The 47,189-nt window shown below is 70.1% G+C and carries 44 protein-coding genes; 25 read left to right on the top strand and 19 right to left on the bottom strand.

Features of this window, described 5'->3' with window-relative positions; translation table 11 throughout:
• Positions 1-50: 50 nt before the first annotated feature.
• From FFK22_RS28135 to urtA, 9 genes are all read right to left on the bottom strand, one after another.
• Positions 51-1,760 carry an urease subunit alpha gene (locus tag FFK22_RS28135; RefSeq protein WP_138888415.1) on the bottom strand — a complete coding sequence of 570 codons (1,710 nt, stop codon included), beginning with the start codon at positions 1,758-1,760 and terminating at the stop codon, positions 51-53.
• Between the two features lie 10 nt (positions 1,761-1,770).
• On the bottom strand, positions 1,771-2,091 hold the full coding sequence (locus FFK22_RS28140; RefSeq protein ID WP_138888416.1) for an urease subunit beta: 321 nt from the start codon (positions 2,089-2,091) through the stop codon (positions 1,771-1,773).
• A 151-nt stretch (positions 2,092-2,242) separates the two neighbouring features.
• The gene (locus FFK22_RS28145; protein WP_138888417.1) at positions 2,243-2,545 is read right to left on the bottom strand and encodes an urease subunit gamma; all 303 of its coding nucleotides are present in this window, start codon (positions 2,543-2,545) and stop codon (positions 2,243-2,245) included.
• A 22-nt stretch (positions 2,546-2,567) separates the two neighbouring features.
• Positions 2,568-3,446, bottom strand: a complete 879-nt coding sequence (locus FFK22_RS28150) for an urease accessory protein UreD (protein ID WP_138888418.1) — start codon at positions 3,444-3,446, stop codon at positions 2,568-2,570.
• On the bottom strand, positions 3,412-4,107 hold the full coding sequence (gene urtE, locus FFK22_RS28155; RefSeq protein WP_138888419.1) for an urea ABC transporter ATP-binding subunit UrtE: 696 nt from the start codon (positions 4,105-4,107) through the stop codon (positions 3,412-3,414). The genes FFK22_RS28150 and urtE overlap by 35 nt, the downstream gene beginning before the upstream one ends.
• Positions 4,108-4,110: 3 nt before the next feature.
• Complete coding sequence (gene urtD, locus FFK22_RS28160; RefSeq protein ID WP_138888420.1) at positions 4,111-4,875, bottom strand: urea ABC transporter ATP-binding protein UrtD; 765 nt, start codon at positions 4,873-4,875, stop codon at positions 4,111-4,113.
• Positions 4,872-6,008 (bottom strand): urea ABC transporter permease subunit UrtC, encoded by a 1,137-nt coding sequence (urtC, locus tag FFK22_RS28165; protein WP_138888421.1) that lies wholly within the window; start codon positions 6,006-6,008, stop codon positions 4,872-4,874. The genes urtD and urtC overlap by 4 nt, the downstream gene beginning before the upstream one ends.
• Positions 6,005-7,549, bottom strand: coding sequence for an urea ABC transporter permease subunit UrtB (urtB, locus tag FFK22_RS28170; protein WP_221938919.1), 1,545 nt, complete (start codon positions 7,547-7,549; stop codon positions 6,005-6,007). The genes urtC and urtB overlap by 4 nt, the downstream gene beginning before the upstream one ends.
• Positions 7,550-7,785: 236 nt before the next feature.
• Positions 7,786-9,078 (bottom strand): urea ABC transporter substrate-binding protein, encoded by a 1,293-nt coding sequence (gene urtA / locus FFK22_RS28175; RefSeq protein ID WP_138888423.1) that lies wholly within the window; start codon positions 9,076-9,078, stop codon positions 7,786-7,788.
• A gap of 205 nt (positions 9,079-9,283) precedes the next feature.
• On the opposite strand from urtA, the gene FFK22_RS28180 reads away from it, so the two are divergent.
• From FFK22_RS28180 to FFK22_RS28225, 10 genes are all read left to right on the top strand, one after another.
• Positions 9,284-9,868: an ANTAR domain-containing response regulator gene (locus tag FFK22_RS28180; protein ID WP_138888424.1), complete on the top strand. Its 585-nt coding sequence runs from the start codon at positions 9,284-9,286 to the stop codon at positions 9,866-9,868.
• 309 nt (positions 9,869-10,177) lie between these two features.
• Complete coding sequence (locus tag FFK22_RS28185) at positions 10,178-11,422, top strand: CmpA/NrtA family ABC transporter substrate-binding protein (RefSeq protein ID WP_138888425.1); 1,245 nt, start codon at positions 10,178-10,180, stop codon at positions 11,420-11,422.
• Positions 11,423-11,433: 11 nt separating this feature from the next.
• Entirely contained in the window at positions 11,434-12,735 is a 1,302-nt protein-coding gene (locus tag FFK22_RS28190; protein ID WP_138888426.1) for a CmpA/NrtA family ABC transporter substrate-binding protein, read from the top strand.
• Between the two features lie 27 nt (positions 12,736-12,762).
• Entirely contained in the window at positions 12,763-13,662 is a 900-nt protein-coding gene (gene ntrB, locus FFK22_RS28195; RefSeq protein WP_221938920.1) for a nitrate ABC transporter permease, read from the top strand.
• Positions 13,663-13,673: 11 nt separating this feature from the next.
• Entirely contained in the window at positions 13,674-14,471 is a 798-nt protein-coding gene (locus FFK22_RS28200) for an ABC transporter ATP-binding protein (protein WP_138888427.1), read from the top strand.
• A 17-nt stretch (positions 14,472-14,488) separates the two neighbouring features.
• Entirely contained in the window at positions 14,489-16,954 is a 2,466-nt protein-coding gene (gene nirB, locus FFK22_RS28205) for a nitrite reductase large subunit NirB (protein WP_138888428.1), read from the top strand.
• 5 nt (positions 16,955-16,959) lie between these two features.
• On the top strand, positions 16,960-17,301 hold the full coding sequence (gene nirD / locus FFK22_RS28210) for a nitrite reductase small subunit NirD (protein ID WP_138888429.1): 342 nt from the start codon (positions 16,960-16,962) through the stop codon (positions 17,299-17,301).
• Complete coding sequence (locus FFK22_RS28215) at positions 17,294-19,951, top strand: nitrate reductase (RefSeq protein ID WP_143956883.1); 2,658 nt, start codon at positions 17,294-17,296, stop codon at positions 19,949-19,951. The genes nirD and FFK22_RS28215 overlap by 8 nt, the downstream gene beginning before the upstream one ends.
• A 4-nt stretch (positions 19,952-19,955) precedes the next feature.
• Complete coding sequence (locus FFK22_RS28220; protein ID WP_306770183.1) at positions 19,956-21,026, top strand: bifunctional precorrin-2 dehydrogenase/sirohydrochlorin ferrochelatase; 1,071 nt, start codon at positions 19,956-19,958, stop codon at positions 21,024-21,026.
• A gap of 75 nt (positions 21,027-21,101) precedes the next feature.
• Positions 21,102-22,544: an alpha/beta fold hydrolase gene (locus tag FFK22_RS28225; RefSeq protein WP_186002696.1), complete on the top strand. Its 1,443-nt coding sequence runs from the start codon at positions 21,102-21,104 to the stop codon at positions 22,542-22,544.
• A 155-nt stretch (positions 22,545-22,699) separates the two neighbouring features.
• Here FFK22_RS28225 and FFK22_RS28230 read toward each other — a convergent pair whose 3' ends face one another.
• Positions 22,700-22,909 (bottom strand): heavy-metal-associated domain-containing protein, encoded by a 210-nt coding sequence (locus FFK22_RS28230; protein ID WP_221938921.1) that lies wholly within the window; start codon positions 22,907-22,909, stop codon positions 22,700-22,702.
• 158 nt (positions 22,910-23,067) lie between these two features.
• On the opposite strand from FFK22_RS28230, the gene FFK22_RS28235 reads away from it, so the two are divergent.
• The 11 genes from FFK22_RS28235 (at position 23,068) to FFK22_RS28285 (ending at position 33,793) form a co-directional block, all read left to right on the top strand.
• Entirely contained in the window at positions 23,068-25,566 is a 2,499-nt protein-coding gene (locus tag FFK22_RS28235) for a heavy metal translocating P-type ATPase (RefSeq protein WP_138888434.1), read from the top strand.
• Complete coding sequence (gene cueR, locus FFK22_RS28240) at positions 25,563-25,988, top strand: Cu(I)-responsive transcriptional regulator (RefSeq protein WP_138888435.1); 426 nt, start codon at positions 25,563-25,565, stop codon at positions 25,986-25,988. Before FFK22_RS28235 ends, cueR begins: the two co-directional genes overlap by 4 nt.
• A 133-nt stretch (positions 25,989-26,121) precedes the next feature.
• On the top strand, positions 26,122-27,072 hold the full coding sequence (locus tag FFK22_RS28245; protein ID WP_138888436.1) for a sugar-binding protein: 951 nt from the start codon (positions 26,122-26,124) through the stop codon (positions 27,070-27,072).
• A 114-nt stretch (positions 27,073-27,186) separates the two neighbouring features.
• A complete protein-coding gene (locus FFK22_RS28250) occupies positions 27,187-28,695 on the top strand; it encodes a sugar ABC transporter ATP-binding protein (RefSeq protein WP_138888437.1) in 1,509 nt (502 codons plus the stop codon).
• Positions 28,696-28,727: 32 nt separating this feature from the next.
• A complete protein-coding gene (locus tag FFK22_RS28255; RefSeq protein WP_138888438.1) occupies positions 28,728-29,738 on the top strand; it encodes an ABC transporter permease in 1,011 nt (336 codons plus the stop codon).
• A gap of 46 nt (positions 29,739-29,784) precedes the next feature.
• Positions 29,785-30,174 (top strand): VOC family protein, encoded by a 390-nt coding sequence (locus FFK22_RS28260; protein WP_138888439.1) that lies wholly within the window; start codon positions 29,785-29,787, stop codon positions 30,172-30,174.
• Between the two features lie 217 nt (positions 30,175-30,391).
• Positions 30,392-31,627: a nitrate/nitrite transporter gene (locus FFK22_RS28265; RefSeq protein WP_138888440.1), complete on the top strand. Its 1,236-nt coding sequence runs from the start codon at positions 30,392-30,394 to the stop codon at positions 31,625-31,627.
• Positions 31,628-31,878: 251 nt separating this feature from the next.
• Positions 31,879-32,496, top strand: coding sequence for a LysE family translocator (locus tag FFK22_RS28270; protein ID WP_138888441.1), 618 nt, complete (start codon positions 31,879-31,881; stop codon positions 32,494-32,496).
• A gap of 46 nt (positions 32,497-32,542) precedes the next feature.
• Entirely contained in the window at positions 32,543-32,872 is a 330-nt protein-coding gene (locus tag FFK22_RS28275; protein ID WP_138888442.1) for a helix-turn-helix transcriptional regulator, read from the top strand.
• Positions 32,869-33,384, top strand: coding sequence for an SRPBCC family protein (locus FFK22_RS28280; RefSeq protein ID WP_138888443.1), 516 nt, complete (start codon positions 32,869-32,871; stop codon positions 33,382-33,384). The genes FFK22_RS28275 and FFK22_RS28280 overlap by 4 nt, the downstream gene beginning before the upstream one ends.
• Before the next feature lie 55 nt (positions 33,385-33,439).
• The gene (locus tag FFK22_RS28285; RefSeq protein ID WP_138888444.1) at positions 33,440-33,793 is read left to right on the top strand and encodes a DUF190 domain-containing protein; all 354 of its coding nucleotides are present in this window, start codon (positions 33,440-33,442) and stop codon (positions 33,791-33,793) included.
• 7 nt (positions 33,794-33,800) lie between these two features.
• On the opposite strand, the gene FFK22_RS28290 is transcribed toward FFK22_RS28285, so the two are convergent.
• The 4 genes from FFK22_RS28290 to FFK22_RS28305 all read right to left on the bottom strand — a co-directional run bounded on the left by FFK22_RS28290 (position 33,801) and on the right by FFK22_RS28305 (position 36,293).
• The gene (locus FFK22_RS28290; protein ID WP_138888445.1) at positions 33,801-34,130 is read right to left on the bottom strand and encodes an antibiotic biosynthesis monooxygenase; all 330 of its coding nucleotides are present in this window, start codon (positions 34,128-34,130) and stop codon (positions 33,801-33,803) included.
• A 62-nt stretch (positions 34,131-34,192) separates the two neighbouring features.
• Complete coding sequence (locus FFK22_RS28295) at positions 34,193-34,753, bottom strand: nucleotidyltransferase family protein (protein ID WP_138888446.1); 561 nt, start codon at positions 34,751-34,753, stop codon at positions 34,193-34,195.
• A 2-nt stretch (positions 34,754-34,755) separates the two neighbouring features.
• Positions 34,756-35,298 (bottom strand): NAD-dependent epimerase/dehydratase family protein, encoded by a 543-nt coding sequence (locus FFK22_RS28300; protein ID WP_138888447.1) that lies wholly within the window; start codon positions 35,296-35,298, stop codon positions 34,756-34,758.
• An 11-nt stretch (positions 35,299-35,309) separates the two neighbouring features.
• Positions 35,310-36,293 carry an RluA family pseudouridine synthase gene (locus FFK22_RS28305; RefSeq protein ID WP_221938923.1) on the bottom strand — a complete coding sequence of 328 codons (984 nt, stop codon included), beginning with the start codon at positions 36,291-36,293 and terminating at the stop codon, positions 35,310-35,312.
• A gap of 138 nt (positions 36,294-36,431) precedes the next feature.
• On the opposite strand from FFK22_RS28305, the gene crcB reads away from it, so the two are divergent.
• Complete coding sequence (gene crcB, locus FFK22_RS28310; protein ID WP_221938924.1) at positions 36,432-36,824, top strand: fluoride efflux transporter CrcB; 393 nt, start codon at positions 36,432-36,434, stop codon at positions 36,822-36,824.
• Positions 36,825-36,914: 90 nt separating this feature from the next.
• Positions 36,915-37,418, top strand: a complete 504-nt coding sequence (locus tag FFK22_RS28315) for a hypothetical protein (protein ID WP_138888450.1) — start codon at positions 36,915-36,917, stop codon at positions 37,416-37,418.
• A 3-nt stretch (positions 37,419-37,421) separates the two neighbouring features.
• Here FFK22_RS28315 and FFK22_RS28320 read toward each other — a convergent pair whose 3' ends face one another.
• The 4 genes from FFK22_RS28320 to FFK22_RS28335 all read right to left on the bottom strand — a co-directional run bounded on the left by FFK22_RS28320 (position 37,422) and on the right by FFK22_RS28335 (position 41,419).
• Positions 37,422-38,099: a DUF2459 domain-containing protein gene (locus FFK22_RS28320; RefSeq protein WP_138888451.1), complete on the bottom strand. Its 678-nt coding sequence runs from the start codon at positions 38,097-38,099 to the stop codon at positions 37,422-37,424.
• Positions 38,096-38,986, bottom strand: a complete 891-nt coding sequence (locus FFK22_RS28325; RefSeq protein WP_221938925.1) for a hypothetical protein — start codon at positions 38,984-38,986, stop codon at positions 38,096-38,098. The genes FFK22_RS28320 and FFK22_RS28325 overlap by 4 nt, the downstream gene beginning before the upstream one ends.
• Before the next feature lie 65 nt (positions 38,987-39,051).
• Positions 39,052-39,975 (bottom strand): aspartyl/asparaginyl beta-hydroxylase domain-containing protein, encoded by a 924-nt coding sequence (locus tag FFK22_RS28330; protein WP_138888452.1) that lies wholly within the window; start codon positions 39,973-39,975, stop codon positions 39,052-39,054.
• A 124-nt stretch (positions 39,976-40,099) separates the two neighbouring features.
• Positions 40,100-41,419, bottom strand: coding sequence for a replication-associated recombination protein A (locus tag FFK22_RS28335; protein WP_138888453.1), 1,320 nt, complete (start codon positions 41,417-41,419; stop codon positions 40,100-40,102).
• A 228-nt stretch (positions 41,420-41,647) separates the two neighbouring features.
• On the opposite strand from FFK22_RS28335, the gene FFK22_RS28340 reads away from it, so the two are divergent.
• A complete protein-coding gene (locus FFK22_RS28340) occupies positions 41,648-42,841 on the top strand; it encodes an efflux RND transporter periplasmic adaptor subunit (RefSeq protein WP_138888454.1) in 1,194 nt (397 codons plus the stop codon).
• Positions 42,842-42,853: 12 nt separating this feature from the next.
• The gene (locus tag FFK22_RS28345) at positions 42,854-46,036 is read left to right on the top strand and encodes an efflux RND transporter permease subunit (protein WP_138888455.1); all 3,183 of its coding nucleotides are present in this window, start codon (positions 42,854-42,856) and stop codon (positions 46,034-46,036) included.
• A gap of 24 nt (positions 46,037-46,060) precedes the next feature.
• Here the strand turns inward: FFK22_RS28345 and FFK22_RS28350 are convergent, their stop codons facing one another.
• Positions 46,061-46,909: a hypothetical protein gene (locus FFK22_RS28350; protein ID WP_186002697.1), complete on the bottom strand. Its 849-nt coding sequence runs from the start codon at positions 46,907-46,909 to the stop codon at positions 46,061-46,063.
• Between the last annotated feature and the right edge of the window lie 280 nt (positions 46,910-47,189).

The raw sequence follows: 47,189 nt of genomic DNA on the forward strand, positions 1-47,189 counted from the left end.
GCAAGCCCGGCAATGACAAAGAGGGGATCGTCGCCATTCTCAAGTGTTCCTCAGAACAGAAAGTACCGCTGCGCCAGCGGCAGCTCGGCGGCGGGTTCGCAGGTCAGCAGCTCGCCATCGGCGCGGACTTCATAGGTCTCGGGGTCGACCTCGATCACCGGCGTCGCCGAGTTGTGCACCATGTCGGCCTTGCCGATGCCGCGCGTGCCCTCGACCGCCACCACCTCGCGCGCCAGGCCGAGGCGCGGGCCGATGCCGTCCTCCAGCGCCGCCTTCGACACGAAGGTGAGGGCCGAGGCAGCCATCGCCCGGCCGAAGCCGCCGAACATCGGCCGGTAATGCACCGGCTGCGGCGTCGGGATCGAGGCATTGGGGTCGCCCATCAGCGCCACCGAGATGGTGCCGGCCTTCAGCACCAGGTCCGGCTTCACCCCGAAGAAGGCCGGGTCCCACAGCACCAGATCGGCCAGCTTGCCGACCGCGACCGACCCGACATGCTTCGACAGCCCCTGCGCGATCGCCGGGTTGATCGTGTATTTGGCGACGTAGCGCTTGACCCGGGCGTTGTCGTTCTCGCCGATCTCCTGCGCCAGCCGGCCGCGCTGGACCTTCATCTTGTGGGCGGTCTGCCAAGTCCGCAGGATCACCTCGCCGATCCGCCCCATCGCCTGGCTGTCCGACGAGATGATCGAGAAGGCGCCGAGGTCGTGCAGGATGTCCTCGGCCGCGATGGTCTCGCGCCGGATCCGGCTTTCGGCGAAGGCCACGTCCTCCGGGATCCCGGCATCCAGGTGATGGCACACCATCAGCATGTCGAGATGCTCGTCGAGCGTGTTGACGGTGAAGGGCCGGGTGGGGTTGGTCGAGGACGGGATGACGTTGGCCAGCCCCGCCACCCGGATGATGTCCGGCGCATGGCCGCCGCCGGCGCCTTCGGTGTGGAAGGCGTGGATGGTGCGGCCCTTGAAGGCGGCGATGGTGTCCTCGACGAAGCCGCTCTCGTTCAGCGTGTCGGTGTGGATCATCACCTGGATGTCCATCGCGTCGGCGACGCCGAGGCAGCAATCGATCGCGGCCGGGGTGGTGCCCCAATCCTCGTGCAGCTTGAGCGAGGAGGCGCCGGCGCGGATCTGCTCGATCAGCGCCTCCGGCCGGCTGGCATTGCCCTTGCCGGAGATCGAGATGTTGACCGGCAGCCCTTCGGCCGCCTGCAGCATGCGGGCGATGTGCCAGGGGCCGGGGGTGCAGGTGGTGGCCTTGGTGCCGGTGGATGGGCCGGTACCACCGCCGACCAGCGTGGTGACGCCGGCGGCGATCGCCTCCTCCACCTGCTGCGGGCAGATGAAGTGGATGTGGCAGTCGATGCCGCCGGCGGTCAGGATCTTGCCTTCGCCGGCGATGATCTCGGTGCCCGGGCCGATGACGATGTCGACGCCCGGCTGGATGTCCGGGTTGCCGGCCTTGCCGATCCGGGCGATGCGGCCGTCGCGGATCGCCACATCGGCCTTCACGATGCCCCAATGGTCGAGGATCACGGCGTTGGTGATGACGGTGTCGGGGGTGCCTTCGGCCCTGGTGGCCTGGCTCTGGCCCATGCCGTCGCGGATCACCTTGCCGCCGCCGAACTTGACCTCCTCGCCATAGATCGTGTGGTCGCTCTCGATCTCGATGATCAGCTGGGTGTCGGCCAGGCGCAGCCGGTCGCCGGTGGTCGGGCCGAACATGTCGGCATAGGCGGCGCGGGAGATGGAAACGGGCATGTCGGCCTCCTCAGCCCTTGACCGGATCGAGTGGCCCCATGACCACCTGGCGGAAGCCGATCGCGACGCGGGCGCCGGCCAGAGCGACCAGCCGCACCTCGCGGCTCTGCCCCGGCTCGAACCGCACCGCGGTGCCGGAGGCGATGTCCAGCCGCCGCCCCCGCGCCTTGTCCCGGTCGAAGGACAGGGCCGGGTTGGTCTCGTAGAAGTGGTAGTGGCTGCCGACCTGGACCGGCCGGTCGCCGGTGTTGGCCACGGTCAGGACGATGCTGTCGCGACCCGCGTTCAGCTCGATCGTGCCCTGCGCCGGAATGAGTTCGCCCGGGATCATTGGCAGTTCCTCCGGGCGGACAAGCCAACGCTGTCATGCCCGGGCTTGACCCGGGCATCCAGAGTCTGTCGAGACCTTCTGGATTGCCGGGTCAAGCCCGGCAATGACAAGGAAAAGGAAGCGGGTTGGAAACCGGTCATCCCCATCCTCCTCACCTGATCGGCTCGTGGACGGTCACCAGCTTGGTGCCGTCGGGGAAGGTGGCCTCGACCTGGACGTCGTGGATCATCTCGGCGATGCCCTCCATCACCTGGTCGCGGGTCAGCACATGGGCGCCGGCCGCCATCAGATCGGCCACCGAGCGGCCATCCCGCGCCCCTTCCGTGACGAAGTCGGAGATCAGCGCCACCGCCTCCGGATAGTTCAGCTTCACGCCGCGCTCCAGCCGCCGGCGCGCCACCATCGCGGCCATGGCGATCAAGAGCTTGTCCTTCTCCCGCGGGGTCAGGTTCAAGGGGTGTCCTCCCGGTCTTTCATCAGCATTGCCAGACGCGCGGCAGCGGGCGCCCGGCCCGCAGGATGCCGAGCGCCGAGATCAAATCGCGCCGCAGCACCGCACTGTCCGCCGCGGCGAAGCGGGCGACCAGCAGGCCGTTCCAGGCGCTGGCGCCGGCCAGGCCTTCGGCCCCGGCCAAGACCGCGCGCAGCGGATCGATCAGCGCCTGCGCCTCGGGCGCCGCCAAGAGCAGCGTCGCCACCGCCCGGGCACCGCGGCCGAGGCCCGGCCGGTCCAAGGCCGCCGCCGGGTTGCCGTCGACCGCCAGCGCATCGGCGTAGGCCAGCCTGCCGTCGCGGCGGATCCGCCAGGCGTCGCGCAACGCGCCCTGGCGCACCGTCTCGCCCATCGCCGCCCGGCCGAACACGATCGCCTCGACCCCGAGGAAGCGGGCGTCGCCGCGCAGCTCGACCTGCAGGTCGCGGTCGAGGCGGGCACGGTCGAACAGGATGGTCTCCTGCGGCAGCCATTCCGCCGTGGCGCCGGGTTCGACCATGAGCCGGGTCTCGATCCGCGCCGCGTCGCCGAGCGAGCGGTAGATCCGCTCCGCAGCCTGCCCGGCCACGGTCGCCGCCGTGCCCTCGCCCCAGCGCACCGCCTGCTGCAGCCGGTCGCCGCCGGTCAGACCGCCCGCCGTGTTCAGCAGCACGGCGCCAGCGAAGGCCCCGGCCTCGCGCCGCGGGAAGCGCGCCTTGGCGCAGCCCTCCTGGAACAGCGCGGCCAGCACGGTCTCGGCCCCGCGCCGCTTGAAGCCGAGGTCGAGCCGGCCGCGGGCGCGCGCCAGCGGCACCGGCTGGGCCGACGGCTCCGACCAGGCGGAGGCGTCAGACCGTAAGGTGACGACGGACGCTGTCTTCATCGAGCGCAGTCTTGTCCCCGTCCACCACGACCTCGCCGCGATCCAGCACGACGAGGCGCTGGCCCAGCGCATGAGCGAAGTCGAAATACTGCTCGACCAGCAGGATCGCCATGGTGCCGCGGTCGCGCAGCATCGCGATGACGCGGCCGATGTCCTTGATGATCGACGGCTGGATGCCCTCGGTCGGCTCGTCCAGGATCAGCAGCCGCGGCCGGGTCACCAGGGCCCGGCCGATCGCCAGCTGCTGCTGCTGCCCGCCGGACAGGTCGCCGCCGCGCCGGCCGAGCATCGACTTCAGCACCGGGAACAGCTCGAAGATCTCGTCCGGAATCCGCCGCTCGCGCCACGGCAGCACGGCGAAGCCGGTTTCCAGATTCTCCTTCACCGTCAGCAGCGGGAAGATCTCACGCCCCTGTGGCACGAAGGCGATGCCGCGCCGCGCGCGTTCCGCCGTCGGCAGCCGGGTGATGTCATCGCCCTCCCACAACACCTTCCCGGCCGCGACTGGCTGCTGGCCGACGATGGCGCGCAGCGTGCTGGTCTTGCCGACACCGTTGCGGCCGAGCAGGCAGGTCACCTCACCCTTGCCGACGCCGAGCGAGATCCGCCGCAGCGCCTGGGCCGCGCCGTAGAACAGGTCGATGCCTTCCACGCTGAGCATGCCCTAGCGCCCCAGATAGACGTCGATGACGCGGGGGTCGGCGCTGACGGCGTCGAGCGGCCCTTCGGCCAGCACCGAGCCTTCGTGCAGCACCGTCACCTTGACGTCGAGGGCGCGGACGAAATGCATGTCGTGCTCCACCACCACCACGGAGCGGGTCTTGTTGATCTCGCGCAGCAGGATCGCCGTCTCCTCGGTCTCGGCATCGGTCATGCCGGCCACCGGCTCGTCCACCAGCAGCAGCGCCGGCTCCTGCGCCAGCAGCATGCCGATCTCGAGCCACTGCTTCTGGCCGTGCGACAGCGCCCCGGCCAGCCGGTCGCGATGCGCCGTCAGCTTGGTCGTTTCCAGGATTTCGCCGATCCGCTCCGCCGTGTCGGGGCGGGGGCGGCCGAACAAGAGGTTGGTCGGCGATCGCGGGCCGGCCAGGGCGAGGAGGAGGTTGTCCCCGACCGTGTGACTGTCGAACACCGTCGGCTTCTGGAACTTGCGTCCGATGCCGAGGCCCGCGATCGCCGTCTCGTCCAGCCGGGTCAGGTCGTGGGTGCCGCGGAACAGCGCCTCGCCCTGGTCCGGCCGGGTCTTGCCGGTGATGACATCCATCATCGTGGTCTTGCCGGCTCCGTTCGGGCCGATGATCGCCCGCATCTCGCCCGGCTCGATCACAAGCGACAGGGCGTTGAGCGCCCGGAAGCCGCTGAAAGTGACGGTGACGCCGTCGAGATACAGCAGCGCCTGGGTGGCGGCCGCGGAATCGATCGGACTCATCGCGGCGACTCCGTCGCCACTTCCGCCGCGCGGCGGGTGGGTCGGGCGCGCCAGGAGTGCCAGGCCGCCTGGACCGCGCCGACGATGCCCTTGGGCAGCACCAGCGTCACCAGGATGAACAGCCCGCCCAGGGCGAACAGCCAGAACTCCGGCAGCAGGTTGGTGAAGACGGTCTTACCGAGATTGACCGCGACCGCGCCGATGATCGGCCCCACCAGCGTGCCGCGGCCGCCGACCGCGACCCAGATCACCGCCTCGATCGAGTTGGCCGGGGCGAATTCGCCCGGGTTGATGATGCCGATCTGCGGCACGTAGAGCGCGCCGGCCACGCCCGCCATCATCGCCGACAGGGTGAACACCACCAGCTTGTAGGATTCGACGCGGTAGCCGAGGAAGCGGGTGCGGCTTTCGGCGTCGCGGATGGCCACCAGCACCTTGCCGAAGCGCGACCGGGTGATCGCCCGGCACATCAGGAAGGCGGCGGCAAGCGCGATCGCTGAGGCCAGGAACAGCCCGGCCCGCGTCGCATCCGCCTGCAGGCTGAAGCCCAGCAGGTCCTTGAAGTCGGTCAGGCCGTTGTTGCCGCCGAAGCCCATGTCGTTGCGGAAGAAGGCCAGCAGCAGGGCATAGGTCATCGCCTGGGTGATGATCGACAGATAGACGCCGGAGACGCGGCTGCGGAAGGCGAACCAGCCGAACACGAAAGCCAGCGCGCCGGGCACCAGCAGCACCATCAGAACCGCGAACCAGAATTGATCGAAACCGAGCCAGTACCAGGGCAGCTCCGGCCAGTTCAGGAACACCATGAAGTCCGGCAGCACCGGGTTGCCGTAGACGCCGCGCGGGCCGATCTGGCGCATCAGATACATGCCCATGGCGTAGCCGCCGAGGGCGAAGAAGGCGCCGTGGCCGAGGCTGAGGATGCCGACATAGCCCCAGACCAGGTCGATCGCCAGCGCCAGCAGCGCGTAGCACAGATACTTGCCCATCAGGCTGACGGCATAGCCGGGCACGTAGAGCGCCGAGTCCGGCGGCAGCGCCAGGTTCGCCAGCAGCACCAGCACCGCCACGGCGACGAGGCCGAGGGCGAAGGCCGGGCCGCCGGAGGCGCGGAGGAGACGGGCCGTGATCATGATTCCACCGCCCGTCCCTTCAGCGGGAACAGCCCGCGCGGCTTGCGCTGGATGAACAGGATGATCCCGACCAGGATGACGATCTTGCCCAGCACCGCGCCGGCGAAGGGCTCCAGGAGCTTGTTGGCGACGCCGAGCGACAGCGCCCCGACCAGCGTGCCCCACAGATTGCCGACACCGCCGAACACCACGACCATGAAGCTGTCGATGATGTAGCCCTGGCCGAGATTGGGGCTGACATTGTCGATCTGGCTGAGCGCCACCCCGGCGATGCCGGCAACGCCGGAGCCGATGCCGAAGGTCAGCATGTCGACCCGGCCGGTGCGGATGCCCATCGCCGCCGCCATGCGCCGGTTCTGCGTCACCGCCCGCATCTGCAGGCCCAGCGCCGTATAGCGCAGCACCAGCATCAGCGCGGCGAAGACCAGGAGGGCGAAGACGATGATCCAGAGCCGGTTCCAGGTCAGGGTCAGCCCGCCCAGGTCGAAGGCGCCGGACATCCAGGCCGGGTTGCCGACCTCGCGGTTCGACGGGCCGAAGATCGTCCGCACCGCCTGCTGCAGGATCAGCGACAGGCCGAAGGTGGCCAAGAGCGTCTCCAGCGGCCTGCCGTAGAGGAAGCGGATGATGGTGCGCTCGATGGCGACGCCGGCCAGCCCCGCGACCAGGAAGGCCAGCGGCAGCGCCACGGCCAGGGAATAGTCGAACAGGTTCGGCGCATAGGTGCGGAACGCCTCCTGCACCAGGAAGGTAGTGTAGGCGCCGAGCATGACGATCTCGCCATGCGCCATGTTGATCACGCCCATAACGCCGAAGGTGATGGCCAGGCCGATCGCGGCGATCAGCAGCACCGAGCCGAGGCTGAGCCCGTAATAGAGGCTCTGCACCCCGTTCCAGATCGCCAGCCGGGTGTCGATCCGGCCGATCGCGGACTCCGCCGCGGCGGCGACGGCCGGGGACGGGCTCGGGATGCCGGACAGCAGCGCCCGCGCCTCCTGGTCGCCGCGGGCGGCGACGGTGTCGATCGCCGACAGCAAGGCGTCGTCGCTGCCGCCCTTGGCCAGCAGGATGGCGGCACGGGCCTCGACGAAGGCTCGGCTCACCGCCGGATCGGTCTCACGCGCCAGCGCCGCCTCTAGCGCGGGCAGCGCCTTGTCGTCGCGCGACTTGAACACCGCGGCGGCGGCGTCGAGCCGCTTGGCCGGGTCGGGCGCCAGCAGGGTCAGCGACCCCATCGCCGCCTCGATCGCCCGCCGCACCCGGTTGTTGACCCGCACCGGCTTGGCGCCGGCCGGGGCTTCGGTGAGCGCCGCCCCGGTGGCGGCGTTGAGATAGCCACCGGCCTCGGTCTTGATCGCGACCGCGCCCGGCGCCGCGATCAGCCGGCCGGCGGCCAGCGCCTCCAGCACGACCGGCGCCTGCGCATCACCCGAGGCGGCGACCCCGTCCACCCCGGCGGCGATGTCGTCGTAATTGGTGGAGGCGAACTTCGCCAGCACCTCCGCCGGGATCTCGGCCCGGGCGGAGAACGGGAGGATCAAGAGCAGAAGTGCAAGGATGCGAACGACATGACGAGACCGGAACGATGCGTTGCCTCTCCCGCTTGCGGGAGAGGTCGGAGACGCGAAGCGGCTCCGGGTGAGGGGGTTTCGTCGAGGCCGGGGCCCGCCCTCACCCGGTCGTCCTACGGACGCCCGACCTCTCCCGCCAGGCGGGAGAGGCAACGCGTTGGATCTTGCCATGTCGTGCATCACCCGATTGCCTCAGGCCTGGGACATCACGACCCCGACCCGCCGCACTTGCCGGTCTTGACGTTGAAGTTCCCGCAGGCCAGCGGCTTGCGCCAATCCGAGATCAGGTCCTTCGAGCCCTCGAGATAGTCCGACCACTCGTCGCCCACGACCTCGGGGGTCTCCGAGACCGTCTGGATCTGGCCGTCCGCCTGGATCTCGCCGATCAGCACCGGCTTGGTGATGTGATGGTTCGGCATCATCGTGGCGATGCCACCGGTCAGGTTCGGCACCGCGACGCCGACCATCGCGTCGATCACCTTGTCGGGGTCGGTGGTGCCGGCCTTCTCCACCGCCTTCACCCACATGTTGAAGCCGATGTAATGCGCCTCCATCGGGTCATTGGTGGTGCGCTTGTCGTTCTTGATGAAGGCGTGCCACTTGGCGATGAAGTCCTTGTTCTCCGGCGTGTCCACGCTCTCGAAGTAGTTCCAGGCGGCCAGGTGGCCGACCAGCGGGCCGGTGTCGAGCCCGGCCAGTTCTTCCTCGCCGACCGAGAAGGCCACGACCGGGATGTCGGTCGCCTTGATGCCCTGGTTCGCCAGCTCCTTGTAGAACGGCACGTTGGCGTCGCCGTTGACGGTCGAGACCACGGCGGTCTTCTTGCCGGCCGAGCCGAAGCTCTTGATCTTGCCGACCTCGGTCTGCCAGTCGGAGAAGCCGAACGGCGTGTAGTTGACGCTGATGTCCTCCGGCGCCACGCCCTTGGCCTTGAGATAGGCCTCGAGGATCTTGTTGGTGGTGCGCGGATAGACGTAGTCGGTGCCTTCCAGCACCCAGCGCTGCACCCCTTCCTCGTTCATCAGGTAGTCAACCGCCGGGATCGCCTGCTGGTTCGGCGCGGCGCCGGTGTAGAAGATGTTGCGCGAGCTCTCCTCGCCCTCGTACTGCACCGGGTAGAACAGGATGCCGTCGAGCTCCTCGAACACCGGCAGCACCGATTTGCGCGACACCGAGGTCCAGCAGCCGAAGGTGGCCGCGACCTTGTCGACCGAGATCAGCTGCCGCGCCTTCTCGGCGAAGAGCGGCCAGTCCGACGCCGGGTCGACGACGACCGCTTCCAGCTTCTTGCCGAGGAGCCCGCCCTTCTTGTTCTGCTCGTCGATCAGCATCAGCATGACGTCCTTCAGCGTGGTCTCGCTGATCGCCATGGTGCCGGACAGGGAATGCAGGATGCCGACCTTGATGGTGTCCTCGGCCCGGGCGGCGGTGGACACCGCCAGCCCCATGGACACCGCCAGCGCGGCGCCGATCACCCAATGTTTCTGCGACAATGCCATTGTGATCTCCCTGAACACGCTTGTTTGCGTCCGCATCCCCGATCGCTACGCAAGTTCCAGGCCAGTGGCGGAACTCCGCCATCGACGGCTGCCCAAGAGGGCGGCAGATGCCTTGGCTGCCCATTCCCTGCGCAGCGACCCCATATCCGATGTGGTCCGGAACTTGCTGGGACCGGATCAGTCCCGTTGCCCCTGTGCCCCGCGAATGGTCCTGCGCATCCTGCTGGTCGATGAGAACGCCGAGCGCTGCCGCGTGGTCGAGGCGGCGCTGACCGCGGCCGGCCACGGCGTGGTCACGACCGCTAGCGGCACCGAGAACCTGCTGGCAAAGGTGCGGGAGATCGAGCCTGACGTGATCATCGTCGACCTCGACGCCCCCAACCGCGACGCGCTGGAGCATATGCGCAGCGTCAGCCGCGAGCGGCCGAAGCCGATCGTGATGTTCGTCGACCAGAGCGACGACGCCGCGATCGGCGAGGCGATCCGCGCCGGGGTCAGCGCCTATGTCGTCGACGGCCTCAGCCCGCACCGGGTGAAGCCGGTGCTGGAGGCCGCGATCGCCCGGTTCCAGGCCTTCCAGGCGATGCGCGATGAGCTGGAGAAGACCCGCGCCACCCTGGCCGAGCGCAAGCGGATCGAGCGCGCCAAGGGCATCCTGATGCAGCAGCGCGGCATGGCGGAGGACGAGGCCTACAAGGCGCTGCGCAAGCTGGCCATGGACCGCGGCAAGCCCCTGGCCGAGATCGCGGAGCAGGTGATCAGCATCAGCGAGCTGCTGACTAAGAATTAGGCAGATCCGAATTCGCCGCTTTTTTGCGCATTGCACAATTGCGGAGCAGAATCTTGCCGCAGTGCAGCATGCCCCGGATGAGGGCTTCCGATCCCTAAGTCGGCCGCGGCGCTCGATCCTCGGCTCCGGGGTCACACTGCGACGCAACTGGCACGTTGCTTGCGTATCTGTCTGGTGACGACGGGCAATGGCGTCCGTCCGACCATATTCAGGGCGGCCCGACGCTGGGCCGTCCGGACCGGGCAAAGGCGTCCGAGGACTGCGGATCTTCCGCAGGCTCTCGGGCGCCTTTTCGTTTTGGAGCGGCTGATGACGGATCCCCGCACAGACCTGACCCTCGGCTTCGTGCCGCTGGCCGATTGCGCGCCGCTGATCGTGGCGGAGCGCAAGGGCTTCTTCCGCGAGGAGGGGCTGTGCGTCCGGCTGTCGCGCGAGAGCAGCTGGGCCAGCCTGCGCGACAAGCTGGTCTGCGGCCTGCTGGATGGCGCCCATATGCTGGCGCCGCTGCCCCTGGCGATCTCGCTGGGGCTGAGCGGCCCGAAGACGCCGATGCTGGTCGGGCTGTCGCTGAACCTGAACGGCAACGCCGTCACCGTCTCGAACGCCTTGGCGGCGGAGATGGCGGCGGCGGATCCGGAGGGCGCGGCCGCCGGGTCGGCCTCGGCGATCGCGGCCGTCGTCGCCGCACGCCGCCAGGCCGGCGCCCCGCCTTTGGTCTTCGCCATCGTCTTCCCGGTGTCGAGCCATCACGACCAGCTGCGCACCTGGCTGGCCGCCGGCGGGGTCGACCCGCAGCGCGACGTGCGCATCGTGGTGGTGCCGCCGCCGCAGATGGTGGCGCATCTGTCGGCCGGGCGGGTCGACGGCTTCTGCGTCGGCGCGCCCTGGGGCGACGTCGCGGTCGACCAGGGCGTCGGAGTGATGGCCACCACCGGCTGGCGGATCTGGAACAACGCGCCGGAGAAGGTCTTCGCCGTCACCCGCGCCTGGGCCGAGGCCCGGCCGGATGCGCACCGCGCCCTGCTGCGCGCCCTGATCCGCGCCGCGGCCTGGCTGGACCGGCCGCAGCACCGACCCGAGGCGGTGGCGATGCTGGCGGCGCCGGAGGTGCTGAACGCCCCGGCCGCGTCGATCGCCGCCGGGCTGGTCGGCCGGCCGGGCGAGCTGCTGGTCGACGGGCTGCCGGCGCGCGGCCCGGTCTATCACCGCCGCGCCGCCGGCCTGCCCTGGCTGTCGCACGCCGCCTGGTTCCTGGCCCAGCTGCGGCGCTGGGGCGAGCTGCCGGACAGCGTCGACATCGCCGCCGCGGCCGCCGCCGTCTACCGGCCGGCCCTCTACCGCGAAGCCGCCTGGGACCTCGGCTACCCGGCGCCCGCGGCCGACAGCAAGGCCGAGGGGCTGCATGACGGCTCGTGGGTGCTGGCCGACCCGGCCGGCGACGTGGTGCTGGGCGCCGACCGCTTCTGCGACGGCCGGATCTTCGATCCCGCCGCGCTCGACACCGACGGCCTCGCCGCCGCCGGCATCGCAACCGCCGCGGCGCAACGCGGCTGAAGGGGGCTTTCATGACCGGACGCATCACCACCCTCAACCGCCGCCGCCTGCTGCAGGGCACCGCCAGGCTGACCGGCGCCGCGGCCACCATCGCGGCGATCCGCACCGCCTTCCCCGCCGGCGCCTTCGCGCAAGCGACGGGGCCGGAGACGACCAAGGCGACGCTGGGCTTCATCGCCCTGACCGATTCCACGCCGCTGATCATCGCCAAGGAGAAGGGGCTGTTCGACCAGGCCGGGCTGACCGAGGTCACGGTCGCCAAGCAGGCCTCCTGGGGCACCACCCGCGACAACCTGGTGCTGGGCTCGGCCGGCGGCGGCATCGACGGCGCCCACATCCTGACGCCGATGCCCTATCTGATGACGCTCGGCACCATCACCGCCGGCAACAAGCCGCTGCCGATGCAGATCCTGTGCCGGCTGAACACCAACGGCCAGGCGATCTCGGTCGCCAAGGACCTGGCCGGCGCCACGGTCGACGCCGGGCCGCTGAAGGCCGCCTTCGCCGACATGAAGGCCAAGGGGCAGGAGGTGAAATGCGCGGTCACCTTCCCCGGCGGCACCCATGATCTGTGGATGCGCTACTGGCTGGCGGCCGGCGGCATCGACCCGAACAAGGACGTCAGCACCATCGTGGTGCCGCCGCCGCAGATGGTCGCCAACATGAAGGTCGGCAACATGCAGGCCTTCTGCGTCGGCGAGCCGTGGAACGACCAGCTCGTGCACCAGGGGATCGGCTACTCCGCCTGCGTCACCGGCGAGCTGTGGAAGGACCATCCGGAGAAGAGCCTGGCGCTGCGTGCCGACTGGGTCGACGCCAACCCGAAGGCGGCGGCGGCGCTGCTGCAGGCGGTGCTGGAAGCCCAGCGCTGGGCCGACAAGCCGGAGAACAAGGAGGAAATGGCCCAGATCATCGGCCGGAGGGCATGGTTCAACGTGCCCCCGGCCGACATCCTGCCGCGCTCGCTCGGCACCATCGACTACGGCGACGGCCGCAAGGTCGAGAACAGCCCGCTCTTGATGAAGTTCTGGCGGGACTTCGCGTCCTACCCGTTCCAGAGCCACGAGCTGTGGTTCCTGACCGAGGACCGGCGCTGGGGCTACATCGCCCCCGACACCGACCTCAAGGGGCTGATCGCCAAGGTCAACCGCGAGGATCTATGGCGCCAGGCCGCGCAGGCGGCCGGCGTGCCCGCCGCTGAGATCCCGGCCGGCACCTCGCGCGGCAAGGAGACCTTCTTCGACGGCAAGGTCTTCGACCCCGACGCCCCCGACGCCTATCTCGCCAGCCTCGCCATCAAGACCGTCGCCTGACGCCGACAGCCAGCCGGAGCCAGCCTCGTGCCCCAGTCAGCCCAGATCCTTTCCAAAGCGCCCACCCCGGCCCTCAAGCCGAAGCAGACAGGCCGGGTCCTGTCCCTTCCGGTGGCGCGGCCGCCGCTCGGCCCGGTCCTGTCCCGCCTCGCCGCCGAGGCTGCCGCGAGGGTGATCCCGCCGCTGATCGTGCTGGCGCTGCTGCTGCTGGCCTGGCAGCTGCTGTGTTCCAGCCCGGCCTCCAACCTGCCGTCGCCGCTCAAGGTGCTGGACGACACCTGGGACTTCATCATCGACCCGTTCTACGACAATGGCGGGGTCGACAAGGGCGCCTTCTGGCAGATCGCCACCAGCCTGTCGCGGGTGGCGGTCGGCTTCGCCCTGGCCTCCGTGGTCGGGGTCGCGCTCGGTGTGCTGATCGGCCAGAGCGTCTGGGCCATGCGGGGCCTGGACCCGATCTTCCAGGTGCTGCGCACCATCCCGCCTCTGGCCTGGCTGCCGATCTCGCTGGCCGGGTTCCAGCAGGCCGAGCCGTCGGCGATCTTCGTGATCTTCATCACCTCGATCTGGCCGATCGTGATCAACACCGCGGTCGGGGTGCGCAACATCCCGCAGGACTACCGCAACGTCGCCGCGGTGCTGCGCCTGTCGCCCTGGGAGGTGTTCACCAAGATCACCCTGCCGGCCACCGTGCCCTACATCTTCACCGGCCTGCGCATCGGCATCGGCCTGTCCTGGCTGGCGATCATTGCCGCCGAGATGCTGATCGGCGGCGTCGGCATCGGCTTCTTCATCTGGGACGCGTGGAACAGCTCGCGCATCAGCGACATCATCGTGGCGCTGGTCTATGTCGGGCTGGTCGGCTTCGTCCTCGACCGCCTGATCGGCTTCGCCGGCGCGCTCGTCGCCCGCGGCACCTCGGCCTGAGGGGACGCCCCATGGACAGCTATCTCTCGATCGAGCAGGTCGGCATGCGCTTCGCCCGTGGCAGCGCGGCCAGCGAGGTGCTGGTCGACGTCAAGCTGGGCATCGACCGCGGCGAGTTCGTGTCGATCATCGGCCATTCCGGCTGCGGCAAGTCGACCCTGCTGAACATCGTCGGCGGCCTGGTCCGCTCCACCACCGGCGAGGTGCTGCTGGACGGCCAGGTGGTCGACAGCCCGGGCCCGGACCGCGCCATCGTGTTCCAGAACCACTCGCTGCTGCCCTGGCTGACGGTCTACGGCAATGTCCGGATCGCGGTCGACAAGGTCTTCGGCCGGGCCAAGAGCGCGGCCGAACGGCACGACTGGGTGATGCACAACCTGGCCCTGGTCCACATGGCCCATGCCAGGGACAAGCGGCCGGGCGAGATCTCCGGCGGCATGAAGCAGCGCGTCGGCATCGCCCGGGCGCTGGCGATGCAGCCCAAGATCCTGCTGATGGACGAGCCCTTCGGCGCGCTCGACGCCCTGACCCGGGCGCATCTGCAGGATTCGGTGATGGAGATCCATGCCGCGCTCGGCAACACCGTCCTGATGATCACCCACGATGTCGACGAGGCGGTGCTGCTGTCCGACCGCATCGTGATGATGACCAACGGCCCCAGCGCCACCATCGGCGAGGTGCTGCAGATCCCGCTGGAGCGGCCGCGCCGCCGCCTGGCGCTGGCCGACAATCCGACATACGCCGCGTGCCGCGTGCAGGTGCTGCGCTTCCTCTACGAGCGCCAGCGCTTCACCACCGCGGCCGCCTGAGGGGGGGGAGGGAAGCAATGCCTGAAGGAAGCTGGGGGCCGCAGGAGCGGCTGGTGGTGGTCGGCAACGGCATGGCCGGGATGCGGGCGGTGGAGGAGCTGCTGGCCCGCGCGCCCGGCCGCTACGCCGTCACCGTGTTCGGCGCCGAGCCGCAGGTGAACTACAACCGCATCATGCTGTCGCCGGTGCTGGCCGGCGAGAAGCGGTTCGACGACATCGTCATCAACGACCGCGCCTGGTACGACGCCAACGGCATCGACCTGCGCGCCGGGGTGCGGGTGGCGGCGATCGACCGCGAGGCGCGCGAGGTGATCGGCGCCGACGGCAGCCGCTGCCGCTACGACCGGCTGCTGCTGGCCACCGGCTCCGACCCGATCGTGATCCCGGTGCCGGGCCGCAACCTGCCCGGCGTCGTCACCTTCCGCGACATCGCCGATGTCGAGGCGATGCTGGCGGCGTCGCGTGAGGGCCGTACCCGCGCCGTGGTGATCGGCGGCGGCCTCCTGGGCCTCGAAGCCGCCAACGGCCTGCGCGCCAACGGCATGGAGGTCACCGTCCTGCACCTGATGCCGGTGCTGATGGAGCGGCAGCTCGACCCCGCCGCCGCATACCTGCTGCAGCGTGAGTTGGAGCAGCGCGGCCTGACCGTGCTGACCGAGGCCGACACGGCCGCGATCGAAGGCGACGGCAAGGTCGAGGCGGTGCGGCTGAAGGACGGGCGGGTGATCCCGGCCGACCTGGTGGTGATGGCGGTCGGCATCCGCCCGGCCACCACCCTGGCCCGCGAGGCCGGCCTGACGGTCGAGCGCGGCGTCGTGGTCGACGACCGCATGACCACCTCCGACCCCTGCATCCTGGCGGTCGGCGAATGCGTCCAGCACCAGGGCCGGACCTACGGGCTGGTGGCGCCGCTGTACGAGATGGCGCGGATCTGCGCCGACCAGCTGGCCGGCACGGCGGAGAGCGAGTATCGCGGCTCGGTCACCTCGACCAAGCTGAAGGTCACCGGCATCGACGTGTTCTCGGCCGGCGACTTCCAGGGCGGCGAGGATTGCGAGGACATCGTGTTCCGCGATGCCGCCCGCGGCGTCTACAAGCGGCTGGTCCTGAAGGGCAACCGCATCGCCGGCGCCGTCCTGTACGGCGACACCGCCGACGGCGCTTGGTTCTTCCAGATGCTGCGCGAGGGCCAGGACGTGGCGCCGATGCGCGACGGGCTGATCTTCGGCCAGGCGCTGGCGGCCGCCGGAGGTGCGGCGCCGGACCCTAAGCAGGCCGTTGCCGCCCTGCCGCCCGAGGCGGAGATCTGCGGCTGCAACGGCGTCTGCAAGGGCACCATCGTCCAGGCCATCGGCGAGAAGGGGCTGGCCAGCCTCGACGCGGTGCGGGCCCACACCAAGGCCTCGTCCTCCTGCGGCTCCTGCACCGGGCTGGTCGAGAGCCTGCTGGCGGTGACGCTGGGCGACGGCTACGCGGGCGGGCCGAAGATCAAGGCGGTCTGCGGCTGCACCGATTTCGGCCATGACGAGGTGCGGCGGCTGATCCTGGCGCAGGAGCTGCGGTCGATCCCGGCGGTGATGCAGGAGCTGGGCTGGCGTACGCCGCATGGCTGCGCCAAGTGCCGGCCGGCGCTGAACTACTACCTGATCTGCGCCTGGCCGGGCGAGTACAGCGACGACCAGCAGTCCCGCTTCATCAACGAGCGGGCGCATGCCAACATCCAGAAGGATGGCACCTATTCGGTGGTGCCGCGGATGTGGGGCGGCGTCACCAGCGCCAAGGAGCTGCGGGCCATCGCCGACGTGGTCGACCGCTACCAGATCCCGAGTGTGAAAGTGACCGGCGGCCAGCGCATCGACCTGCTGGGCGTCAAGAAGGAGCAGCTGCCGGAGGTGTGGCGCGACCTGAACGCCGCCGGCATGGTCTCCGGCCACGCCTACGGCAAGGCGCTGCGCACGGTGAAGACCTGCGTCGGGTCGGAATGGTGCCGCTTCGGCACCCAGGATTCGACCGCCATGGGCATCGCGCTGGAGCGGATGAGCTGGGGCAGCTGGACGCCGCACAAGTTCAAGATGGCGGTGTCCGGCTGCCCGCGGAACTGCGCCGAGGCGACGATCAAGGATTTCGGCGTGATCGCGGTCGACAGCGGCTGGGAGCTGCATGTCGGCGGCAATGGCGGCATCAAGCTGCGCGGCACCGACTTCCTGTGCAAGGTCGAGACCGAGGCCGAGGTGCTGGAATATTGCGGCGCCTTCATGCAGCTGCACCGCGAGGAATCGCACTATCTCGAGCGCACCGCGCCCTGGATCGAGCGGGTCGGCCTGGACCATGTCAGGCGCCGGGTGGTCGAGGATGCGGACTCGCGCAAGCGGCTGCACGCCCGCTTCCTGCATTCGCAGCAATTCGCGCAACAGGACCCCTGGGCCGAGCGCGCGGCCGGCGCCGAGGCGCATGAGTTCCGCCACATGGCCGCGGTGGAGTGACGACCATGACCCTGCCCCTATGGATCGATGTCGGCGGGATCGAGGACATCCCGCCGCTGGGCGCCCGGGTGGTGAAGAGCCCGGAGGGCGACATCGCCCTGTTCCGCACCGCCGACGACCAGGTCTTCGCGCTCTACGACCGCTGCCCGCACAAGGGTGGGCCGCTGTCGCAGGGCATCGTGCACGGCACCAGCGTCACCTGCCCGCTGCACGCCTGGGTGATCAGCCTGGAGACCGGGTCGGTCGAGGGGCCGGACGAGGGCTGCGTCCACCGCATCGCGGTCGAGCTGCAGGCCGGCCGGATCCGCCTCGGCCTGCCGTCGCCGCAGCTGGTCGCCAATGGCTGAGATCCGCACCACCTGCCCCTATTGCGGCGTCGGCTGTGGCGTCGCCGCGGCGCCGGACGGGCGGGTGGCGGGCGACCCGATCCACCCGGCGAATTTCGGCCGGCTGTGCTCCAAGGGCGGGGCGCTGGGCGAGACTCTGGGGCTGGACGGGCGCCTGCTCGACCCGATGATCGGCGGCAGGGCGGCAAGCTGGGACCAGGCGCTGGACCGCGTCGCCAACGGCTTCGCTGAAGCGATCGAACAGCACGGGCCGGACTCCGTCGCCTTCTACGTCTCCGGCCAGTTGCTGACCGAGGACTACTACGTCGCCAACAAGCTGATGAAGGGCTTCATCGGCTCCGGCAACATCGACACCAATTCCCGGCTGTGCATGGCCTCCTCGGTCGCCGGCCACCGCCGCGCCTTCGGCGGCGACGTGGTGCCGGGCTGCTACGAGGATTGGGAGCAGGCGGACCTCGCCATCTATGTCGGCTCCAACGCCGCCTGGTGCCACCCGATCCTGCATCGCCGGCTGCTGGCGGGGCGCGAGAAGCGGGGCACCCGAATCGTGGTGATCGACCCGCGCCGCACCGCGACCTGCGACGAGGCCGACCTGCACTTGGCCATCGCCCCGGGCACCGACGTGCTGCTGTTCAACGGCCTGCTCGCCCATCTGGTCCACGAGGGCATGCTGGATCGTGGCTGGATCGCCGCCCATGCCTCGGGCTTGGAGGAGGCGGCGCTGGCCGCGGCCGAGGACGCGCCGGACATCGCCGCCGTGGCCCGCGGCTGCCGCCTGCCGGAGGAGGCGATAGGGCGCTTCTACGCCTGGTTCGCCCACACCCCGGCGACGCTGACGATCTATTCGCAGGGCGTGAACCAGTCGACCCAGGGCACCGACAAGGTCAACGCCATCATCAACTGCCACCTCGCCACCGGCCGGATCGGCCGGCCGGGCGCCGGGCCGTTCTCGGTTACCGGCCAGCCCAACGCCATGGGCGGGCGCGAGGTCGGCGGCCTGGCCAACCAGCTGGCCGCCCATATGGGCTTCGAGGATCCTGCGGCGCGCGACCGGGTCCGCCGCTTCTGGCGGGCGCCGCGCCTGGCCGAGCAGCCGGGGTTGAAGGCGGTGGAGCTGTTCGACGCCGTCGCCGCGGGCCGGATCAAAGCGCTGTGGATCATGGCGACCAACCCGGCGGTCAGCGCGCCGGATGCGGAGCGGCTGCGCCGCGGCCTCGCCGGCTGCGACCTCGTCGTCGTCTCCGACGTCACCGCCGAGACCGACACCGCCCGGCTGGCCGATGTGCTGCTGCCCGCCGCCGGCTGGAGCGAGAAGGACGGCACCGTGACCAATTCCGAGCGCCGGATCTCGCGCCAGCGCGGCTTCCGCCCCCTGCCCGGCCAGGCCCGGCCGGATTGGTGGATCATCACCCAGGCGGCCCGCCGCATGGGCTTCGTCGATGCCTTCCCCTATCAGGACCCGGCCGCGATCTTCCGCGAGCACGCCGCCCTCTCCGCCTTCGAGAACCAGGGCGAGCGCGCCTTCGACATCGGCGCCCTCGCGGGGCTGGACCGGGAGGCCTACGACACGCTGGAGCCGGTGCAGTGGCCGGTGCCGAAAGGCCGGCGGCTGGGCACGGCGCGGCTGTTCGCCGATGGCCGCTTCCCGACGCCGGACGGCCGCGCCCGCTTCGTCCCGGTGCGGCACCGCCCGCCGGCCCATCGCCCGGACCGCGACCGGCCGATGCTCTTGAACACCGGCCGGCTGCGCGACCAGTGGCACACCATGACCCGCACCGGCGCGGTGCCGCGGCTGGCCGCCAACAGCCCGGAGCCGGCGGTCGAGCTGCATCCCGACGACGCCCGCCGCCACGGCTTGGCCGAGGGCGACCTGGTGCGGCTGAAAAGCGGCTGGGGCCGTGCCCTGGCCCGGGCCCGGATCACGCCGGACCAGATGCCGGGCCAGGCCTTCCTGGCGATGCATTGGAACGACCGCTTCACCACCGACTGCGTCGTCGGCAGGCTGGCCAGCCCCGCCGTCGACCCGGTCTCCGGCCAGCCGGAGCTGAAGCACATACCGGTGGCGCTCGACCGGGTGGCGCTGGGCTGGGAGGGGTTCCTGGTCTCGCGCCGGCGGATGCGGCCGACCGGCCTGGTCTACTGGACGCGCCGCGCCGCCGCCGGCTGCCAGATTTACGCCCTGGGCGGACCGGAGCCGCCGGCCGACGGCATCATCCTCGGCCGGTCGCTGCTGGCGCCGGGGAAGGACCGGCAGGTGATCGAGTTCGCCGATGCCAAGCGCGGCCTGTTCCGCCTCGCCACGCTCGAGTCCGGCAACCTGGCCGAATGCCTGTTCGTCGCGCCGCCCGGCAAGCTGCCGGATCCGGAATGGCTTCTGGCCCGCTTCGCCGCCGAGACGCCGGCGCTGGACGATGCCGACCGCCGCGCCCTGCTGTCCGGCCGCGCCCCGGCCGGCGCCCCGGCCGAGGGCCGTATCGTCTGCGCCTGCCTCGGCGTCGGGCTCGAGCGGATCCTGCGGACCCTACGAGACGGCCAGGGCATCGGGGTCAAGGAGCTCGGCGCGCTGCTCGGCGCCGGCACCAATTGCGGCTCCTGCGTACCGGAGCTGAAGGAGATCGTCGCCCATGCCGCCCTTCCTGCCGCAGGCTGAGCCGATGAATTCTGCCGGCGCCAGCCCCCTCACCCTCCCGCCGCCTTCGGCGTCGGGCCCCTCCCTCTCCCCGAGGAGAGGGAAACAGAGCCGCGCGCCCACTCACCTCTCCTTGGGGAGAGGTCGGAATCGCGAAGCGATTCCGGGTGAGGGGGCGGCTCCGGCTCCTCCAGTCACGCACGACCAAGCCCCTCTCCCCCACCTGCCCGTCTTCCTGACCGTGCGCGGCCGGCTCTGCGTCCTGGTCGGCGGCAGCGACGCAGCCGTGCCGAAATTCGAGCTGCTGCGCCGTGCCGGCGCCGCGGTCCGGTTGGTCGGCGCCGATCCCGCTTTCGCCGAGACCGCGGCCGGCGCCGAGATCCTCCCCGGTCCGCTGACCGCCGCCCACCTGGCCGGGGCCTGCCTGGTGATCGACGCCTCGGGCGAACCCGACACCAACGCCCGCAGCGCCACTCTGGCACGGGCAGCGGGCGTGCCGCTGAACGTCGTCGACCGGCCGGCGCTCTGCGATTTCATCCTGCCGGCGATCCTGGATCGCTCGCCGGTGGTGGTCGCCGTCTCGACCGGCGGCGCCGCGCCCGCTTTGGCCGGGCTGATCCGGCAGGAGCTGGAGGCGCTGATCCCGCCGGGCCTCGGCCGCCTGGCCGCCCTGTCCGGCATGCTGCGCGACGAGATCCGCCGCATCACCGATCCCTCCCGCCGCCTGGCCTTCTGGCGCCGGCTGTATCGCGACGGCGCGGCCGACCGGGTGGCGGCGCTCGACCTGCTGGACCAGGTGGCGGCAGAGAGACCCTCCGCCGGCGCGCTGACCCGGATCACGATCGGGCCGGGTGGCGAGCAGGACCTGACATTGCGGCAGGTGGCGGCGCTGCGCCGGGCCGACCTGCTGCTGGTTGAGGACGGCGTCGACCCGGCCGTGCTGGATCACGCCCGCCGCGATGCGCCGCGCCGGGGCCTGGTGCGGACTCCGGCCGAGGCCGCCGCCCTGCGCCATGAGCTGGACCGGGGCCTGCAGGTGGTGCAGCTGGTCGCCGAGGACAGTCAAAGCCTCGTGCCGAGGCTGGCCGCGGAGTAGGCGACGCTCTTGCCGCATGGCGCCGTCTCGCCGGCTTGCTTAATTTGGTCGGCTGTTGCTCCGCGAATGCCGATGATGACCCGCCGCCTGATCCTGATCGCAGTCCTGACCCTGGCCGGAGGCGCTCCGGCCCTGGCGGCGCCCGAATTCCAGGCCGGGGCCTGCAGCTTCGTGGTGCCGGACGGACGGGCCGCCACCTGCGGCACCGTCACCGTGCCGGAGAACCGGGACAAGCCCGACGGCGCCACGGTCACCCTTGCGGTCGCCATCCTGTCCACCCCCGACAAGCTCGGCGACGCGCCGCCGGTGCTGTATCTCGAGGGCGGCCCGGGCGGGGCGGCGGGGCTGGACCCCGACGGCATCGGCCGCTGGTGGGACCTGATCGCCCGCAACGACTGGCTGCAGAAGCGCAAGCTGGTGCTGTACGACCAGCGCGGCATGGGCAAGTCGGAGCCGAACCTGAGCTGCCCGGAAATGGTCGACGCCCAGATCCGCAGCAACGGCCCGGAGGGCGACGGCGGGAACGATGCGGCCGCGATCGAGGCCGCCCGCGCCTGTCGCACCCGCTGGGAGGCCGAGGGCCACGACCTGACCCGCTACACCACGCCCGACAGCGCCCGCGACGTCGCCGATCTTCGCCTCGCCCTCGGCTTCGACAAATGGGTGCTGTTCGGGTCGTCCTACGGCACCCGGCTGGCGCTGGAGGCTGTGCGGCGCTATCCCGACGGCATCGCCGCAATCATCCTGGACGGCGTCTACCCGCCCGGCGAAAGCCTGTTCACTGCGTCGGAGGAGGACGACCCCGACGGCGACCGGTCGCTGCAGCGCGTCTTCGCCGACTGCGCCGCCGACACCAGTTGCAACGCCGCCTATCCCGACCTGGCAGGGCGCTACCGCACCCTGCTGGAGCGGCTGGACGACGAGCCGCCGACGGTGACGGTCGAACGGCCGGACGGCAAAGGTCAGGCCGAGCTGATGTTCACCGGCGGCCTGCTGGCGGAGGTGGTGTTCAACGACCTCTATTCCCGCGACGACGCCGCCACCCTGCCGGCGCTGATCGCCGGCATCGATGCCGACCGCGACGAGGCCTATGAAGAGGCGGCGGAGCAGTGGCTGACCGGGCTCCTGGACCCGACCATCGCCAACGGCGCCTATGACCTGGCCGAATGCCTGGCGCCGGATGCCGGCGACCTGAAGGACGCGCCGGGATCGACTTGCCCGGCCTGGCCGGCCGGCGCTGCGGACGACCTCGCCTCGCAGCCGGTCGACAGCGACATCCCCGCCCTGATCCTGTCCGGCGGGCTCGACCCGGTGACGCCGCCGGCCTGGGCCCGCGCCACCGCGTCGCATCTGCCGAACGGCTTCCTGGTCGAGCGCCAGGACCAGGGCCACGGCCTGATCGGCAGCGACCCCTGCGCCGAGACCCTGACGGGCAAGTTCCTGGACGCGCCGGACCGCCAGCCAGTCGATGCCTGCGAGCTGGCGCCCGACCCGCTGCGCTTCCTGGTGAATGGGTAAGCGCCGGCCGGCGCCGATCAGCAACTGGCTGCTTCAGGGTGTTTTCTCTTTTCTGTCATTGCCGGGCTTGACCCGGCAATCCAGGGGCCACCGGGAGCGGCTCTTGAAAGCCCCTGGATCCTCGGGTCAAGTCCGAGGATGACAGCAAAAAATGCTCACCCGATCCCTTCCGGCGTATAGCCCGCCTCGCTGATCAGCCCGGCGACCCGGGCCTGGTCGTCGGCTCCGGTGACGGAGACCAGCTTGCGCACCGGATCGGCCTCGACCCGGGCGCCGGGGATGCTGCCCTCGATTGCGCCCTTGATCGTGCCGGCGCAATGGCCGCAGGTCATGTCCTCGACCCGGAAGGACAGCGTTGCACCCATGATGGTTCGACTCCTGTTTCGCATGGACCAGGGCACTGTCGGGCTTCCCACCGTGGGAAGGTCAAGCGGGTTTTTGCCGCCCGATCGATCCCGTCGAACCACCCCTTGACCTTCCCATTGTGGGAAGGTCCATCTCTCCCCACATCCGCTGTTGCGAGATGGGAATCGGAACCGTGCAGACGTTGAACTCCAGTGCCAGGAACTCCGTGCAGCTCGCCATCGAGGGCATGACCTGCGCGTCCTGCGTGCGACGGGTCGAGCAGTCGATCGCGAAGACGCCCGGCGTCGCCGCGGCGAACGTCAACCTCGCCACCGAGCGGGCCGATGTGTCATTCACCGCCGCGCCGGACATCCCGGCGGTGGTGAAGTCGATCGAGAGCGCCGGCTATGCCGTGCCGGAGGACACGGTCGTGCTGGCGATCCAGGGCATGACCTGCGCCTCCTGCGTCGCCCGCGTGGAGAGGAAGCTGCGAGCCGTGCCCGGCGTGACCGAGGCCGCCGTCAACCTGGCCACCGAGCGCGGCACGGTCCGCTTCGCCCGCGGCGCCGTGCCGCCGGCGGCGCTGGAGCAGGCGGTGCGCGACGCCGGATACCAGGCCCGGCGCATCGGCGCCGAGGATGCCGGCGACCGCGAGCGCGACGCCCGCGCCGCGGAGACGGCGGCGCTGGGCCGCAGCCTGGCCGTGGCGGCCGTGCTGTCCCTGCCGGTCTTCGTGCTGGAGATGGGCACGCATCTGGTCCCCGCCATCCACGACCTGGTGATGGCGACGATCGGCATGCGGCAGAGCTGGATCATCCAGTTCGTCCTGGCCAGCGCGGTGATGTTCGGCCCGGGGCTGCGCTTCTTCCGCAAGGGCGTTCCGGCGCTGCTGCGCGCCGCGCCGGACATGAACTCTCTGGTCGCGCTGGGCACCGCCGCGGCCTGGGGCTACTCCGTGGTGGCGACCTTCCTGCCGGGCGCGCTGCCCGCCGGCACGGCCAATGTCTATTACGAGGCCGCGGCGGTGATCACGACGCTGATCCTGCTGGGCCGGTACCTGGAGGCGCGCGCCAAGGGACGGACGTCGGAGGCGATCCGCCGCCTGGTCGGGCTGCAGCCCAAGACCGCGCGGGTGGTCCGCGACGGCAAGACGCTGGACCTGGCGCTGGAGGAGGTGCGGGCCGGCGATATCGTGCTGGTGCGGCCGGGCGAGCGGGTGCCGGTCGACGGCGAGGTGGTCGAGGGCTCGTCCTTCGTCGACGAGGCAATGATCACCGGCGAGCCGGTGCCGGTGGCCAAGGGCGTCGGCGCCGAGGTGGTCGGCGGCACCATCAACAAGACCGGCAGCTTCTCCTTCCGCGCCACCCGGGTGGGCGGCGAGACCGTGCTGGCCCAGATCATCCGCATGGTCGAGCAGGCGCAGGGCGCCAAGCTGCCGATCCAGGCGCTGGTCGACAGGGTCACTGCCTGGTTCGTGCCGGCAGTGATGGCGGTGGCGGCCGCGACCTTCCTGGCCTGGCTGGCCTTCGGGCCCGACCCCGCCTTCGCCCTGGTCAACGCCGTGGCGGTGCTGATCATCGCCTGCCCCTGCGCCATGGGGCTGGCGACGCCGACCTCGATCATGGTCGGCACCGGCCGCGCCGCCGAGCTGGGCGTGCTGTTCCGCAGGGGCGACGCGCTGCAGACCCTGCGCGACGCCCGGGTGATCGCGCTCGACAAGACCGGCACGCTGACCCAGGGGCGGCCCGAGCTGACCGATTTCGACACGCTGGACGGCTTCGACCACGACGACGTGCTGCGGCTGGTGGCTGCGGTCGAGGCGCGTTCGGAGCATCCGATCGCGGAGGCGATCGTCGCCGCCGCCAGCGCGCGCGGCCTGGCCCTGCCGGCAGCCGAGGCGTTCGAGGCGGTGCCCGGCCACGGCGTGGCGGCAGCGATCGAGGGCCGCCAGGTCGCGGTCGGCGCCGACCGCTACATGCGGTCGCTGGGCCATGATCCGTCGGCCTTTGCCGCGGCGGCCGCCCGGCTGGGCGAGGACGGCAAGTCGCCGCTCTACGCCGCGGTCGACGGCCGCCTGGCCGCGATCATCGCCGTGTCGGATCCGATCAAGCCGTCGACGACGGAGGCGATCCGAGCCCTCAGCGCGCTGGGCCTCAAGGTGGCGATGGTCACCGGCGACAATCGCGGCACGGCGGAGGCGATCGCCCGGCGCCTGGGCATCGACGAGGTCGCGGCCGAGGTGCTGCCGGAGGGCAAGGTCGAGGCGGTGAAGCGGCTGGGCGCCGGTGGCCGGCGGGTGGCCTTCGTCGGCGACGGCATCAACGACGCGCCGGCCCTGGCCGCCGCCGATGTCGGCATTGCCATCGGCACCGGCACGGACATCGCCATCGAGAGCGCCGACCTGGTGCTGATGTCGGGCGACCTGCACGGCGTGGCCAACGCCATCGCCCTGTCGCAAGCGACGATCCGCAACATCCGGCAGAACCTGTTCTGGGCCTTCGCCTATAACGCGGCGCTGATCCCGGTCGCCGCCGGTGCCCTGTACCCGGCCGAGGGCTGGCTGCTGTCGCCGATCCTGGCGGCCGGGGCGATGGCGTTGTCGAGCGTCTTCGTCCTCGCCAATGCCTTGCGCCTGCGCCGCTTCCGCGCGCCCTTATCCGGGGAGCCCCTGCCATGAACATCGGCCAGGCCGCCACCGCCTCCGGCGTCTCCGCCAAGATGATCCGGTACTACGAATCGGTCGGGCTGACTCGGTCGGTGGTGCGCACCGAATCCGGCTATCGGGTCTACAGCGACGACGACGTGCACACGCTGCGCTTCATCCGCAGGTCCCGCGACCTCGGCTTCTCGGTCGAGCAGATCGCCGGCTTGCTCGCGCTATGGCAGGACCGCGACCGGTCGAGCGCCGATGTGAAGCGGATCGCGCTCGGCCATGTCGCCCAACTGGAGCAGAAGGTCGCAGGGCTGAAGCAGATGATCGCCACGCTGCGGCACCTCTCGGCCTGCTGCCATGGCGACGACCGGCCCGACTGCCCGATCCTCGACGACCTGGCGCTCGAGCCGCCCGCGAAGCCGGCCCGACGGGCCCGACCCGCCTGAACGCCGGCCTCGACGGCCGGTTGTCGCGCGCCGGCTTGACCGGTTCCGGGCGTTGTGATCCAAATTGTCTGATTATAATAGCAATGTTGACCGACCCCGCCGGAGAGCGGGCTCGGAAAACGGGAGGAACCCTATGAAGCGCTTGATTCTCGCGGGTCTCGCCGCGGCCGTCGCGTCGGTTCTCGCCATCGGCCCGGCCAATGCTGCCGACAAGACCATCGCCTTCGTCGTCAACGGCTCGTCCGATTTCTGGACCATCGCCCACAAGGGCACCGACAAGGCGGTGTCCGAGCTGAAGGGCTACAGCGTCGAGTTCAAGATCCCCGGCCAGTCCAGCGCCGCAGAGCAGCGCCAGATCGTCGAGGACATGCTGGCCCGCGGCGTCGCCGGCATCGGCATCAGCCCGGTCGATCCGGACAACTCCACGGCGCTGCTGAACAAGGCCGCCGGCCAGGTGCCGCTGTTCACCTTCGACAGCGACGCGCCGAAGAGCGAGCGGCTGCTGTATATCGGCACCGACAACGTCGCAGCCGGCGTGCAGGCGGGCGAGCTGATCAAGAAGACCCTGCCGGACGGCGGCAAGATCATGCTGTTCGTCGGCACCCTGGGCAACGCCAATGCCCGTGAGCGCGTCGACGGCATCAAGAAGGCGATCGCCGGCACCAAGATCGAGATCGTCGACGTCCGCACCGACGACATCGACTTCGCCAAGGCCAAGCGCAATGTCGAGGACACGCTGACCAAGTATGACGACCTGGCGATGCTGGTCGGCCTGTACTCTTACAACACGCCGATCATCTACGACGCCATGAAGGCGGCCGGGAAGCTGGGCCAGATCAAGGTCGTCGGCTTCGACGAGGATCCGGTCACCCTGCGCGGCGTGCAGGAGGGCGTGATCGAGGGCACGGTGGTGCAGCAGCCCTACGAGTTCGGCTACCAGACGGTGAAGCTGCTGGCCCAGTACATCGAGGGCGACAAGTCCTTCATCCCGGCGGACCACCTGAAGATCATCCCGACCCGGCTGATCGATAAGAGCAACGTCGCCGACTTCCAGAAGCAGATGAAGGAACTGCTGGGCAAGTAGCACCGGCAGCATGAGCCATCGGCTCCGGCAATCTCCTTCCTTGTCCCCCCTCCCCTCGCGGGAGGGGGTCAGGGGGAGGGGGTTTTCGCGACCAGCGCAGGCGGACTTCCGAGCATGACCGATGCCGTCCTCGCCATGGAGGGGATCTCCAAGACCTATCCCGGCGTGCAGGCGCTGAAGGATGTGAGCCTGACCGTGCGGCGCGGCGAGGTGGTCGGGCTGATCGGCGAGAACGGGGCCGGCAAGTCGACGCTGATGAAGATCCTGGGCGGGGTCGAGGCCCCGACCACGGGCACCGTCACCGTCGACGGCACCCCGCATGCGGCCCTGACGGTGCCGGAGGCGATCGCCGCCGGCATCGCCTTCGTGCATCAGGAGTTGAACCTCTTCGACAATCTCGACGTCGCCGCCAATGTCTTCATCGGGCGCGAGCCGCGGCGCTTCGGCCCGCTGAAGCTGGTCGACACGGCCCGGCTGCACGCCGACACGCAAAGGCTGCTCGACCGGCTCGGCGTCGATTTCGGGCCGGCCACGCCGCTGGCCGAGCTGTCGATCGCCCAGCAGCAGATGGTGGAGATCGCCAAGGCGCTGTCGCTCGACGCCCGCATCATCATCATGGACGAGCCGACCTCGAGCCTGACCATCGCCGAGACCCAGACGCTGCTGCGCGTCATCGGCGAGCTGAAGGCGGCCGGGGTGGCGATCATCTTCATCACCCATCGCCTGGGCGAGATCGAGGCCTGCGCCGACCGCGTGGTCTGCCTGCGCGACGGCCGGCTGGTCGGAGCGCTGGACCGCGACGAGATCCATCACGACCGGATGGTGCGGATGATGGTCGGGCGCGACCTGCGGGCGCTGTACATCCCGCCCGCCGTCACGGCCCAGCTGGACGCGGTCGAGATCCGCGGCGTGCGCACCACCGCCTATCCCGGGCACGAGGTGACGCTGTCGGTCGGCCGCGGCGAGATCCTGGGCTTGGCCGGGCTGGTCGGCTCCGGCCGCACCGAGCTGGCGCGCGCCGTCTTCGGCATCGACCGGATGCTGGCCGGCGAGGTCCGGCTGGACGGCACGGCGCTGACCATCGGCACGCCCCGCGCGGCCATCGCCCAGGGCCTGTTCCTGGTGCCGGAGGACCGCAAGCGCAGCGGCCTGGTGCTGGACATGACCATCGCCCAGAACGTCACCCTGCCCGGCCTCAGGCACGTCGCCAAACGCTGGCTGATCGACGGCCGCGGCGAGGCGAAGCAGGCCGAGGCCCAGCGCGAGAAGCTGCGCATCCGCACTCCGTCGGTCGCCACCACTGCCCTGAAGCTGTCCGGCGGCAACCAGCAGAAGATCGTGCTGGCGAAATGGCTGGCGCTGCAGCCGCGCTTCCTGATTTTCGACGAGCCGACGCGCGGCATCGATGTCGGCGCCAAGTCCGAGATCTACCAGCTGATGCGCAATCTGGCCGACCGCGGCGTGCCGATCCTGATGATCTCCAGCGACATGGAGGAGGTGATCGGCGTCAGCGACCGGATTGCGGTGATGCATGAAGGCCGGATCAGCGGCATTCTCGGTCGTGACCAGTTCAGCGAACCCAATGTGATGCAGCTGGCCGTCGGCCGGCCGCTGGCGGCATAGCCGAGAGAAAGTCCGGGAGGACGTCAGGGACGATGAGGAAGGAACTGGGGCTGGCGGTCCTGATCCTGGTGATCGGCTGCATCGTGGCGCTGCTGCAGCCGCGCTTCATCTCGGCGGTGAACCTGTTCAACATGGCCAATCTGGTCGGCTTGTACGGGCTGTTCTCGATCGGCCAGGGGCTGGTGATCATCACCGCCGGCATCGAGCTGTCGGTCGGATCGATGTTCGCGCTGATCGGCGTCGTCTTCGTTGACATGGTGGTGAACTGGGGCTGGTCCTGGCCGCTGGCCCTGGCCGCCGCCATCGCCATGGGCGGCGTGTTCGGGGCCATCCACGGCTTCCTGGTGGCCCGGGTCGGCATCCAGCCCTTCGTCGTCACCCTCTGCGCCCTGCTGATCTATCGCGGCGTGGCCCGCTACTACACCGACGACGCCACCGTCGGCTTCGGCTATGGCGGCGATTTCGACACGCTGGCGAACTTCGCCACCGGCCGCAGCTTCGGCATGCCAAACAGCTTCCTCACCATGGTCGTGGTGGCGCTGGTGATGTGGGTGGTGCTGCACCGCTCGGTGTTCGGCCGCTACCTCTTCGCCGTCGGCAAGAACGAGGAGGCGGCGCGTTACTCCGGCATCAGCACCCGCGCCGTGATCGCCTCGGCCTATGTCATCTGCGGGCTGCTGGCCGGCCTCGCGGCCGTGTTCCTGGCCTTCTACACCAACTCGATCCAGCCTTCGGCGCACGGCAATTTCTACGAGCTCTACGCCATCGCCGCAGCGGTGCTGGGCGGCTGCTCGCTGCGCGGCGGCGAAGGCTCGATCCTCGGCATCATCCTCGGCACCGTGCTGCTGCAGGTGCTGCAGAACCTGGTCAACCTGCTCGGCATCCCCTCCTCGCTCAACTTCGCGGTGATGGGCACGGTGATCCTGATCGGCGTGCTGGCCGACCAGCATCTGCAGAAGCTGCGCGCCGCCCGCCAGGCCCGCGCCGTGCCGGCCGCGGCCGGCGCGGCGCCGGCGGTCGCAGGATCGTCACCAAAACCGTGATACCCTGCCCGAACGGCGGCGCCTCGCCGCCCAATGGGAGGCAACGATGCCCGAGCACGGCACCTTCGTCTGGAACGAGCTGAACACCCGCGACCCCGATGCTGCCCGTCAGTTCTACGGCAAGACCCTGGGCTGGACCTTCGACACCATGCCGATGGCGGCCGGCGGCGACTACATCGTCGCCAAGATCGGCGACCGGATGGTGGGCGGCATCTTCGACATCCGACCCGTCCCCGGCATGGACCAGGTGCCGCCGCACTGGTTCGCCTATATCGAGGTCGACGACGTCGATGCCCGCGCCGCGGCGGCGCAGCAGGCCGGCGGCGCCCTGATGCGCGACATCTTCGACGTGCCCGGCGTCGGCCGCATCGCCATCGTCCGCGACCCGACCGGCGCCGTCGTCGGCTGGATGACCTCGGCCCCCCAGCCCGACTGAAGGCCGCGGCCTGCCACCATCCGCGCTGCCCCGGAATTGGGCAGCGTCGATAATCGCGTGAACGGTTCTTGAGCGATCCGACGGGACAAGGCCGCCCTCCAGGGCGGCTTTGTCCTGCGAACGCCTGTGCTGTCCCGGCGACCGGCAGCTTGGCACGATTCCTGCGGGACGCGATCCGGCCGCGAAGGCCCATCCAGTATCGCGTCCCGGAGGACCCATGGCCGACATCAGTCAACCGCACCCGACCTCCACCGCCAATCGGGCGCTGTGGATCTCGACCGTGGCCTTCACCCTGTGCTTCGCGGTCTGGACGCTGTTCGCGATCATCGGCATCCGCATCAAGCAGGAGCTCGGCCTGAGCGAAGCCGAATTCGGCCTCCTCATCGGCCTGCCGGTGCTGAGCGGATCGCTCAGCCGCATCCTGCTGGGCATCTGGACCGGCCGGTACGGCGGCAGGCTCGTCTACACCGCGACGATGCTGTCGGCGGCCGCGGCGACGTTCCTGCTGTCCCGCGCCACCACCTATCCGGAGATGTTGATCGCGGGCCTCGGCGTCGGCCTCGCCGGCGGGTCCTTCGCCGTGGGCGTCGCCTATGTGTCGCCCTTCTTCCCGCCGGAACGGCAGGGCACGGCGCTCGGCATCTTCGGCGCCGGCAATGTCGGCGCGGCGGTGACGAAGTTCCTGGCCCCGTTCGTCCTCCTGGCCTGGGGCTGGCAGGCGGTGGCGGAAATCTGGGCCCTGGCCCTCGCCGTCATGGCCGTCATGTTCTGGTTCACGACCGGCGACGACCCGGAATACCGCAGGCGCAAGCTCCACGGACGCGCGCCGAAGCCCTTCCTGCAGGAATTCGCCCCGCTGAAGGATCCGCGGGTCTGGCGCTTCTCGCTCTACTATTTCTTCGCCTTCGGCGGGTTCGTCGCCCTGTCGCTATGGCTGCCGCGCTATCTCGTCGGGGCCTACGGCTTCGAGCTCGAGACCGCCGGCATGCTCGCGACCGCCTATTCGATCCCCGGCGGCATCTTCCGCGCCTATGGCGGCGTCCTGTCGGACCGGATCGGCGCCCGGACCGTCATGTATCTGGTGTTCATGGTCTCCGCCGTGGCGACGCTGATCCTGGCCCTGCCGGCGACACCGCCCTTTGCGATCGGCCCGATCGTCTTCGTCCTCGCCGTCTTCGTGCTCGGCTTCGTCATGAGCCTCGGCAAGGCCGCCGTCTTCAAGCACATCGCCGCCTACTACCCCGACAGCATCGGGGCCGTCGGCGGGGTGGTCGGCATGGTCGGCGGGCTGGGCGGCTTCGTCCTGCCCGTCGCCTTCGGGGTCCTGAAGGACGTGACCGGCCTGTGGTCGAGCTGCTTCCTGCTGCTGTTTTTCGTCGTCGCCGTCTCGCTGTGCTGGATGCATCGCACCATTCGCCTCACCACCCCGGCCCGCGCCGGCGCATCGGCCTGAGGGCGCCAGGGGTAGGATTTCGCGCCGATTGACCGCGGCGAGCCCGCCCCCTATCTTGCCGCCATGCTTCGAGCCGTCTCCCTTCGCCTGCAACAACACCGCCGTCATCCGGCGGTCGCTGTCGCTTGCGCGCCTGGGGCGAAGCTGCGGTCTTCCTGACCGGCGGCTGACGGCCCGACGCATGACGCCCCGCCTATCCGGCGGGGTTTTTCTTTGATCCTCGCCGGCCCTTCCTGCCTTCGGAGAGCCCGATGATCGACCCGCACCTCCTCCTCGCCTTCATTGCCACCGTCACCCTGGTCATGCTGATCCCGGGGCCGAACGTCGCCCTGATCGTCGCCAACAGCGTCGCCTGGGGACCGCGCACCGGCCTCTTGACCGTGCTCGGCACCAGCTCGGCCATGGTGCTGCAGCTCGGCCTCACCGCCCTCGGCATGGCCGAGGCGCTGGGCACCGCCGGCGGCTGGTTCGAGACGCTGCGCTGGATCGGCGTCGCCTATCTGGTCTGGCTCGGCATCGCCCATTGGCGGGCGCCGCCGGCCGACCTGACCCGGATCGCGGCGCAGCCGAAATCCGCCGGCGCGATCTATGGCCGCGCCGTGCTGGTGTCGCTGACCAACCCGAAGACGCTGCTGTTCTACGGCGCCTTCTTCCCGCAGTTCGTCGACCCGGCGCGGCCGGCCGGCGCCCAGGTGGCGCTGCTGTCGGCGGTGTTCCTGCTGCTGGCGGTGACGGTGGACGGCAGCTGGGCGCTGCTGGCCGGCCGCGCCCGTCCCCTGCTGGCCCGCCACGGCCGGCTGCGGCAGAGGATCAGCGGCAGCCTGCTGGTCGGCGCCGGCATCGGTCTGGCCCTCGCTCGCGGCAAGTGATCGTATATCCGTTGACGATTATATAATCCATGGATCATATATCGCCATGGACGTGTTCGAAGTGGTGGCGGAGCCGCACCGCCGGGCGATCCTCGCCATGCTTGCCGACCAAGCGCGGCAGGCAGGCGAGATCGTCGCCGCCTTCCCGACCCTGACCCAGCCGGCGGTCTCGCGCCATCTTCGGGTGCTGCGCGAGGCCGGGCTGGTCGAGGCGCGGGCGGCGGCGCAGCAGCGGATCTACGCGCTGAAGCCGGACCGGCTGGCCGAGCTGGACGCCTGGCTGCAGCGCTTCCGCCACCATTGGGCCGATCACCTCGATGCGCTGGAGCGGCACCTCGCCGCCACCGCGCCGCGCAAGCAGGACGACCAGCCATGACCAGCCGCGCCGGCACCATCATCCGCGACGGCGAGACCGCGACGATCCGGTTCGAGCGCCGCCTGCCCTATCCGATCGAATCCGTCTGGGCGGCGCTCACCGACCCGGAGCAGCGCGGCCGCTGGCTCGGCCCGACCATGATCGACCCGCGCCTGGGCGGCCGGATCGAGACCGTGGCCGAGGGCCCACCGGCGCCGGCGCAGCACCGCAGCATCGCCGGCCGCATCCTGGCCTGGGACCCGCCGCGGCTGCTGGAGCATGAATGGCACCAGTCGATCATCGGCGAGACCGTGGTGCGCTACGAGCTGGAGGCGGATGGCGACGGCACGCTGCTGCGCTTCAGCCACAGCCGGCTGTCGCAGCGCAACGCCGACGGCTTCATTCCCGGCACCCACACTTATCTCGACCGGCTCGAGGCGCTGCTGGGCGACGCGCCCCTGCCGGTCTGGACGCAGCGCTACGCCGAGGTGCAGCCGGGCTATGGCGGCCGCTGGTCCGGGCGCGCGGGCTGATACCGGACTCCGGCGGCGGATCGGCGTATGCTGGGCCGGCACCCGAGGACCGGCCATGCAGTTGCCGCGGAACGCGATCCTGCTGCGCATCTTCATCGGTGAGAACGACCGCCATGACGGCCGCCCGCTCTACGAGGCGATCGTGCTGAAGGCGCGCGAGGCCGGGCTGGGCGGCGCCACGGTGCTGCGCGGCCCGATGGGCTTCGGCCATTCCAGCCGCCTGCACACCGCCAAGATCCTGCGGCTGTCGGAGGACCTGCCGCTGATCATCGAGATCGTCGACGCGGAGCCGAAGATCGACGCCTTCCTATTGGTGCTCGACAACATGATGTCGAGCGGGCTGGTGACGCTGGAGAAGGTGCAGGTGCTGCAATACGGCACCGCCCGGACCGAGCCGCCCGGCGCCTGAGCACTGACTATATGCTGGTCCGGCCGTGGCTGGTCAGAAGCCGCAGCACCTGCACTTCCTTCGGCAGCTCGATCAGGAACTCCGCGTCCCGGTCCAGATGATGGATCCGGGTCGGGTCACTGCCGGTGAACCGCGCCATCGCCTCGATGCTCTCCCAGTAGGAGATCGTCATGAACTCGGAATGGGTGTCGCGGTCCTCGCGGAAGGTCTGGACGCCCAGCGCCTTCTCGATCAGCGGCTTGATGCCGGCCTCGTAATTGTAGGCCTCGTATTCGTCGGCCCGCTCGGGCCGGGTGCGGCCGCGCCAGATGCGGGCGATGCGCGGGGTCTCGGTCATCGGCGTCTCCCCTTCGATGTCTCTCCCCATCGACTGCCGGTCCGGCGCGGCGGTTCCACCGGCTATTCGGCGATCGTCAGCCAGGGCCAGCGCACCCGGTACCCCTCCGACTTGGCCCGGAACAGCTCGGGCGACGGATTCAGCGGGTTGGGCCGAAGGATGCCGTCGACCATATCCTCGAGCCCGTTCGGGGCATAGAGCCGGCCCGTCGCCACCTCGATGCCGATGCAGGTGCATTGCACAAGATAGCGGTCGATGCCTTCGGTGGCCGAGCGCAGCTGTGGATAGTCGCTGCCGAACCGCTTCCGGTACCAGAGATGCACCCGGGCCTGGTTCTTGACCTCGACCGCCGCGCCGAGATCCGCGCACAAGGCGGCGGCCTCGCGGATCACCGCATCCTCCGCCTCCCAGGACAGGTCGCCGTCGTCGAAATAGAAGACGTCGTAGTCCTTGACCGACGTCTCCGGCGGCTGGCCGGAGCGCCGGTTCCACACCGCCTGGAACAGGCAGCCGGCGGTCAGGAAGCACTGCTGCAGCCCGAGCCGCGGCAGAAGCTGCATCAGCGCGGCGTTCACCGGATTCTCCATCGCCTGAGCGATGACGGCATCGGCGGAGATCGGCATGGCTACACCTCGACCGACATGGCTCGCCGGAACTCCTCGATCAGCCGGTCGTCGTCCCAATGGTTCCGCCGCAGCCAGTCCGGCGCAGTGGCCAGCGCCGCCGGATCATGCGGCACCCAGCCGACGCGGATGATGCGGGCCGAGCGCGGCGCCGCCGCATACATCGCCGCCAGGCTTTCCAGCGCCAGCTTGGATCGGCCGTAGCTGTTGATCGCGGCGCCGTTCTTCGGTGCGGCCCAGTCCGACGAGGCGACGATGACCCGCCCGACGCCCAGCGCCGCACAGGCCGCGAACAGCCGGGCGGCGTCAATCACAGCCTGCCAATGCACCGCCTCCGGCGCATCGGGATCCGCCGAGGTCGCCAGATGGATCAGCGCTTCCGCGTCCCGCAGGGCCGCGGCGATCGCCGGGTCGCCATAGTCGACCGTTGACAGGTCGGCGCGAATCTCCGCCCCCGGGGCCCGATCGATGCCGATGCACCCCGGAAAGGCCGGCCGCAGCCGCCGCCCGATAGTGCCCTCGGATCCGGTGATGATCAGCGCCACGACCCGCCTGCTTAGTCTTCCGGCCCCTCCGGCTTCGCCCTGGTGTCGAAGTCGAAATAGCGGAAGGTGGTCGTCATGTGCGGCGGCAACGGCGCGGTGACGTCGATGGTGCCGCGCGCCGGGTGCGGCAGCACCAGCCGGCGGGCGTGCAGATGCAGCTGGCGCGGCAGCTCGGCCCCGGCGATCGCGGCCTTGCCGGCGCCGTACTTGCCATCGCCCAGGATCGGCGTGTTCAGCGCCGCCATGTGCAGGCGCAGCTGATGGGTGCGGCCGGTGACCGGCCACATGGCGACGAAGGCGGCGTGCCGGACCGCGGCCTCGACCACCGAGTAGTCGGTGACCGCCCGCTGGCCCTCCTCGTCATCGTCCTCGACCACCCGGCCGACATTGTTCGGCGACCGCGCCAGGGCCAGGTCGATGCGGCCCTGATGCGGATGCGGCACGCCGACCGTCACCGCCCAGTATTCCTTGCGCGTGGCGCGCTCGCGGAACGCCTCACTCAGCCGCCGGGTCGCCTTGGCGGTGCGGCCGATCAGCAGCACCCCCGAGGTTTCCTGGTCAAGCCGGTGGATCAGCCGCGGCCGCTCCCTGGCGTCGAACTGCAGATGGTCGAGCAGCCCGTCGACATGCGCCTTGACCTTGCCGCCGCCCTGCGTCGCCAGGCCGGACGGCTTGTTCAGCACGATCACATCGTCGTCGATCAGGAGAATGGCGCGCTTCAGCTCCGCCGCCAGCCCTTCCGCCTTCTCCGCCTTCAGCGGCATCGGCGCACGCGGCACCGGCGCCTGGGCCGCGGCCTCGTCGAGCGGCGGGATGCGGATGGCCTGGCCGGGCTCGAGCCGCTGCGCCGCCTTGGCGCGCTTGCCGTCGACGCGGACCTGGCCGGTGCGCAGCAACTTCTCCAGCCTGCCATGGGTCAGGCCCGGGAAGCGCTGGCGGAACCAGCGGTCGAGCCGCAGCTCGCCGTCGTCCTGCGACACCGTGACGGTCTGCACGGCGCGCGGCGCTGGGTCTCCGGTTCGCGGGGTGGCGTCCGCCGCAGGCTTCGGGGCAGGATGAGGGGTCTTCGGCGGGGCTGGCATTCGGCTCATCGGCGTTGTGTAGCACGAGGGACCCGAGGAGGGGATCGTCGCGTGGGGGCTTATCTGTGGGTCGCGGCCGGCAGCGCGCTGGGCGGCATGGCGCGGTACTGGTGCTCCGGCTTCGTCGCCGAGCGCGTCGGCGAGACCTTTCCCTGGGGCACACTGGTCATCAACATCCTGGGCTCCTTCGTCATCGGCCTGTTCGGCGGCCTGACCGGGCCGGACGGCCGCTTCCTGGTCAGCCCGGAGGTGCGGATCTTCGTCATGGTCGGGCTGTGCGGCGGCTACACCACCTTCTCCTCCTTCAGCCTGCAGACCCTGGCGCTGATGCAGGACGGCGAGTGGGCCCGGGCCGGGGCCAATGTGGTGCTGTCGGTGGTACTATGTCTCCTGGCGGTCTGGCTCGGCGTCGCCGCGGCCGGGACGGCGCTGAAGGGAGTCTGACGGCGGAGGTTTTTCCCGCCATCCGTGCATAAAGGGATATTGTCATAGCCTAAGGGGATCGAGTCGGCTCAGGGACGGGGAGAACAGGCGATGAGGCTCGGGATCGTGGCGGGAATCATGGTGCTGGGGGTGCTGGCGGGTTGTGCACCGAAGCCGCTGCCGCCGGACCCGACCGCCGAGCAGCTGCTGGCCCACGGCGCCAAGCCGATCCCGCGCATGGCGCTGGTCGAGCGACTGAGCGACAAGACCGTCTACGGCACCTTCTCGGTCGACACCAACACCGCCAAGGCCGGCGACGCCTGGACCGAATACTTCGCCCCGGACGGGCAGCTGTGGTACCGCGACCGGCGCACCACCTTCCGCGGCCGCTGGCACGTGCCGGATGACAGGGACGAGCTGTGCCTGAGCTTCCGCGAGGGCGAGGACCGCTGCGCCAGGCTCTATGAGCTCGGCAGCGTGATCCAGTTCATCTCGGAGGCCCAGGGGCCCTATCAGGGCCGCGCCGTCTCCTACGCCGACAAGGTGGTGGACGGCGACGCGGAGGGGTTTATCCCGAAGAAGCCGGAGCCGCAGAAGCGCCGGCAGCGGAAATAGGCTCTACACCAGCGGCCACATCACCCCGAAGCTGAACGGCGCCCACAGCGCGGTCGGCGCCCCGGCGGTCCGCAGCGCCTCCACGGTCCAGACATTGCAGGTGCGCCAGGGGCGATAGGTGCCGCGCGCCACATAGAAGGCCTCGTGGGTTCCGGTCCCCGGCGGCGCTGCAAGTACGCCGCGGCCGGCAGGATCCAGCGCTGCGGTGGCGCGGATGAAGCCGATCAGCGCTTCCCGCCCCTCGCGGTCCAGCGCCAGCCTGGTGCAGCCCGGCACGCCCGCTGGGTCCAGCACATAGGCGACGTGCAGGGCACTGGGGCCGCCGCCGAACAGCGCCGCTATCGCGGTGCGGAAGCGGAGATCGGCCCAGCTGGGCGTCTCGCGGTAGAAGGTCAGGTCGCCCCAGCCGAAAGCGACGTGCAGGTTCGGCACGAAGGCGACGAGAACCGAATCCGGGAACACCGCGGTCCAGTCGACCAGTTCGTCCCGAGCCGGCAGCACGATGTCGGTGTGGGTCAGGGTGGCGCAGACATAGGCCGGCGGATCGCTGGTGGCCTGGGCCCGGCCATTGAGCGGCACCAGGGCCAGTGCCAAAGCGACGCCGACATAGAGCACGGCGAGGCCGAGCAGCCCAGCCGCCAGCGCCGCGACGATGGCTAGCGCCAAGCGCAGCGCCTTCATCCGCGCACTCCGAAGATCCAGCCCTCGGTCCGGGCGGTGAGGCCGTCGAGCCCCGGCGGCGACCAGACAGCAGGGTCCGACGCCAGCGCCCGCAGCCCGGCCGCGGCCACCAGCGCGTCGGTGGCGTGGTCGGTCAGTGGATCGGGCGCCAGGGCCGGCCCGCTGCCGAGCCGCGCCAGCGCCGCGTCGAGCTCGACGCGGTCGCGCACCTTGGCGCTGAGGGTGCGGCCGGAGCGGCGCCAGAACAGGCGCGGGAAGATCTCGACCAGCACCAGCGGCTGCGCGGCCGGCGTCTCGAATGGCCACACCGCCAGCCGGCCGTCGAGCCGGCTGCGCAGATGATGCAGCACCCGCATCCCGGCCAGCGCACCGGGCCCGACCGTCTTCGGCCCGAACTGCTTGAACGGGCTGTCCGGCGCGCCCAGCCGGTCGCGGCGGCAGGCCAGCTCGGCGGCGCGGTGCGGCTCGACCCAGCCGACCGGGCGCGGCCCGCGATGCCAGAAATCGGCGATATAGTCGGAATGGCGGGCGAACCCGGCGCCATGAAAATCCGGCACTTCGGCCGCGACCCGGTCGACCAGCGCCCACAGCGCCCGAGCGTCGCCGCCAGGCGGCAGATAGCCGGCGGCGACGGCGAAGGGCAGCGAGAAGGCGCAATCGATCCCGGCCAGAATCCGGCCACCGCCGTCGGCCTGGGCCTCGAGCCATCCGGCGACGGCGGTCCGGGTCCAGCGCCGGCCGGAGGGCGGCGGCAGCAGCACTGGCCCCTCGGCACCGGCCCGGCACTCGGCCACGGCGATGCCGTCATAGGCGCCAAGCGCGCCGGACCAGTCGATGGCGACGAAGCGGTCGAAGGCAGCGGGGATGGTCTGTTCGCCTGATGTCACCCATGCCCTCTGCCGATGCCGTCACGGCGACCCTGGCAGGGCGGCATGGCCGAAGGAAGGCGGTGTCAGGCCAGGGCGAGGAACGCCGCCAGCAACCCGCCGAAGAAGACATATTTGATCGCGTAGTACAGCTTCCGGTTCTTCTTCTTGATGCCCTTGAAGTAGCTCCGGATCGGATAGATGTAGGCGAACGCCTTGTTCAGCCCCGAGACCTTGTCGCCGTCGGCGTTGCGGGTGGCGCCGGCCTGGATCAGATACTTGGCGAAGAAGCGGTTCACCGCCAGCGCCCAGCGGAACCGCATCGGCCGCTCGACGTCGCAGAACAGGATCACACGGTTCTCGTCCGAGAAGTTCTCGGCGTAGTGGATGAAGGTCTCGTCGAAGACCACGTCCTCGCCGTCGCGCCAGCTGTAGGACTTGCCGTCGACGATGATGCGGCAGCGGTCGTCATTCGGCGTGATCAGGCCGAGATGGTAGCGCAGCGAGCCGGCATAGGGGTCGCGATGCGCCACCAGCTTGCCGCCCGGCGGCAGCGAAGTGAACATCGCCGCCTTCAGGCCCGGGATGGTCTGCACCAGCGCCACCGATTTCGGGCACTGCGCCGCGGCCGAGGGCAGCGGGTCGCCGTACCACTTCAGGTAGTAGCGCTTCCAGCCGCGCCGAAAGAAGGAGTTGAAGCCGACATCGTCGAGCTTGTCCGAGCCCTTGATGTCGCCCTCCTCCTGCAGCCGCAGCGCCTCTTCGCGGAGGACGTGCCAGTTGTCCTTCAGCGCCTGCAGCTCCGGGAAGCTGCGCGGGTCATGATAGGGCGTGCTCGGCACCCGCGAGAACAGGTACATGAAGCAGTTGATCGGTGCGAAGAAGGTCGAGTGATCGGTCAGCTGGCGGGTGAAGCGGTGCCGCACCTGGCCGCGGAAATGCACCCACAGCGCCGACGCGATATAGGCGTAGACGATCAGGAACTTCGGGGCGAGCACAGTGGCCAGCATCTGGGCCATACCTCCAACCGGACCCGGGCGACGGGACCGGGTTTGCGACCAATTCGCACGCTCTATACCATTCCTCCGACCTGACCGATAGGTCAGGGCGCCGCACCGCCCGACGGGGGCGGCGTTACTCCTCCGTCCTCTGCCCCCGCAGCTTGGCCCAATAGTCCAGCCGCTTCTTGATCTCGCGCTCGAAGCCGCGCTCCACCGGGCGGTAGAACTCCTGCCGGTCCATGTCCGGTGGGAAATAGTTCTGGCCGGAGAAGCCCTCGTCCGTGTCGTGGTCGTAGGCATAGCCCTTGCCGTAGCCGATCTCCTTCATCAGCTTGGTCGGGGCGTTGAGGATATGCATCGGCGGCATCAGGCTGCCGGTCTCCTTCGCCGCGCGGGCACTGGCCTTGAACGCGGTGTAGGCCGCGTTCGATTTCGGCGCCGTGGCCAGGTAGATCACCGCCTGGGCAACCGCCAGCTCGCCCTCCGGGCTGCCCAGCCGCTCATAGGCGTCCCAGGCCGCCAGCGACTGGGTCAGCGCCTGCGGGTCGGCCATGCCGATATCCTCGACCGCGAAGCGCACCAGCCGGCGCACGACATAGAGCGGGTCCTCGCCGCCCGCCAGCATCCGCGCGAACCAGTAGAGGCCGGCATCGACGTCGGAGCCGCGCAGCGATTTGTGCAGCGCCGAGATCAGGTTGTAGTGGCTCTCCTGCGCCTTGTCGTAGACCGGCGCCCGGCGCTGCACCGTCTGCGCCAGGCCGGCGGCGTCGAGCGGCGCGGCCGGCTTCAGCGCGAACAGCTCCTCCGCCAGGTTCAAGAGGTAGCGGCCGTCGCCGTCGGCCATGGCCTTGACCGCGTCGCGCGCCTCCGGCGTCAGCGGCAGCGTCCGGCCCTCCGTCGCCTCGGCCCGCTGCAGCAGCTCCTCCAGCGCCGCGAAATCGAGGCGGTTGAGGACGAAGACCTGGCAGCGCGACAGGAGCGCCGCGTTCAGCTCGAAGGACGGGTTCTCGGTGGTGGCGCCGATCAGGGTGACGGTGCCGTCCTCGACCACCGGCAGGAAGGCGTCCTGCTGGCTGCGGTTGAAGCGGTGCACCTCGTCGACGAACAAGAGCGTGCCCTGCCCGGCCGCGCGCCGGCCGCGCGCCGCCTCGAAGATCTTCCGCAGGTCGGCGACGCCGGAGAAGATCGCCGACAGCGGCTCGAAATGCAGGTCGGTGTGCTCGGCCAGCAGCCGGGCGAGCGTGGTCTTGCCGCAGCCGGGCGGACCCCACAGGATCATGCTGGCGATGCGGTGCGCCGCCACCATCCGGCCGATCGGGCCCTCCGGCTTCAGCAGATGGTCCTGGCCAACCACCTCGCCGATGCTGCGCGGCCGCAGCCGGTCGGCCAGCGGCCGCGGCGCCTGGTCGGCGAAAAGCGAGGGCGTGTCGTCGGGTCTCGGGGAGCGTGCCATGATGGGCCGCATCGTCGGCCAGCGGCCGCGGCGGCGCAATGGCGCGCTTCGCCGCCGGAGCCGGCGCCACAATCCGGCCACGCTTTCGCCCGGATGTGATCACGGTCACTTCGCCGGGAACTTTTGCAGTGCAAAAGGCGAACGACCCGCAGCTATAACCCCGACAATTGACAACCCCCCATGCAGGCACGACCCTCTTGGCCGGGGACCTCCTGTGGAGTGCGAGACATGATGACCGGGCGCCTGCAGACGCGGCCAGGAAGGGTGTTCGGCACCCTCGCGGCATTGGCTACGGTGGCTTTCCTGGCCGCCTGCAACGAATCGGGCGGCGACCAGGGGCAGTCGGCGCCGCCACCCCCGCCGGTCACGGTGGCCTCGCCACTGGTCAAGAAGATCACCGAATGGGACGAGTTCACCGGCCGCTACGAGGCGACCGCGAGGGTCGAGGTGCGCGCCCGCGTCTCCGGCTATCTGCAGTCGATCAACTTCGCCGACGGCGCCACGGTCAAGCAGGGCGACGTCATGTTCGTGATCGACCCGCGGCCCTACCAGGCGACGGTGGATTCGGCCAAGGCCGACCTGACCAGCGCCGAGGCCCGGCTCGACCTCGCCAAGGTCCAGCTCGACCGCGCCTCGTCGCTGGTCGCCCAGTCCAACGTCTCGCGCTCGGCCTATGACCAGGCGGTGCAGGAGCGCCGGGCGGCCGAGGCCGCGGTGGCCCAGACCACGGCGGCGCTGCAATCGGCCCAGCTGAACCTCGATTTCACCCAGGTCAAGGCGCCGATGGCCGGCCGCGTCTCCAACCGCCGCGTCGACATCGGCAACCTGGTCACGGGCGACCCCAACTCGACCCTGCTGACCACCATCGTGGCGCTGGACCCGATCTATTTCGAGTTCGACATGAGCGAGGCCGACTACCTCGCCTATCAGCGCGCGGTGGTGGCCGGCAAGCTGCCCTCGACCCGCGACAACCAGACGATCATCCAGACCCGCCTGCCGGACGAGCAGGACTGGCCCCATGCCGGCACCATGAACTTCGTCGACAACCAGATCGACCCCGGCTCCGGCACCATCCGCGCCCGTGCCATCCTGGACAACAAGGACCTGTTCATCACCCCGGGCCAGTTCGGCCGCATCCGGCTGCCGGGATCGAACGAGTACGAGGCCATCCTGGTCCCGGACAGCGCGATCCTGACCGACCAGTCGAACCGGATCGTGATGACGGTCAAGGATGACGGCACGGTCGAACCCAAGATGATCCGGCCGGGCCCGACCCAGCCGGGCGGCCTGCGCATCGTGCGCGAGGGCCTGACCGGGCAGGAGAAGGTCATCATCAATGGGCTGGTCCGGGCGCGCCCGGGCGCCAAGGTCACGGCGCAGCCCGGCAAGATCGAGCCGGCGCCGGAATACGAAGCGAACTGAGGACAGGCCCAGATGCGCTTCTCCCATTTCTGCATCGACCGCCCGATCTTCGCGACGGTGCTGTCGATCCTGGTCGTGCTGCTCGGCGCGGCCGCGTACTTCACCCTGCCGGTGGCGCAGTATCCCGAGATTGCGCCGCCGACCATCGAGATCCGCACCTCCTACCCCGGCGCCTCGGCCGAGGTGGTCTCCAACACGGTCGCAACGCCGATCGAGCAGGAGATCAACGGCGTCGAGCATATGCTGTACATGCAGTCGCAGGCGACCGGCGACGGCCAGCTGGTGATCCAGGTCACCTTCGCGCTGGGCACCGATCTCGACATCGCCCAGGTGCTGGTGCAGAACCGCGTCGCCGTGGCCGAGCCGCGGCTGCCGGAGGAGGTGCGCCAGATCGGCGTCACCGTGCGCAAATCCTCGCCCGACCTGATGATGGTGATCCATCTCAGCTCGTCGGACGGGTCGCGCGACCCGCTCTACATCTCCAACTACGCGACGCTGCAGATCAAGGACGTGCTGGCCCGCCTCGACGGCGTCGGCGACGTGCGCATCTTCGGCTCCCGCGACTACGCCATGCGGGTCTGGCTGGACCCGGACAAGGTGGCCTCGCGCAACATGACTGCAGGCGAGGTGGTCGCGGCGCTGCGCTCGCAGAACGTCCAGGTCGCCTCCGGCGTGCTGAACCAGCCGCCGGTGCCGAACCAGAGCGGCGCCTACCAGCTCAATGTCGAGACGCTCGGCCGGCTGTCCGACCCGCGCCAGTTCGGCAACATCGTGATCAAGACCGACACCGACGGCCGCGTCACCCGGGTGCGCGACATCGCCACGGTCGAGCTGGCGGCCCAGGACTACACCGCCAACGGCTATCTCGACGAACGGCCGGCGGTGCCGCTGCTGATCTTCCAGCGCCCGGGCTCGAACGCGCTCGAGACGGCCGATCGCCTGATCTCGACCATGCAGGAGCTGTCCAAGAGCTTCCCGCCGGGCCTGCAGTACAACATCGTCTACAACCCGACCGAGTTCATCGCCGAATCGGTGCATGAGGTCGAGAAGACGATCTGGGAGGCGATCGTCCTGGTCGTCATCGTCGTCATCCTGTTCCTGCAGACTTGGCGCGCGGCGATCATCCCGGTCGTCGCCATCCCGATCTCGCTGATCGGCACCTTCATGGTGATGGCGGCGCTGGGATATTCGTTGAACAACCTGTCGCTGTTCGGGCTGGTGCTCGCCATCGGCATCGTCGTCGACGACGCCATCGTGGTGGTCGAGAACGTCGAGCGGCATCTGCGCGAGGGCAAGTCGCCGAAAGAGGCGGCGCATCTGACCATGGACGAGGTCGGCGGCGCGCTGATCGCCATCGCCCTGGTGCTGTGCGCCGTGTTCATCCCGGCGGCGCTGATCAGCGGCATCGCCGGCCAGTTCTTCCGCCAGTTCGCGGTGACCATCGCCGCGGCGACGGTGATCTCGGCCTTCGTGTCGCTGACCCTGAGCCCGGCGCTGTGCGCCATCCTCTTGAAGCCGCACCAGGAGCATCACGAGAAGAAGACCTTCGTGCTGTTCCGGCCGATCCAGTCCTTCTTCCGCGGCTTCAACTGGGCTTTCGACAAGCTGTCGCTCGGCTATGGCGGGCTGACCCGGCGGATCGTCCGCTTCGCCGCGGTCATGCTGGTGCTCTATGTCGGGCTGATCGGCCTGACCGGGCTGCAGTTCGGCCGGGCGCCGACCGGCTTCATCCCCGACCAGGACCAGGGCTACCTGATCACCGTGATCCAGCTGCCCCCCGGCTCCTCCCTCGCCCGCACCGATGCGGTGGTGCGGCAGGCCGCCAAGGAGATCCTGGAGGTGCCGGGCATCGCCCATGTCGTGCCGTTCTCCGGCTTCGACGGCGCCACCTTCACCAACGCCTCGAATGCCGGCGCGATCTTCACCCCCTTCGCGCCCTTCGCCGAACGCACCGCCAAGGGCCAGACGGTGACGGAGCTGCAGCGGGCCGTGACCCAGAAGCTCGCCCACATCCAGGACGCCTTCATCATCGTCATCCAGCCCCCGCCCGTGCGCGGCATCGGCACCGGTGGCGGCTTCAAGATGATGGTCGAGGACAAGTCCGGCCGCGGCCTGCCGGCGCTGGACGCCGCGACCCAGGAAATCGTGGCGAAGGCGAACCAGACCCCCGGCCTGGCCGGCGTGTTCTCGCTGTTCAACACCCGCACGCCGAAGCTCTATGCCGATATCGACCGGGTGAAGGCGGAGATGCTGGGCGTGCCGGCCGACCGGGTGTTCGAGACGCTGGAGGTCTATCTCGGCTCGACCTATGTCAACGACTTCAACTATCTCGGCCGCACCTTCCGCCTGACCGCGCAGGCGGACGGCAAGTTCCGGCAGAACCTGCGCGACATCGGCAACTACAAGACCCGCAGCGACAGCGGCGGGATGGTGCCGCTCAGCGCCGTGGCCAGCTTCCACGACCGCACCGGCGCCTATCGCGTGCCGCGCTTCAACCTGTACCCGGCGGCCGAGGTCCAGGGGGCGACCCTGCCGGGCTATTCCACCGGCTATGCCCTGGCGACGATGGAGCAGATCGCCACCGAGACCCTGCCGCAGGGCTTCGGCTTCGAATGGACCGAGCTGGCGCTGCAGGAGAAGCTGGCCGGCAACACCGGCATGCTGGTGTTCGTCGCCTCGGTGGTGTTCGTCTTCCTGCTGCTGGCGGCGCAGTATGAAAGCTGGACCCTGCCGCTGTCGGTCATCCTGATCGTGCCGATGTGCCTGTTGGCCGCGGTCACGGGGCTACTGCTCAGGGGTATGGACGTCAACATCCTGGCGCAGATCGGCTTCGTCGTGCTGATCGGCCTGGCGGCGAAGAACGCGATCCTGATCGTCGAGTTCGCCCGCCAGGCGGAGGAGCATGGCGAGAGCCGGCAGGAGGCCGCGATCTCGGCCGCCCGCACCCGGCTGCGGCCGATCCTGATGACCTCCTTCGCCTTCATCTTCGGCGTGGTGCCGCTGGTGATCGCGTCGGGCGCCGGCTACGAGATGCGGCAGTCGCTGGGCACGGCGGTGTTCTTCGGCATGATCGGCGTGACCGTGTTCGGCCTGCTGTTCACGCCGCTGTTCTACGTCGTCTGCCGCTGGCTGGGCACGGTGGTCGGCCGGCGCAAGCCGGCGGTGCCGAAGCCGCAAGCCGGCCCGGCGGAGTGATTGCGATGGCGGTGTCCCGGAGCCTCAGTCCGGGACACCGCCCCGCGCCAGCTCCGGCAGGCGCAGGTCCCGGTACAGCTCCGACAGCACCCCCGCGAAGACGCTGACCCCGACCGCGGTCAGCGCCATCGACGCGAGGCTGGACACCAGCGTTGCGAGGCCGAAGCCCTGGTCCTCCGGCAGGATCGCCCCCAGCACCAGGCCGAGACCGATGGAGACCAGGACATCCCCCAGCAGAACGATGACCAGCGCTCCCAGCACCGCCAACCGCCGGCCGCGCAGCAGGCGGCTGCTCTCGGCCGCGGTCAGGCCCCGGTCGCCGATCGCGATGGCGGGCAGGACCAGGCCGTAGAAGGAGAAGGGCACGGTCGACAGCACCAAGGTCACGACGGATAGCCCCAGGATCCCCGCCAGCCCCCCCGTCGCCCCGCCCTCGGCGAAGGACTGCAGCAGCGACGGGCCGCCGACGAGGCCGAGCAGGATCGACAGCACGAACAGTCCGGCCACGGCCGTGACCATGCCGAGGAAGCCAAGCCATATCTGGGTCAGGAGGAAGCGCAGCGTCCCGGCGTCGGCCGGGAACGGCGCCAGCTCGCCTCGCAGCACGTAGCGATGCCAGCTGACCGCGATCAGCGCGATGGCGAACAGCAGGACCAGAATCGACAGCAGCATGGCCAGGGCGCCGGCGCCGGACGGCGCCTGGCCCGAAGCCATCATCACGACATCGTCGCCCCACAGCCAGTCGATGGCGAAGTGGAAGATCAGCGCGAAGGCGATCGCCGGCGCCGCCAGCCATGCCAGGGCGCGGATATGCCCCAGGCTCCAGCCCAGCGCCCGCCGCAGCAGGTCGCCGCTCGAAAGTGCCGCCATCATCCATCCCCTTCCCACGAATCGGGGCGGATCATTTCAGCCGGGCGCGTGAGAGGCAACCGGCCGGGATCGAATCATGGACCGCATCGTTTCGCGGGGATGATGGGGTTTTCCAGGATGGCACGAGGCGCAGACGCGCGCAGACGCTCCCCACTCCCCGCAGGAGGAGTGTGGAAGGCTGCGCAACCGGGCTTCGTAGGCTGGGTTCGCGGTACGCGAACCCAACAGGATCGGGGAGCCGCGAGGGCAGCGGGATGTTGGGTTCGCCAAAGAGCGAACCCGA

Origin of the sequence: Mycobacterium sp. KBS0706 (genome assembly GCF_005938675.2) — a bacterium.
Lineage (GTDB): Bacteria > Pseudomonadota > Alphaproteobacteria > DSM-16000 > Inquilinaceae > Inquilinus.

Bases quoted from the DNA above. Each gene is read 5' to 3' on its own strand.
- FFK22_RS28265 (WP_138888440.1), top strand. From the start codon at position 30,392: ATGGCCGACATCAGTCAACCGCACCCGACCTCCACCGCCAATCGGGCG.
- FFK22_RS28335 (WP_138888453.1), bottom strand. From the start codon at position 41,419: ATGGCACGCTCCCCGAGACCCGACGACACGCCCTCGCTTTTCGCCGAC.
- FFK22_RS28290 (WP_138888445.1), bottom strand. From the start codon at position 34,130: ATGACCGAGACCCCGCGCATCGCCCGCATCTGGCGCGGCCGCACCCGG.
- FFK22_RS28180 (WP_138888424.1), top strand. From the start codon at position 9,284: ATGGTCCTGCGCATCCTGCTGGTCGATGAGAACGCCGAGCGCTGCCGC.
- FFK22_RS28200 (WP_138888427.1), top strand. From the start codon at position 13,674: ATGGACAGCTATCTCTCGATCGAGCAGGTCGGCATGCGCTTCGCCCGT.
- FFK22_RS28150 (WP_138888418.1), bottom strand. From the start codon at position 3,446: ATGAAGACAGCGTCCGTCGTCACCTTACGGTCTGACGCCTCCGCCTGG.
- FFK22_RS28330 (WP_138888452.1), bottom strand. From the start codon at position 39,975: ATGCTGGCCACTGTGCTCGCCCCGAAGTTCCTGATCGTCTACGCCTAT.
- nirD (WP_138888429.1), top strand. From the start codon at position 16,960: ATGACCCTGCCCCTATGGATCGATGTCGGCGGGATCGAGGACATCCCG.
- FFK22_RS28250 (WP_138888437.1), top strand. From the start codon at position 27,187: ATGACCGATGCCGTCCTCGCCATGGAGGGGATCTCCAAGACCTATCCC.
- FFK22_RS28320 (WP_138888451.1), bottom strand. From the start codon at position 38,099: ATGAAGGCGCTGCGCTTGGCGCTAGCCATCGTCGCGGCGCTGGCGGCT.
- FFK22_RS28315 (WP_138888450.1), top strand. From the start codon at position 36,915: ATGAGGCTCGGGATCGTGGCGGGAATCATGGTGCTGGGGGTGCTGGCG.
- FFK22_RS28285 (WP_138888444.1), top strand. From the start codon at position 33,440: ATGCAGTTGCCGCGGAACGCGATCCTGCTGCGCATCTTCATCGGTGAG.
- FFK22_RS28235 (WP_138888434.1), top strand. From the start codon at position 23,068: ATGGGAATCGGAACCGTGCAGACGTTGAACTCCAGTGCCAGGAACTCC.
- urtD (WP_138888420.1), bottom strand. From the start codon at position 4,875: ATGAGTCCGATCGATTCCGCGGCCGCCACCCAGGCGCTGCTGTATCTC.
- FFK22_RS28225 (WP_186002696.1), top strand. From the start codon at position 21,102: ATGACCCGCCGCCTGATCCTGATCGCAGTCCTGACCCTGGCCGGAGGC.
- FFK22_RS28340 (WP_138888454.1), top strand. From the start codon at position 41,648: ATGATGACCGGGCGCCTGCAGACGCGGCCAGGAAGGGTGTTCGGCACC.
- FFK22_RS28215 (WP_143956883.1), top strand. From the start codon at position 17,294: ATGGCTGAGATCCGCACCACCTGCCCCTATTGCGGCGTCGGCTGTGGC.
- urtE (WP_138888419.1), bottom strand. From the start codon at position 4,107: ATGCTCAGCGTGGAAGGCATCGACCTGTTCTACGGCGCGGCCCAGGCG.
- FFK22_RS28255 (WP_138888438.1), top strand. From the start codon at position 28,728: ATGAGGAAGGAACTGGGGCTGGCGGTCCTGATCCTGGTGATCGGCTGC.
- FFK22_RS28280 (WP_138888443.1), top strand. From the start codon at position 32,869: ATGACCAGCCGCGCCGGCACCATCATCCGCGACGGCGAGACCGCGACG.
- FFK22_RS28275 (WP_138888442.1), top strand. From the start codon at position 32,543: ATGGACGTGTTCGAAGTGGTGGCGGAGCCGCACCGCCGGGCGATCCTC.
- FFK22_RS28245 (WP_138888436.1), top strand. From the start codon at position 26,122: ATGAAGCGCTTGATTCTCGCGGGTCTCGCCGCGGCCGTCGCGTCGGTT.
- FFK22_RS28185 (WP_138888425.1), top strand. From the start codon at position 10,178: ATGACGGATCCCCGCACAGACCTGACCCTCGGCTTCGTGCCGCTGGCC.
- FFK22_RS28345 (WP_138888455.1), top strand. From the start codon at position 42,854: ATGCGCTTCTCCCATTTCTGCATCGACCGCCCGATCTTCGCGACGGTG.
- FFK22_RS28295 (WP_138888446.1), bottom strand. From the start codon at position 34,753: ATGCCGATCTCCGCCGATGCCGTCATCGCTCAGGCGATGGAGAATCCG.
- FFK22_RS28350 (WP_186002697.1), bottom strand. From the start codon at position 46,909: ATGATGGCGGCACTTTCGAGCGGCGACCTGCTGCGGCGGGCGCTGGGC.
- FFK22_RS28190 (WP_138888426.1), top strand. From the start codon at position 11,434: ATGACCGGACGCATCACCACCCTCAACCGCCGCCGCCTGCTGCAGGGC.
- FFK22_RS28135 (WP_138888415.1), bottom strand. From the start codon at position 1,760: ATGCCCGTTTCCATCTCCCGCGCCGCCTATGCCGACATGTTCGGCCCG.
- nirB (WP_138888428.1), top strand. From the start codon at position 14,489: ATGCCTGAAGGAAGCTGGGGGCCGCAGGAGCGGCTGGTGGTGGTCGGC.
- urtA (WP_138888423.1), bottom strand. From the start codon at position 9,078: ATGGCATTGTCGCAGAAACATTGGGTGATCGGCGCCGCGCTGGCGGTG.
- FFK22_RS28220 (WP_306770183.1), top strand. From the start codon at position 19,956: ATGAATTCTGCCGGCGCCAGCCCCCTCACCCTCCCGCCGCCTTCGGCG.
- FFK22_RS28270 (WP_138888441.1), top strand. From the start codon at position 31,879: ATGATCGACCCGCACCTCCTCCTCGCCTTCATTGCCACCGTCACCCTG.
- cueR (WP_138888435.1), top strand. From the start codon at position 25,563: ATGAACATCGGCCAGGCCGCCACCGCCTCCGGCGTCTCCGCCAAGATG.
- FFK22_RS28230 (WP_221938921.1), bottom strand. From the start codon at position 22,909: ATGGGTGCAACGCTGTCCTTCCGGGTCGAGGACATGACCTGCGGCCAT.
- urtC (WP_138888421.1), bottom strand. From the start codon at position 6,008: ATGATCACGGCCCGTCTCCTCCGCGCCTCCGGCGGCCCGGCCTTCGCC.
- FFK22_RS28260 (WP_138888439.1), top strand. From the start codon at position 29,785: ATGCCCGAGCACGGCACCTTCGTCTGGAACGAGCTGAACACCCGCGAC.
- FFK22_RS28140 (WP_138888416.1), bottom strand. From the start codon at position 2,091: ATGATCCCGGGCGAACTCATTCCGGCGCAGGGCACGATCGAGCTGAAC.